Genomic DNA, 50,704 nt, shown 5'->3' with positions numbered 1-50,704 from the left:
ATCACCAAGGTCGGCGAGGTGAGTGTTTCGGCGCCGGCGAAGCCTGCGGTCCAGCCGCAGAACCCGCCGCCGAAGGGCACGCTGGGGGCAGGGACCTACACGGCGAAGAACATCATCGTGGCAACCGGAGCGCGCCCGCGCGTGCTGCCGGGCATCGAGCCGGATGGCAAGCTGATCTGGACCTATTTCGAGGCGATGAAGCCCGATGCCTTCCCGAAAAGCCTGATCGTCATGGGGTCAGGGGCCATCGGCATCGAATTCGCGTCGTTCTACCGCACGATGGGGGCCGAGGTGACGGTGGTGGAGCTGCTGCCGCAGATCATGCCGGTGGAGGATTCCGAGATTGCCGCCCATGCCCGCAAGCGCTTCGAGAAGCAGGGCATGACAATCCTCACCTCGACCAAGGTCACGAAGGTGGAGAAGGGGGCCGGCAGCGTCACGGCAACCATCGAGGACGAGAAGGGCAATCGTCAGACCCTCACCGCCGAGCGCATCATCTCGGCCGTGGGCGTGGTCGGCAATGTCGAAGGGCTCGGACTGGAGACGCTGGGCGTCAAGTTTGGCCGCGGCACCGTCGTGACCGACGGGTTCGGCCGCACCAACGTGCCCGGGATTCACGCCATCGGCGACGTCGCCGGTCCCCCCATGCTCGCCCACAAGGCCGAGCACGAGGGGGTGATCTGTGTGGAAACCATCAAGGGCCTGCACACCCATGCAATGGACAAGGCCATGATCCCGGGCTGCACCTATTGCCATCCGCAGGTTGCCTCGGTCGGACTGACCGAAGCGAAGGCGAAGGAGGCCGGCTACCAGCTCAAGGTCGGGCGGTTTCCCTTTGCAGGCAACGGCAAGGCCATCGCGCTTGGGGAACCCGAGGGGCTGGTCAAGACCATCTTCGACGCCAGGACCGGCAAGCTGATCGGCGCCCATATGGTCGGCGCCGAGGTGACGGAATTGATTCAGGGTTTCGTCGTGGCCATGAATTGCGAGACCACGGAAGAGGAACTCATTCATACGGTGTTCCCGCACCCAACCCTTTCGGAGATGATGCACGAGAGCGTTCTGGACGCCTATGGCAGGGTCGTCCATACCTGATAGGACAGTGAGCCTAGAGGAAAAAAGTCGTATGAATGGCTACGCACCGTCTGGAATGGTCTGATTGGCGTTCCGCCTATGGGCCGGGCTTTCGCGGGCCCGGCGGGCTGTTGCGAGCGACGGGAGCCTTGGGTCCATGTGCTGCCTGAAGGCCAAGGCCGCGCGAGGCGTGCGGCCTACGGGCATTGCTTTGACCGGATGGCAGGCGATCAGGCTCGCCGGGGATCGACTTCCCCGGGCTCTGCTCGCCACGGATCTGCGCGGCAGGGCCCGGCAGGAATGGACTCCGCCGGTGCGCGGCGCGCCCACGCGAGGCGCGAAAAACCTGTCACCATTCCGGCGATGCAAACCGAACCTTAACCTGAACAGGTGTTGAATCCCGACCATCGTGTTTTGCGTACCGCGTGAGAGTGTCCCATGCGTAACCGTGCGTTCGCCGGGCTGTCGAAAGCCGCAATGATCGTCGCAGTCGCTGGCCTTGGTGCCGGCTGCAGCGCCGACGTGGCCCGTTTCGACGAAAATCCGTTCCGCTCGCAACAGGTTGCGAGTGCTCCCCCGCCTGCTCCGGTGCAGTCGGTCCCCGTGGCGCAGGTGGAAAGCCAGCCGCTTCCGCCCGCCTCCGGTGTCGCATCCAACTCCGGCTCGCCATTCGGCGCTCCTTCCGACACGGGCCTGACCACCGGTTCGGCGACGCCGCGGTTCTCCGCCAACCCGCAGACGCCGGCCGTTTCCCGCATGGCCCAGTCGCATGCCCCTGCAGCCCCCGCCGGACGTGGCGGCTGGTCGGCAGCTGGCGGCACGGGGGTGCGCGCTACGGGCGCCGAGACGGTCGACAGCCTGTCGCACCGATACGGTGTGCCGGCCCGCGCCATCGCGGAAGCGAACGGCGTGCCTCAGGGGCACCGCTTCGCGGCCGGCCAGAACGTCGTGATCCCGACCTATTCCATGGCAGGGGCGCCGGTCGCCGCTTCGCCGCCGGATACTCGCCGTTCGGGCGATCTCGTGCGCCAGCCGGCGGCTCCCGCCGACCGGCCGCGCATCGTTCAGACCCAGCCGATCGCCGTTGCGCCCCGGCGCGAATCCGTCCCGGCTGCGGCCCCGACGCCGCGCATGGCCTGGCAGCAGGGTGCCAATCCGGCAGCCTCCAGCCGGCCGGCCCCGGTGGCCGCGGCGCCCGCCACGACGGCAACCACGAGCCGCCAGCCTGCGCGTGCGGCATCTCACCAGGTCACCTCCGGCGAAACCTTGTCCTCGGTCGCCCGCAAGCACGGCGTGACCCGCGCGTCGCTCGCCCAGGCCAACGGCATGGCGCCCAATGCCTCGCTGCGCATCGGCCAGACACTGCGGCTGCCTGGCGCTGCGGCACCCGCGGCCGTGGCCGCGCGCCCGGCACCCGCGGCTGTGGCCGCACGCCCGGCGCCGGCGGCCGTTCCAACCCCTGTCGCGCGTCAGGATCAGGCACGCCGGACGGTGGCCGCGGTTCAGGCGACCCCTGCCGGTCGCCAGGCCGACCCGCGGCCGACGGCTGCGATCCCGCCGGCCGAGCCCGCGCGTGCCGCCAGCCGTCCTTCGCCGGCAGTCGCGCTGCAGCCGGACGTGGCGAATGCACCCGCTCCGCAGGCCGAGACCCCTGCAGCCGAAGCTCCGGCCGCGGCTGCCGCCGCACCGGCATCCGATCGTGCGCCGCAGTTCCGCTGGCCGGTGCGCGGCCGCGTGGTGGCCGGTTTCCGCGCCGGCACGAATGACGGTATCAAGCTGTCGGTGCCGGAAGGAACGGCTGTCAAGGCTGCCGAGGATGGTGTCGTCGCCTATGCCGGCAACGAGTTGCGCAACTATGGCAATCTCGTTCTCGTCCGGCATTCCAACGGCTTTGTCACCGCCTATGCCCACAACAGCCGCGTCAATGTCCGCCGCGGCGACCAGGTGCGGCGCGGCCAGACCATCGCGCAGGCCGGCCAGACCGGCAATGTGTCTTCGCCACAGGTTCACTTCGAGATCCGTCGCGGCGCGACCCCGGTCGATCCCATGAGCATGCTTGCCGGCAACTGAACCGGCCACGACTAGTCGATCGGTCCTCTCCTGCGACCTCCAAGGGACCGGTCATTTTGCGGGGGCGGCACGGCAGTGTCGCCCCCGATCCTTTTCCGGAACCAGCAGCGCGGGTCATGACCATGGCGCGCAACTTGCTTGGCCAGGTGGCCGGCGATTGCCGCCGCCCCGATGCCAGAACAGGTGCTGCCATGGTCCATCCCCGCACAGGGCGCAGTCGCTGCGGAGGGTCCCCGGGAACCGGGCGCAGCGCATGAGCGTCGAGCCGATCGGCATCCTGTTTCTGATCGTCGGCGTTCTCGGCCTGATGCACGGGCCGGTTGCTCCCTACGCGCTTCTCGTCGTCGCAACCGTCTTCGGCGCCGCTGCAGCCTTTCTCGTCGGCGCCGCCAACATTCAGCCCGCGCATCTGATGATGGGTTTCGTCGGATTGGCCGTGCTGTCCCGGCGCGCCATGGTGACGACCTCCGTGCGGGCACTGGTGACGCCGGGGCCTGCGCTCTGGCTCCTGCTTCTGCTCGTTTATGGCATGATCACGGCCTATTTCATGCCCAGGCTGCTGGCGGGTGCGACGCCCATCATCCCGCTCGGCTCGTCGGAATATGACGATACCCGCTCAACCGTGCCGCTCGGCCCGGTTTCGAGCAATTTCACGCAATCGATCTACATGCTGGCCAATCTGATCTGCTTCGTGGCCATCATGGCGGCAGCGGGGGACCGCAATGTCTTCAGGACGATCGCCAAGGCGGTGGTGGCGCTGTCCGCCATCAATGCGCTGTTTGCGCTCATTGACCTTGCCACCTATTGGTCCGGCACGCAGGCGGTGCTCGATTTCATGCGGAACGCCCAGTACACGATGCATCACGAGGAGCAGGTCGCCGGCCTGAAGCGCATCGTAGGTGCCTTTCCCGAGGCTTCGGCCTTCTCGCGGTTCACGCTGGGCCTGCTCGCCTTCAACGGGACGCTGTGGATTGCCGGCATCTGGCCCCGGACCAACGGCTTGTTGGCTCTCACGTCGTTCCTGCTCGTCGTCCTGTCGACGTCGACGACCGGCTTTGTCGGGCTCTTTCCGGTTGCGGCGCTTCTTTTCACCGTCGCGGTTGCCCGATCATTGCGGCCGACACGAACTGTTCAAAGCGTCCTGTTCGCCGCCATGCTGCCGCTGATCGGCGCCTTTGCATTCCTTGCGGTCATCCTGAACGACACGTTCCGTGAAGGGGTCGTCTACTATGTGGACCTGCTCGTCCTCAGCAAGGCCGATTCCAGTTCCGGTGTCGAACGCACCGCCTTCAACACCATCGCAATGCAGAACTTTTTCGATTCATGGGGGCTCGGTGTCGGGCTCGGCACCGTGCGGACATCGTCCCTTCCGGTGGCGTTCCTCTCCCATGTCGGCCTGCCGGGGACGATCCTCTACCTGTTGTTCCTTGCCTCGGCGTTCTGGCCAAGGCGAACCGCGCCGCACTCGTTCCATACCGATGTCCGGCTGGCGGCGATCATGGCCTGCCTTGCCCTGATCTGCGGTGACACGATTGCTGCGCCGAGTGTCGAACAGGGCCTCTTCTTCTTCGTCCTTGCCGGCCTGGCAGCGGCGCGTCCGGGATCGGAAGTGCTGTTGCCTGCTTCCGCCGCTGCCGGGCTCGCCCAGCTGCGGCTGAGGCCGGGATAGGCTCGTGCGTCGAACGGGATCAGGCGGCAGGGCCGCGGCGCCAGCCGGTCACTGATAGACACGAACGTAGTCGACGCGCAGATGCGCCTGACGATGCTCGGGCTCCAGCGGCGAGGGGTAGCGGACATCCGCCCGCAGCGCGAGGGTCACCAGCATCCAGAACGTGTCGTTGTCCCGGTCGAGTTGGCCCGCACGGCCGATGGTCCAGGCCACCGGGCGCCGGGTTCTGGGATCGATCACAGGCCGCCGTTCGAAATAGGGGATGCAGGAGGCGCCTTCCACCAGCATGCCATAACGGTAATAGCCCTGCGTGACATCGACGCCCGTGGGCACTCCGACGCCTTCGTGGTGGACGTCCTTGCCGCCCCATTCGTGCAAGTAGGTGCCATAGAGCGTCGGCTCGAACCCTTTGTGCTCGACAATGTCGATCTCGATGCTGGTCTGCGGCGCGAGAATGCTCCGGCTGTTCATCAGCCAGAAGGCCGGCCAGGTCAGCGGATGGCGCGGCATCCACATGCGCGCTTCGAAATATCCGTTGCGCCAGCCGCGCATGACCGTGCCGTCGCGGCGGGCCGTCTGGATGTTGCCCGAGATCCACTGGTATTCCGGATGTGCGTTCCCGTAATATTTCGGCACCGTCATCCTGCGTCCGATGTGCCGGGCCGTCATTTGCAGGGCCTTGCCGTTCAGGGCGGCGGTGTCGTCGACGATCGCATAGGGGTTGAAGCCTTCTTCGCCGGTGATCCGGGCGAAGGCTGACCGTCCATAAAAGCCGGGCTCCGCCGTGGTGGTCTTCGGGCCGGCGAGCCAGATGTCCGGATCGAGGCTCGCGAAACTGTCCTCGAAGGCGACCGAGCGCCCCTGAACCGGGTCGTCGGGCACGCTGGCAATGGCAGGGGACCGAGCGACAAGCACTGCCGGGCCTGCCAGGAGCGCAGGCGAACCGAGCAGCAGCCGCCGGTTGGGGCGGAGCGTGGCCGTACCGGCCCGCCGGTTCCGGTCAGCCCTCGCGTCGGACATACCAGCCGTCCCACTGCGAAAACTCCGGGAAGCGCCTGACGTAGCCCTTGTCTGCGAGCAGCGCGTCGATCCTGGCTTCGTTGTCCGTGTGATTGTGCTCGACGGAAAACAGTGCCACGTCGTAGCGCCCGAAATCGAACTGCCGGAGGATGTCGAGTTCGCTGCCCTCCGTGTCGATCGACATGTAGTCGATCCGGCGCGGGGCCCCGTGGTGGTCCAGGAGGTCGTTGAGCGACACGGTCTGCACGTCGAAGGCCGTGCCGGCCGTGCGTCGGGCCGCGTTGTGGTCGCGGCCGGATGCTGCGGAGAGACCGCTCAACTCGGGATCGTCGGTCGCCATGAAGGTCATGACGCTGCCGGTCGAGGTGTAGACGCAGCGCGTATCGATCGAACAGCCGCGATTGGCCCGCAGGTCGCCATGCCAGACGGGGTTGGGTTCGGCGAGGATGCCGGACCAGCCATGGGCTGTTTCAAGCAGCCAGGTGTTGCTGTTGACCAGGCCGTTGGTGGCGCCGAACTCGACGAAAAAGCCGTCCTGCTTGTCATCCAGTTCGAACAGGACCCAGAGATCCTGCAGGATCTGCGACTTCGATTGCGGCAGGCGGTTGAACACGCTCGCCAGGAACCGCATCTCGTCCTGCTCGCGCAGCCGCATCATCCGCGGCTGGCGGAGCCTCAGGGCGTTGAACGCGAAGCGGCGCGCCGCGGCGCGCTCGGCCAGCAGGTCTGCGCTGGCAAGCGCCATGCCCTTGAAGCTGTCCTTCAGCAGATGCCGCATACCCGGTCCCTGTCGATGCTCTCGGTGTCTTCGAGGGTCTCGGCTGCGGCGTGCAGCGCGTGCGAAGACGATCTCCTCAAGGCAAAGCAAGTCGTGCGCCAAATGCTTACAGGACCGGGACGGCGGCGGGGATGAGGCGCGGCCGGAGTTCGGCCGGCGAGTGGGCGGCTTGGCACGCAGCTTGCGAGTGGCCGGGTGCACGGTCGTGAACCCGCGATGCGCGGTTTCGAAGGCGCGAGGCGGGGCCCGGCCGGGCTGGCGGGCCGCAGGAGCTCGAATGAGCAGGCAGGACTTCGGCGACCTGGGAGAGCGCCCGCTCGGCAGCACGGTGCTGGTGTCGACGGATGTGTTCGACACGCTGCTGCTGCGTCGCCTCAGGTCCGAGCGCAGCCGAATTGTCCGCGGTGAGCGCCGCTTTGCGCGGCAACTCGCCGACCGCGGCCTCGCCATCGAACCGGATCACCTCGTCGAGGCCCGTCTGCAGTCGCAGCGCCTCGCCTTCCGCGCGCTCGGTATGGGCGATCACGGAGAGGTGCGGCTGACCGACGTCATCGCCGGCCAGTTTGGCCTGCTCGGACTGCCGGACTCGTTGATCGGCAACCGCCTCGCCATCGAGATTGCCGTGGAGAAGGAGAGCCTTGCAGCCAATGTCATGCTGGCAACGGCCTTGCGGCGTCTTCGGCAGAGAGGCTGCCTGATCGTTGCGGTCAGCGACACGACCCTGCCTGCGGTCGCGGTGGCCGAACTCATCGAGCATTTTCATGGGCCGGGCCTCGTGGACCGGGTGTGGTCGAGCGCGGATGAGGGCCGCACGAAGCGGCGGGGCGACCTGTTCGGACATGTTGCCGCTTCGGAAGGTGTCGCGATCGGCCAGATGCTGCATGTCGGCGACGACGAGCTGGCCGACAGGGATGTTCCCGAGGCGCTGGGCATCGCCACCTACCGCGTCCTGCGAAACGTCGGACGGGCGCGCGTGGCGCGTCTCGGCGGTGGTCTCAGCGAGGCGGGGCGGGTGGTGCGGCGGCGGCTGCGCGCCGGGCGCTCGCATCCGCGCGCGGGCGCCGATCGCACCACCTTCGGTCTGGATGTCCTGGGCCCGATCGTTGCCGAATTCTGCATGCTGATCTGGCTCTATGCGCGGCATGCGGCCAATGGTGATGACGCCGTTCTGGCCTTCTGTGCCCGTGGAGGGATCGGCATCCGTGCGGCCTTCGAGGAGGTGTTGCACCATCTGGCCCTGCCACTGACCGTGCCGAGAGCCAATCTGATGGTCTCGCGTCTGGTCGCCGCGCGGGCCGCAACCCTTGCCAGGAGCGAAGCCGCACTGCAGGAGCTTGGCCGGGAATTCAGGGAGTGCAGCTTTGCCGAGGTCGCCGCCGCTCTCGGCGGGCGCGCCTTCGCACTTCCCGAACCATGGCAAAATCCGTTCGATACGGCCCAGTTCTACAGCCTGCTGTTCTCGTACGGTGGCGCGGAGGTCCGGGCCGACATGGCTCGGCAGAACAGCCTTTTTGTCCGGCACCTTTCCGAAATCTGCGCCGGAAGGCGGCGCATCATCCTGTGCGATACGGGCCTTTATGGCAGCACGCAGCGATTGCTGGCTGGCGGGCTGCCGGCCGAGACGTTCGAGACGATCCAGTTCGCGCGCGCGAACTACAAGCGGCACAGCGAGGATCATTTCCCGAGGGTCGTCGGGCTGATGGTCGAGCGCGACCTCTATTCGCCCGTGGAGCCGGAAACCTGCGTGCTGCGCTACTGGCACCTGATCGAAAGCCTTTTCGAGCCGCACATCCCTTCGGTCCACTCGTTCCGGGAGGAAGCCGGCGGCCTGGTCGGTTGCAACAGCGGGGACATCCGGTACGGCGCCGTCGATCCTGCGCAGGGCAATGCCCTGCTGACCGGTGCACTTCACTACATCCGCACGCTGCGAAAGGGGGATGAGGCAACGGTGCTCGCGGATGCCGAGCGGGCCTGGCACAGGCTGAAGCGCGCCATCACCCATCCTGCTGCGGCCGACGTCGCCTGCCTGGAGGCCGGGCAGCGGTCGGTTGACTTCGGCCGCAGCGGCACGGTCGATGTGCTGAAGGCAGATGCGGCGTCCGGCTTCATTGCGCGGCTGGCCTCGATCAGGACCCAGCTCTGGCGGGAGGGCGCCATCGCACGACAGTTTCCGGTGCTGAAGCCGGCGCTGCTGACCGCCCTGGACTCGGCCCATGCCCTGCGCGGCATCGCTGCCCATCGGTTGCGTTGACCATGCTGGCGATCCGGAAAATCGCGGTCGGCATGGATTGGCACTCAGAGGCGCGGATGGCGCGTTCGCCGCGGGTACGGCCGGGATGAGTGCTACCGAACGGGCAGCCATGGGCGGGGAGGAGCAGCCAGCCATGCTCGCCATGAAGGCGGCGCGGGGGGCGGGCTGGATGGTGCTGTCGCGGTTTCTCGGACGGCTGATCGATTTCGTCACCCTGCTCGTCCTGGCGCGCCTGCTGGCGCCTGCCGATTTCGGCTTCATCGCCCTGGCGATGATCGTCATCAGCATTGCGGACATCGTCCTGGAACTGCCGGTCACGCAGGCCCTGACGCGCCTTCCCCGGATCGATCGCTCCCATATCGACACCGGGTTTACCATCGGCCTGCTGAGGGGCGTCGTGATCATGGCTGCGGTTGCCGCCGCGAGCTGGCCGTTCGCTCACGTCTATAACGACCCCAACCTCGTGCCGGTTCTGCTGTTTCTGGCTGCCGGGCCTGTGGCAAGGGGGCTGTATAGCCCGGCCATGGTGCATTTCATCCGCCAGATGAGCTTTCGTCCGGCGTTCCTCGCCGAAATCTGCGGCAAGGTCTGTGCGGTCATTCTGGCGCTTTCCGTTGCGGCTGCAGGGGGAGGGTCCTGGGCGATCGCGACCAATTTTGTCGCCGCCTCCCTTGCCAGCACGATAGCCAGCTACGTGATCGCGCCCTACAGGCCCTCACTCTCGCTCGCGCGATTTTCCGATTTTGCCAGTTTCATCGGCTGGTTCAGCGCGGCGCAGATCCTTGCCGCGATCAATTGGCAGTTCGATCGCCTCCTGCTCGGCCGCCTTTTCGACAGGACAACGCTCGGGCGCTTCACCATGGCCAGCGACCTGGCCGTCATGCCGACGCAGAGCCTCATCGGGCCAGCTCTCCAGCCGGTCATGGCGGCGCTGTCCCGGGTCAATTCCGACCCTGAACGGCTGCGCCTTGCCGTCCTCAAGGCCGCGCGCCTGACCATGCTGATCTCGATTCCGGTCAGTCTCGGCGTTGCGCTGACCGGCGACCTCGCAGTCACCGTCATGCTCGGAGCGAAATGGCAGGAGGTCGGGCCACTCCTGCAGATGCTCGCCTTGACGGTGCTGACCGTTCCCTATTTCCAGTGCCTCTATGCCCTTGCTCTCGCCGTCGACCGACCGTTCGTGGTGTTCCGCCTGAATGCCATCGATCTGGCATCGCGCCTGATGGTGATCCCGCTCGGTCTCTGGCTGTCCGGCATCGTCGGGGTTATCGCAGGCCGCGGTGTCCTGTCGGTCGTGCTGTTCGGGCTGTGTCTTGCAAGTCTTCGCGCGCTGACAGGGATCGGCATCCGGGAGCAGCTTGCCAACCTCTGGAAGATCATCGTTGCGGGCGTCTGCATGGTCTTTGCCGTCCTGGCAGTTCGGCGCGGTCTGGGCCCCGGCAGGCCTGGCGCGCTTCTGGAGATTGCCGCCTGCGTCGCACTCGGTGCTGCGGTTTACGGTGGCGCGCTGCTGACGCTCGGCGTGCGGGTCGTCGCGGGCGCCGGACGTTTCGAGATCACCGACCGCTGGTGGGCTTCCGCCGCGCCCGGAGCGGTCAGAGCGAGCCCTTGAGAGCGACCCGCAGGAATCCGAGCGCCGTGCGCCGGTGGGGATTGAACCGATAGGACATCAGGGCGCGGGCGCGGGCAGGGGGCAGAAGGGTTGCGACGACGTAGAACAGGCTCATTCCTGCCTTTTCGCGCCGGGAGTAGTAGTCAGACCAGAGCGCTTTCAGGAGGCCGGCGAGCCTCGTCCGGGAGGGGCGCTGCCCGGAGACAATGTCGAGGCACAGGCTTCGCTCGCGATAGAAGAAGCTGTCCTGTGGGCGGATCATCTCACGGCCCGGCAGCAGGCGGCCGACGACCGCACGCAGATGATCCATCCGGTCGGCGAAGCGCAGGATGTCCCGCTCGAGGGAAAGCGGGTCGAGAGGGCGCCCAAGCCCGGAATCGTTGCCGCCGTGGATGCGGTATCGGCCCCATTCCTCCGACAGGCTGACGACATCGCCGAACAGCGGTGCGGCGAACAGGACCACGCCATCGACAGCCCGGTCATAGGTCGCCTCGCGGAGGATCTCGCAGACGTCGCGACGCAGGACGTTTCCCGATGTCGGAGGTGTCGTGTAGACGCCGGTGCGCAGAACCCGCTCCAGCAGGTCCGCGCGGCTGCGGAAGGCGGCCAGAGCCGGCATGGCCCCGCTGATCATATTTCCCTCGGCATCGATGCGGCTCAGCGCGAACTGCAGCTTTGCAACCTCCGGGTCGAGGCTTGCAACGATCGCGTCCAGCGCACCGGGCTTGAGTTCGTCATCCGCGTCGAGGAACAGGATGAAGGGCGCGCAGGTCAGGTCGAGGCCCTTCACGCAGGCGGCGCGCTGGCCGGAGTTCGCGATCTTCACAGCCGGGGCCTGCGAGCGGCTGATGACCTCCCAGGAGCCATCGGTCGACCCGTCGTCAATCACCAGCAACTGGCAGTCGTGGCGCATTTGCGAAAGCACGCTTTCGATGCACCGCCCGACAAAGCGCTCGTAATTGTAGCAGGTGATGACGATGGCCAGACGGAGCGCGCCATCCGCCGCGAACGCCCGTTGACCAGCCGCGACCAGTGTCTCGCGCGCAGATGTTGCCGGGATGCCGTCCAGGCGTTCCATGCGGGGCGCGCTTCCCTATCGCCCGCTTGCGGTCATGCGCGACCCAGTTCCGGGCGCAGGGGGGTGCTCAACCGAGGGTCGACAGGCTGGGACGGCCATGGTGCCTGACGATCGCGAAAATGGTCGATCGAATTCTCGAAGAAGTGCCGCTGCACCTTCAGGTCGTCCAGCCGCCGACACGCGCCGATGAGTTGCGCCTCCGCTTCGACGAGCCTCGCCTCCTCGGCGGGTTCGCGGTGGAGGTAGCCGTCGGTCACCGTGTCGGCGATGCTCGCCGCGCGTGCGCCGGCCTCATCGACGCGGCGCCTGAGACCAGCCTCCTCCCTGTCGATCGCGTCGATCACGCCCCGGATCGCGGCGCGGATCGTCTCGAGCCTTTCGCGATCTGTCGCGCTGGTCCGCTCGCCCGAGCGGAAGCGGGGTGTCCGGTCATTGCGCAACCATCGTGCAAGCAGGCCCACGGCGACGCTCTCCTCCGCGGGGACCCGTTCGACGTGGCAGTGATACCGGTACGTCTGGATCCCGACTTCAGGAAAGCAAGGCGCGGGCCATGTCCGGGACCTGCCGTCAGCGCTGACCGCGCTTGCCCAGCAACTGGGCGAGAAGGCTCGCCGCCGCCGATGGCGCCGAGCCGGACGGTGCCTCGCGGGAGACGATGAGCATGGCGGTTGCGAAGACTGCGGCGCTTGCGGCAATCGCCGAACCGATCAGCGCAAGGATCACGCCATGCGACCAGAGCAGCGCGAAAGCGCCGCCGCCAACGAGGATTGCCACGGCCAGGATGACGACGATCATGCGGGCCGGCCCATGCTGCGCGGTCCTATGAGCGGTTGTTCGCCCGCGAGGGCGATGCCCCGCATGGCAAACCACATGGCGGGCCCGGACCTCAGTCCAGCACCTGTCCGCTCCGACGTGAAGGGATGAGCATCCGGCACTTGCAGCGTTTCCCACCGGGTCCATTGCGGACCTTCTACCCCCTTATACGTCAAGAACCGGTTAGTCTGCGAGTGGCTTGGCCGGGAATTTGCTTTCGTCGAATGGCAGACGTTGACGCAGACCATTCCTGCGCCGGGAGAGCCGTTCCATGTGTCAGCAGCCCAGTCCAGGCCGTCGATCGGGGCGCTCCGGCGAGGCGTTTCGGCAGGGTCTCGCGTGTCTTGTCCTGATGCTCGGGCTTCTCGGGTCCGGCATCGCGGCCGTTCAGGCCGAGACCGCCTACCGGCTCGGCGCGCAGGACCGTCTTCGGGTCAAGGTCTGGGAATGGCGGCCGGCATCCAGCGATACATTCGAATGGACCGCCCTGAACGGTGAATTCACCGTCGATGCGGCCGGCATGGTGTCGCTGCCGCTGATCGGATCGGTCACTGCGCAGGGTGCGACCACGGCGGAGCTGTCGGCCCTGATCGCCTCCCGGCTGCGCGAGGTTGCCGGTCTGATCCGGCCACCGAACGCGGCGGTGGAGATCGCCCAGTACCGCCCCTTTTACATCGTCGGCGCCATCGAGCGGCCGGGAGAATACCCTTACAGGCCGGGCATGACCGTGCTGCAGGCGGTGAGCATCGCCGGCGGATTCTACCGGCCCGACACGAACCTCTCGCGGTTCGAACGCGAGACCATTGTCGCCCAGGGTGATGTGCGGGTGAGCGAGACGCAGCGGATCGCGCTGACCATGCGCCGGGACCGGCTGTCCTCCGAGGCCCGCGGCGAGGCGGAGATCGCGTTCTCGCCAGAGGTGGTCCAGCGGCAGCGTGAAGCGCTGGTGGCGCAGGGAATGCAGGAGGAGACGCTGATCCTCACCACCCGACGGCAGACCCTGCAGTCGCAGGTCGACCTCCTCACGCAGGCCAACAAGCTGCTGGAAGACGAACTGACCGCCCTGGCTGCCAAGACGACAACGCAGACCCGGCAGGTGGAGCTAGCGCGGCGGGAGTTGCAGAACATCAACAGCCTGATGACGCGGGGATTGTCCGTCAGCGCCCGTCAGGTGGCCGTCGAGCAGCACCTCGCGCAGATGGAAAGCCAGCTTCTCGATCTGAGCCTGGCCGCCGCGCGAACCCGTCAGGAGATGGCCCGAAACGAGCGCAGTATGGTGGATCTGCGCTACCAGCGGGCCAACGACGTGCTCCGGGAAATGCGCGAGACTCAGACCATGCTCGATCACGTGAGCGAGCGGATCGAGACGTTCCGCGGGCTTCTGTATGACTCGCAGGTCACCGCCCCGCGCCAGCAGTTGCTCCTGGCCGACGAGGCCGCCCGGTTGAACTTTCAGATCGTGCGCCGGGACGCGGGGCAGGTTCGTCAGATCCCGGTGGATCTCGTTGCGGAGGTGAGGCCTGGCGACGTCGTCCGGATCATCCGCGCGTCTGTCCCGCGCTCCACCGACGGTGCCGACGCAACAGCGTCGGGCCAGACGACGGCCGTTCCCACCCGCTGACCCCGGACGGGCCGGCCTTCCGGCCCCTCAGCCGCCCGCGACAGCGAGGACGTTCGGCGGTGTCAGGCCGGTCCCCATGATGCGGTCGATGTAGGCCTTGAAGCGTTGCTCGAAGAGGTCGTCGGAGAAGCGCCGCGCGTGGGCCGCGATGGCTTTGGGTTCGAAGTCGATCGCGCTGCACCGCTGTTCGGCCTCGATGATGGCCGCAACCGTCTGCTCGTGGAAGAAGACGCCGGTCACGCCATCCACCACGGTTTCGGTTGCACCGCCGCGGCCGAAGGCGATCACGGGCCGGCCGGACGCCATGGCCTCCACCGGTACGATGCCGAAATCCTCTTCTCCGGGAAAGACCAGGGCCTTGCAGCGCGCGTAGTGATCCCGCAGCACCGCGAAGGGCTGGGGGCCGAGCACTTTGACATTGGGGCGGGCGATCCGCCGCAACTTGCCCAGCATTTCGCCACCGCCGATGACGACCAGGTTCCGACCGGTTTCGTTGAAGGCCTCGACGGCCAGGTCCGGCCGCTTGTAGCCGACCAGTTCGCCAGCCATGAGATGGAAGTCGCCGATGTCCACGTCAGGCAGCACGGTAAAATCGTCGACGCTGACGGGCGGATGAATCACATGCGCTTCGCGTCGGTAATAGCGCTGCACCCGCGCTGCCACCGTGCGGGAATTGGCGATGAAGTGATCGACACGGTTCGCCGAGATCGCGTCCCAGTTGCGGATATAGTGCGCGATCGGGGGCATCAGGGCCCGGGTGATGAAGCCCGAGCGGTTCCGGTAGTCATGGAACATGTTCCAGATGTAGCGCATGGGCGAATGGCAGTAGCAGACATGCGTGGAACCCGGTGGCGGGATGATCCCCTTGGCGGGTCCGGATTCGCTGCTGATGATGAGATCGTAGCCGCGCAGGTCGAGCTGCTCGAGCGCCAGCGGCATGAGCGGCAGGTATCGCTGGTAGTAGCGCTGCGCGCGGGGCAGGCGGCTGACGAAGGTCGTCTGGATCCGATGGCTGCCGATGGTCGCCGACACCGCCTCGGGCACGTAGACATGGGTGAAGATGTCCGCCTGCGGATAGATCCGGCACAGAGACTCGATAACCTTCTCGCCGCCCCGCATGCCGACGAACCAGTAGTGGATGATCGCGACCTTCATCGGTCCTGATGCTCCGATTGCCGGCTGTGCAGAGGTTCCGGCCGGTGGCGGCACGGACTGCCAGGCGGACTGGTGCCATCGATCCGCCCAGACTGCCGACCGATCGGCGCGGATCAACGGCTTCCGTGCTGCAGGAGAACCGCAGGCACGGTCTTCACGATGATTTCGGCATCCAGCCAGAAGCTCTGCGTGGCGGCGTAGCGGCTGTCGAGCGCGACCCGGGTCTGGTAGTTGCAATCGCTCCTTCCGGAGACCTGCCACAGTCCGGTCAGGCCGGGCCGGACCGAGAAGCAATGGGCGAAACTCTCGCCGTAACGATCGATTTCTGCCGGAACGATGGGGCGCGGCCCGACGATGCTCATCTGGCCCAACAGAATGTTGATGAGTTGGGGCAGTTCGTCGAGGCTCGACTTGCGCAGGAACCGGCCCAGGCCCGTGATGCGCGGGTCGTTCACCAGTTTCTGGTTGGCTTGCCATTCCCGCATGGACTGCGGATCGCGCGCAAGTTGATCTGCCAGAACCTTTTCCGCGTCGAGAACCATCGAACGGAACTTGAGACAGGTGAAGGGCCGGCCGTGCCGCCCGACACGGGTCTGAGCAAAGATGGCCGGACCGCCATCCGAGCTCCGGATCGCCAGGGCAATGGCGACCATCAGCGGCCAGAGAAAGGCCAGCGCAACGAGGGACAGCGTGACGTCGGCCACCCGCTTTGCTGCGCTGCCGACCATGCTGCGCTGCACCGGGAGCGCCGTCGGCGCGGCCTCGAACGCGAGAGCGAAAACTTGGGACGGTACAGCCTTGGACATGGAGGCACAGACCTCTTAACTTTGCGGCATCTGAGATTAACGATTCATTAGCAGGTGCGGCAAGCCCAAATTGTGCTCTGCACAATAGTTGTTCGCCAAGCATTCGGCATCCCGTCTCTTGGCCGAAAAAATGTTCAGATTATCGGGTCTTTGGCGAGAAAACAGTCAATCAATATCGGCCAGACCGCATCGAAGATCGCATGACAGCGGCGCTTCGTATTCGCTGTCGCGGCACGACCATGGAGGTGCGAAGAACTTGGGCAGTCACGTATCGCCGTCCGGATGAGCCCCATTGCGTGGCATATCCCTTGCTGGACAGACGTTCGAAGTCCTGCATCGCGTGGGACTGCCTTGTTGCTGTGCACATCGTCTGCCCGCGGGTTGTGCGGCAATCTAGGTAGAATTGATTATCTCAGTCGAAAGTCAGATCAACTGGCTATGAGGAGCGTCGGTGGCGGAAGGAACGTTTCGAGAGTGACTTGAGGACGGATATGCCGAAAGTCTCAGTTGTGATGGCCGCCTGCAACGGGGCTTCGCACATTGCGGGGCAGCTGGAGAGTATTCGACGGCAGACCTTGAAGCCGTATGATCTCTGGGTTTCTGATGACGGATCGTCGGATGAGACATTGAGGATCGTCTCGGCCTTTGCCGAAACAGCGCCTTTTCCGGTTCGCATCTGGGTCAATACCGAGAGCGGCGGATTGTGCGAGAGCATCCTCAGCCTCGCCTTGCTGTGCGAGGGGCAGTTCATCGCGCTGTGCAGCCAGGACGGAGAATGGCATCCGGAGAAGCTGGAACAGTGCGTGGCCATGTTGCAGGATCAGGATGCGCTGCTGTGCACGCACACGACGACACTGCTCGATTCCCGATCACGCTATGCCGGCTATCTGCCGCAGGGAATCGCAGCCCGTCAAAGCTTTGCGCCTCTTTCGCTTTCGCCATGGGGCGAGTTCGTCGGACCCAGTCTGGTCTTCCGTCGCGAAATGCTGAGCTGGCTCGATTTTCGTGACCGTGGTCCAGACCCCTTCGTAGCCGGAGCAAGACTGCGTCATGACCGGTGGATCTACTTCCTCGCCCACGGCCTCGGGCATGTGGTCACGCTGCCGCGGCCGCTGATGGGGCATCGTCAATCAATGGCGACGCCGCGTGGCCTGCTTGCCCGGATGACGATGGCGCGGTCCATCCCGACGCATTCGGGCGTCATTGCTGGGCTTGAGTTGCGGCAAGAGGCGGCCAAGCATCGTGCGGATCTGATGGCCTCTCTCGGACGGCAGGGGCGTCGTGGTCCTCTCGCGCACCGGGCCCGCGCGGCGGCGGATTACTGGCAGCGGCTCCAGGATGTCTGCGCCTTGAGGATGTCGCTGTACCTGGCCCCCAGCTTTGCCGAGCGGCGGGCAGCCTTCAACCGGCTGCTGGCGCTCGGCGTCTATACCAAAGCCACGGGACAGGGACTTCGTGGCGGCACGCTCGCGCTGGATGCGCTGCTTGGCCTGATGAAAGTCTCCGACGCGGCAGCGGCAGGAACGCCGAAGCCTGGCTCCACCATCGCCATGCATCGCGATCGGGCAGGACGCAGGCTGCGCGATCATGCATGAGCCCTTGAGCCGTTCCGGCGCCGTCAGCGTCGCCGCAGCACATTACGATGCCGTCGTGCTGGGTGCGGGGATTACCGGCCTGGTTGCCACGTCGGTGCTGGCCGCCCAGGGGCTCGGCAGGGTGCTGGTGGTCGACAGCTACGACCATATCGGTGGAAATCACATCGATCGGCAGCTGCCGCCCTACACGTTCGATGTCGGCAGCTTCATTTTCCAGGATGATTCGCCGCTTCTTGCCCATTTCCCGGAGATTCTCGACCGCTATGAGCCGATCCTGCCGCGGTGGGGACGGCTCAACCCTCAGGGCAAGGTGACGATCTATCCCATCTCGATCCGCGACGACGTTCTGGCCGCCGGCCCGCTGGGGCTCGCCCGCATGGCGATGTCGGTTGCCCATGCGCGGCTGATCGCCGGAAGGCCGCGCAATGCCAGGGATTTTGCCAGGTTCTGGATCGGTGACGCGCTGCTGCGGCGGTCGGGCCTCGATACCTACATGCGGCGGTTCTACGGCCTTGAACCGGAGCAGATCGACCTCAAGCTTGCCGAGAAGCGCATGCTCTGGATCAGCGAACAGGCATCGCTCACCAGCCTTCTTCGTCGGCTCCTGCCCCGCCGGGCGACCGCCCCGACAAACCGGCAGCTCGCGCGCCCGCGCGAGGGGTTTGCCTACCTTTACGCGCCGATCCGCGAAAAGCTGGAGAAGGGCGGCGCGACGTTCCGCCTCGGCTCCGCGGCCGAGCGGGTGGAACGCAGCGGCGACACGTTCTTCCTGACGGTCAACGGGAAGGTGATGAGCGCGGACCGCGTGATCTCGACGATCCCGGTCGACATGACGAGCCGTCTCTGCGGACTGCCGGAGACGGGCGGTCTGGCAGCCAGCAAGCTGCTCAGCCTGTTCTTCAGTTTCGACGGAAAACGCGGCTTCGATCAGTCCATTCTCTACAATTTCTCGGATTTCGGCGCCTGGAAGCGCCTGACCATGTATTCCGACTTTTATGGTCAGGCCGCGGGCCGTGACTATTTCACCGTCGAGGTCATCGGCGAGGACCTGGCGCACGACCCCCATCGCGCCGAACGGGATTTTGCGGACCACGCCAGGGCGAATGGCCTGTTCCATGGCGACCTGAAGCTGGAAGGCAGTCACCTGCTCGACGAGGCCTACCCCCTCTACCGCATCGGATCATGGGAGAGGGCCGAGGCGGCAATCCGGGCGCTGCGGACATTCGGGGTCGAGTCCTTCGGTCGTCAGGGTGGGTTCGACTATCAGCCGACCGCGCGGGTCTCGACACAGGTGGCGGAAGCGGCCCTGCGCCCGGCCGCGGGCCGGTAGCACCCTTTCGACGGTGCCGGTCGGGAAACGGCGGCCCGGCCGAGCGATGAAAACCGAATGGCATGCCGTCCGACCCGGCCATAGGCTTGTCTATTGGAGAGGCGATATCGCTGCTGACGTCCGCAACTGGATCACGTCATGCGCACCGTGAACAAATATCGGGCAATTGAAATTTGGGCAGGTTGAGAAATGAGCAAGAAGCGGCAGGGACGATGCCGAGATTTCGCGGTCAGCTTGTTTGACCAGGTCAATTGCCGGTGAAACAAAAGGCCATGGGTGGACCCGGGCAGATATTGTCGGTGTTTCGTGCCGCGCTGCGATGGTCCCGGACGATCCGGGCTCGCGACGATGGCGGATCGTCGGGCTTGGCATGGTCGTTGCTGGACGTTGGAGGGACCAGCAGGCGATGGGAGGGAGACCCCTGATCGCGCCCGGCTGGTTGCCAGCGCCTTCCTCCCGGCGTTTCAGGATGGCCTTGCCCGTCCTGGACCTGTTGACGCGTATCGGATCGGTTGTTCGACCATGCAGGAGATGTATCAGACCTCGGACTATGCGGAACGCAATCCCACCTGGCATGAGGAGGACTCACCCTGGAAATCCAGACAGATCGAGGAGATCATCCGAGGGAACCGCATTGGTTTCGACACGCTCTGCGAGGTCGGCTGCGGGACCGGCGAGATTCTGCTCAATCTGTCCAGGGCATTTCCGGGCAAGCATCTGACAGGCTACGAGATTTCATCGCATGCCTATGAGCGGGCGAAGGCCAAGGAGACGGACAGCGTCCGCTTCTTCTTCGGAGACCTGCTCGAACAGGCTGATGCGCGGTTCGACGTCGTGGTGGTCGCCGATGTCATCGAGCATGTGGAGGACTACATTGCCTTCACAAAGAAGCTGAAGCGGTTCGGGCGCTACACGATCTTTCACATTCCGCTCGACCTCTCGGTGCAGTCGATCCTCCGGTCCTGGCCGATACTCGGTCTGCGAAGCAATGTCGGACACCTCCATTATTTCTACAAGGAAACCGCGCTCGCGACCCTCAGGGACTGCGGCTACACGATCATCGACCACCGCTACACGGCCAGCCGGCTGGAGCTGCCAAACCAGGCCCTGTCGAGCCGCATCATGCGGCTGCCCCGCCGGGCCCTGCACGCCGTGAATGCCGATTTCGCCGTCCGGCTGCTCGGCGGCTATTCGCTTCTGGTCCTGTGCGAATGACGCGGGCCGAAACCTTCGCGGTCAACGGCCGCTTCCTGACCCAGTCGGTGACCGGCGTCCAGCGCTATGCGCGCAACGTGGTTGCCGCGCTGGATGTCCGGCTCGGCGCAGCGGGACAGACGGCACCGTTGATCGCGCCGCCAGGGGCCGCCGATCCGCGACTGACGTCGATGCCGCTCGTCGAGGCCGGCCCGCTCTCCGGCCATGCCTGGGAGCAGACCGTCCTGCCGCTCCGCTGGCCGGGGCGCCTGGTGAACCTGTGCAACACCGCTCCGGCCGCCCACCGGGACCAGATCGTCTGCATCCACGATGGCAATGTCTTCGCCGCGCCTGGCAGCTACAGCAAGGCCTTCCGCCTCCTCTACAGCCGGTTGCAGCGGCTCCTGGTGCGGCGCGCGGCGCGGATCTCCACGGTGTCGAACACCTCCGCGCGCCAACTCGCCCGCTACCTGTCCCTGCGCGTGGAGGACATTGCGGTTCTGCCGAACGGTCACGAGCATGCCCTGGACTGGAATCCGGCAGCGGCCACGCATGCGCCGCAGATCGTCGCCCCGCTTGGCGAGCGGCCTTTCGTCCTGGCACTCGGATCGCGGGCGCGGCACAAGAATCTCCAACTGCTCGCCGATATCGCTCCGGCCCTGGATGAAATCGGCCTGGGCATCGTCATCGCCGGAGGCGAGGCCGGCATCTTCGCCCCGGAGGCGCTGACCCGCGCCCCCAACATGATCCTGGCCGGCAGGGTCTCGGATGATGACCTGGCCTGGCTGATGGACCGCGCCCTGTGTCTGGCCTTCCCCTCATGGACGGAGGGCTTTGGCCTGCCGCTGGTCGAGGCCATGGCGAGGGGCTGTCCGGTTGTGTCGTCGGACCGGTCGAGCATGCCGGAAGTTTGCGGAACCGCCGGCCTGATGGCCGGGCCCGACGATCCGGCCGCGTGGGTGCGGCAGATCCGCCTTCTGGCGGAAGCGCCGGCCCTTCGACAGGAGATGGCGGGCAGGGGCCTGGAACGCGTGCGGCGGTATTCCTGGTCAGACACTGCAGCCGGCTATCTTGATCTTGTTCACGAGCCCGTGGTCCTGCCGACCCGGCGCCTGGAGCCTCTGCCGCAGCAGACCCGCGTGGCCGTGATTGTCGCTTCGCTCGGGCGCCCCGAAGTGGTGACGGCCATGGTCCGCCACCTCCTCGCAACGCAGACGCTGACCCCTGAAACCGTCATCGTGTCGACGCCGACCGTCGCGGATGCGGGCGAACTCGTCGATGAGGCGCGTGTTCAGGTGGTTACGGGCCCTGCCGGCCTGCCGCGGCAGCGCAATGCCGCGCTTGCCGCCCTGGGAGCCGATATCGACGTCGTGGCCTTCTTCGATGACGACTTCGTGCCCGACAGGAACTGGCTCGCCGTGGCGGCGCGCACGTTCCGTGACGAAGCGGAGATCGTGGGGTTCACGGGCCGGGTGCTGGCTGACGGAATCAAGGGACCCGGCATTCCGTTCGACGAGGCCGTTCGCATCGTGGCGGATGAGCCCGACCGGGCCGACTGGACCTGTGTCGAGCCCTACAGCCCCTATGGCTGCAACATGGCCTTCCGCGCATCCAGCATACGGGGCCTGAAGTTCGACGAACGCCTGGTTCTCTACGGCTGGCTCGAGGACCGGGACTTCGGCGCGAGCCTGGCCCGGCGCGGCGGCCGGCTGGTCAAATGCGAGGGGGCCCGCGGCGTACACATGGGCGTGAAGGGGGGGCGGGTCATGGGTGACCGCCTCGGCTACTCCCAGGTCGTCAATCCGATCTACATGCTGCGCAAGGGAACCATGACTTTGTCCCAGGTCGCCGATCACGTTCTCCGCAATGTCGGCAGCAATGTCGCCCGGTCAGCCCGCCCGGAACCCTTCGTGGACCGGCGGGGGCGCCTGCGGGGCAATGCGCTTGCATTCAGGGATCTCGTCCGGGGCCGGATCGAGCCGGAGCGGGCGGCAGAGATCACGATCGGACCGAGGGTCAACCGATGACCGGAAGCTGGCAGCCTGACGGTCGATCCATGCGCGTGTGGCCGGTTATCGACAATGCGCCCTCGGCGACCGAGGACGGCCCCTTCACCATGCTGCGATCCGGCGCCGCAATGGCCAATCGCTACCGGCTGGTGCTGGCACTCTGGGTGGCACTCTGCGTGGTCGCCGCCGTCGCGATCGCCTGGTCGATCCCGCCGACCTACTCGGCCGCATCGGCGATCCTGCTCGAACCGCGCCGGCCCGCCGCCATGATCGGCCGCGAGGTTGCGCCGCCGCCAGTCCTCGACCTCAACCGTGCCGATACCGAACTGCAGGTGATCCGGTCGGAGCGTCTGCTGCGTCATGTGTTCGACAACCTGCGGCTTGCCGACAGCGCCGATCTGGCGCCGCGGCCGGCAGGCCTTGTCCGCAGAGCCGTGGATGGCGGGGTGTCGATGGCCCGTCGTCTGATCGGCCTTGGCGGCGCAAGCGCGCCATCCGCGGACGCCGCGCCCGTTGCAGACGATCCGGCTCATCGCGCTGCCTTCGCGGAGTTCACGCGCCGCGTCGGTGCCCGCCGGATCGGCCAGTCCTTCGTCGTCGAGGTCTCCTATCTCTCGGGCGATCCACTGCTCGTCGCCAAGGTCGCCAATGCGACGGCGGCGGCCTATCTGATGCAGTCGGTCACCACCAAGATCGACGGGGCGCGCGGAACGGCCGAATGGGTCCAGGGGCGCATCGACGCCCTCAATGCCCAGTCGAATGCCGCCGCCCTGGCTGTGCGGGAAGGGGCCCTGCCGGCAGGCTCCATGCCTGATGCCGATGCACGGGTGATCGGTGCGGCCCTCGTTCCTCTGGCCCCGGTCGCCCCGCGCTCGGGACTGATCGTCGCCCTTGGCGGGGTCGTCGGGCTGACCACCGGACTGTGCCTGCTGATCTTCGCAGGCGCGCTCGACCGACGGATAAGGACCGCCGGCGATCTTGCCAACCGCACGGGCCTTCCGTGCCTTGGGACCGTTCCCGTTGCCAGGACGCGCAGCTGGTTCACCCGCATGATCAAGGCGCAGACAGACAATCTCGTGGTCCTTCGACCCGATGACGGGTTCGCGCTGGCGGTCACAAACCTTCGCTCCGCGATCAGGCTCGCCATGCCCGCAAGCCAGGGATCGGGCCATGCGGTGGTGGCGCTGGTCGGATGGTCGAGGGAGGTCGGCTGCAGCCTGCTGTCGATGAACCTGGCGCGACTGTCCCAAAGGATGGGCCGCGATGTCATGGTGATCGACGCTGATGTTCGCGGGGCCAAAACGACCGTGATGGAGGCTGATTCGCTCGGCTTCAGTTCCCTCGTCGGCGTCCTGTCGCTTCGGACCCCCGAAAGCCAGATCGTGTTCCATGACCTTGACGGCGTGGTTCACCTGCCAGCCTGGAATCCGGTGGATGGCCCCGCGCTGGTCGATTTCGACAGCGAGGCGGTGATGCGTCTCATCCGGCATGGCCGGGCGCGGGGGGATGTGCTGCTGGACCTGCCGCCACTCGGGGAGTCGACCGACGCGGCAGTTCTGGCCCGGCGGGCCGATGCGGTGTTGCTCGTGATCGCGGTCGGCCAGACCACGGTCGACGATGTCGAGGCTGCCTTGCGCGTGCTGCGGGCGGCGGGCGCCAATGTCATCGGCGCCGTGCTCAACAAGGCCAGACCGGAAGACCAGTCGATGTGATGGCTGCGGCGGCGCGGAGCACGGTGAACATGCCGCGGTTCGAGGCCGGCCGTCGGAGAGGCAGGGGGCGCCTGGCGACCGGTTCGGTGACCGTGACGCGGCACCAGAAGAGGATGTGAACACGTCGTGCGTATCCTTCACCTTCTCAATCACACGCTCAGGCTCAACGGGCATGTCCACGCGGCGGTGGATCTCGCATGCGCGCAGACTGCGATGGGCCATACGGTGTGCGTCGGCAGCGGGCATGGCGAATTCGACGAGCTGCTGGCGCGCAGGCAGGTGACGTCGGTCCGGATCGACCATCGTCGCCGGCCGCTGGACCTGGTGAAGTCCCTGCTCGCCCTCCGCCGCCATGTCAGGACCTGGCAGCCGGATGTCATCCACGCGCATATGGTCACCAGCGCCGTCCTGGCCTGGCCGGTCTGCAAGCTGGCCGGCATTCCCCTGGTCACCACCGTTCACAACGAGTTCGAGCGCAGCGCGACGCTGATGGGGCTTGGCAGCCGGGTCATCGGCGTCAGCGCGGCCGTCGCCCGTTCGATGCAAAGGCGCGGCGTGCCGGCGAGAAAGCTCTCGGTCGTCCTGAACGGCACGATCGGGTCCGCCCGTTTCGAGGGCCGTGGCACCGTGCCGATGACGTTGCCCTCGCCGTCGGTCCTGTTCGTCGGAGGCCAGCATCCGCGCAAGGGCCTGCCCACCCTGATCGAGGCCTTCGACCGGGTTCATGCCCGCTGCCCGCAGGCAAGGCTTTACGTTGTCGGCGATGGCCCGCTCCTTGGCACCTACAAGGAAATGGCCATGGCCGCCGCCTGTGCGGATGCCGTGACCTTTGCCGGGCCGGTGCGCGACCCCTATCCGTGGATGCTGGGTGCGGACATCTTCGTCCTGCCCTCCCATGCCGATCCGGCGCCGCTTGTTCTCTCCGAGGCGCGGGAGGCGGGATGTGCGATCGTGGCGTCGGCCGTCGATGGCATTCCCGAACTCCTCGAAGGTGGGTCGGCGGGCATCCTGGTTCCGCCGGGCGACCCCGACAACCTTGCCGCGGCCCTCTGCAGCCTGATCGAAAGTCCCTCGCGCCTGAAGGACTGGCGGGCCAACAGCCAGCTGAACATCGCCCATCTGGCGATCGACCGCGTCGCCAAGGAGACCCTCAAAGTCTATGAGGCTGCCCGCGCGCCGGCCAGGCTGCACGGCGCGTCGGCACGTGCCGAACGCCTGGGCTAGAGGATCATGTCCAGCCCCGGGTCTGCTGCGCATCAGGCCCGCCCATGGGGACCGGCGACGCGCCTTGCGGTGATGTTGCCGTGTGCCGTCCGAAGGCCAATTGGCCGCAATCCTGGAGATCTGCTTGCCGGAAGGATCGCCCTGCGAGCGCTGTGCCGTCGCATGGTACCGGCAACGAACAAGGTCATCGGCGCACTGCCAACACTGGCACGATGATTGCTGAACTGGAGACCAGGCCTGCCTTCCGGCACCCAGCATGGTCGAATGCTCAGGCAACGCTCACTGCGCGCTTGCATCCGCTTTTCGCCATCCGCCGCGGCGGCCTCGACCAGTTCCGAGTTTCCGGGTTCCGGGACGATGGAGGGGCAGACGCCGTGGCGCCGCGATCCGTGACTTGCAACGACTGGTGTCGTCCAGGGCAACCCGGAGCGGGCTCCGTCAGGCGCCGGAACGGCCCGGACTGCAGGTCAGGAGGGCGCCGTCGGTCAACGAGGGCGGCTTCCCTCGAAGGGGGGCGCCGGGAATGACTGCACAGGCGCCGACGCTCAGCGTTGTCATCACCTGCTTCAATTATGAAGCGTTCATCTGCGAGGCCATCGACAGCGTGCTGGAACAGGAGGGCGTGACCTTCGAGATCATCGTGGTCGATGACGGGTCCACCGACGGTTCCTGGGCGAAAGTGCAGACCTACGGCGACCGGGTCACGGCGATCCGGATTGCCAATGGCGGCCCCCTGAAGGCGTCGATGACCGGCTTTCGGCAGGCCAGGGGCCGGTTCATCTATTTTCTGGATGCGGACGACCGGCTGGTGCCGGGTGCCTTCAGGGCGATCGCGCCGCACCTGGTGGACAAGGTCTCGAAGATCCAGTTCATGATGATCCCCATCGACCGGGACGGTCATGATATCGGCATGCCGTTTCCGAAGCTCAGCAGGTCCTCCACCTCCGAGAACCTGATCGATTCCATCAACCGCACCGGCGCCTACGAGACACCGCCGACATCGGGCAACATCTACCGCCGCGACATCTACGAGAACCTCGGTGACCTGAGCTACGAACGGGCGATCGACGGCGTGCCCTATCTCCTGTCGCCCTTCGTCGGCGAGGTCGTGTCCATCGACAGGCCGCTCGCGAAATACCGCGTTCACGGCAGCAGCGTATCCGCTTTCGCCAATCTGACGCCCGAGCGGATGGACGGCTACATCAACCGGTTCAACGCCCGGCTCAAGCACCTTCAGGTGCTGCTGCGCGACCGGGGCATCGAGGGCGACATGGCGCTCTCGGGCGATGCGAGCCCATACGTGCTCGAGATGAGGATGATGCGGGCGGTCACCGGCGGGACCCGGCCCGGTCTGGACCTGTCGCGAGCCTATCTGAAGGCTGTCGCGCGCGAGCGGTCGGGCGCCGCCCGGCTCTTCTTCCTCGGCTTCGGAGCCCTGCTGGCCGCCTTGCCGCCATCGTGGGCGATCGGCCTCGTTCGCATGCGGATCAATCAGTCGCGAGGCATCTGGCTGAGGACGCGGATCAAGAGGCTGGCCGGCTTCTGGCCGTCACGAAACCATCGGATCGACTCTGCCAAGCTGCTGCATTGATTGCGACGGGAGCGGATCAGGATCATGCCCGTCGCCGGCCGGAAGGGACAGGACCAATGAACGGCGGCTCCACGCAGCGCAGGAGGGCAGGGTCATGAAGGTCGTCATCATCGGGACCGGTTATGTCGGGCTGACGACCGGCGCATGCCTTGCCGAGATCGGGCATGACGTGGCGTGCATCGACACCGACCGTCGCAAGGTCGGCGCGTTGTGCCGAGGCGTCATCCCGATCTACGAGCCCGGCCTCGACGCCATGGTGGAGCGGAACGTGGCCGCGGGGCGGCTGGTTTTCGACACGGATCTGCGCGCCCATATCGGTCAGGCCGAGGTCGTCATGATCGCTGTCGGGACGCCGCCGCGCGAGATCGATGGTCAGGCCGACCTGCAATATGTGCTGGCGGCGGCCAGCGAGATTGCCCGGACCCTGGATCATCCGGCGGTCATCGTCACCAAATCGACGGTGCCGGCGGGGACGGGAGACGAACTGGCCCGCCTCATCGCGGAGCTCAATCCGGCGCTGGACTTCGACATCGCGTCCAACCCCGAATTCCTTCGGGAAGGCAATGCGATGGCTGACTTCATGAAGCCGGATCGCATCGTGATCGGAACCCGCAGCCGGAATGCGCTGGAGGTGCTGCTGCGGCTCTACGAGCCGCTGGTCTCCACCGGCGTCGACGTCATCGAGACCGACATCGTCTCGTCCGAACTGATCAAATATGCCTCGAACACGTTCCTGGCCGCGAAGGTCAGTTTCATCAACGAGATGGCCGATCTCTGCGAGACCTTGGGCGGTGATGTCGAAGCCGTCGCCCGGGGCATGGGCAGCGACCGCCGCATCGGTCATGCCTTCCTGCGGCCGGGTCCGGGCTATGGCGGCTCGTGCTTTCCCAAGGACACGCGGGCCATGCAGCATTTCGGCGAGCAGAATCTCTCGCCGGTCAACATCGTGGAAGCGGTGATCACGGTGAACCGGGCCCGCGTCGCGCGGATGATGGCCAAGATCATGGCGGCCGCGGGCGGCGCGATCCGCGGTCAGTTCGTTGCGCTGCTCGGCCTGACCTTCAAGCCCAATACCGACGATGTCCGCGACAGCGTTGCCATCCTGATCGCTGACAAGCTGGCGCAGTCGGGCGCCACGGTTGTCGCCTACGATCCGCAGGGCATCGACAATGCGCGGGGCGTCCTCGGGCAACGGATCGACTATGCCGAGGACGCGCTGTCCGCCATGGCCGGCGCCCGCATCTGCGTGATTGCAACCGACTGGGACGACTTCCGCAGCCTGACGCCGGCCGACTTCGAGCGGGCTGGCTGCACAACCCTGGTCGATCTCCGCAATCTGTACACGGTTGGCGCCTTCGATGGCTCTCCCGTGAGCTACCACTCCGTCGGGCGCCGCACCTCGCTGCCAGCCGCAGCGCGAGCCACTGTCGAGGCGGCCGAGTGGGCGTGACGTGCGGCGATCCGGGCCATGTCCTCGCGCCGTGCGGCGCGCTGCGCGTTCCGGGTCCGGCAATGGGTCAGATTCCAACAGGCGAAGAAAGTCCGGCGCGCATGTCGCTCAAACTCCTTTATGTCGTGCCAAACACGGGGAAATATGCCGGCATCGAGAGGGTGGTCGACGAGGTGGCGTCCGGTATCGCACGCACCTACCCCGGCACGATCGATGTCGATGTGGTCCACCTGTCGAGATATCCGAATGTCGAGATCGTCGATCGCCCCTACCGGGCCTATCAGGAGGATGTGAAGGGCCGCATCGACCTGCTGGCCACGCTGCGACGTGCCATGACCAGGCAGGATTACGATCTGATCGTCATTCCGCAGGTGGAGGGGTCGGTGATCGGCTGGATGGCCTCACTCGGCGTCAGACGCAGGATCGTGCTGCACCTGCATGGCAATCCGGATCGGGAGAAGAGCCATCTTCGGGCGCGCATCCTGTTCTTCATGATGAAGGCGGTCGTGCTTCGCTCGCTCGCCGGCATATTGGGCACGAGCCCGCGCCAGTTGACCGCCTTCCAGGCGATGATGCCGAGCGATGCTCCCCGCTACTGGGCGCCCAATCCGGTGCGGCAGCTCGATGCCCGCCAGCGGGACAGAGCGCCCGGCGACCCGATCGTCTTCGTCAATGTCGGCCGGTTCGCCTACCAGAAGGGGCAGGACATCCTGATCGCGGCTTTCGCGCGGCTTTGGGCCATCCGTCAGGATGTCCGGCTCAAGATCGTCGGCTACGGCACGATGGAGGCGGAGCTGAGGTCGCAGGTCGCGCGGCTGGGCCTCGAGGCCTGCGTCAGCTTCGAACACCATCCGGAAAACCCGCAGGTCCCGCTGGTCGCCAGCGACGTCTACGTCTCGACTTCGCGCTGGGAAGGCTGGAGCCTTGCGATCTGCGAGGCCCTGCGGGTGGGTCTGCCGGTGCTGGCGACGGACTGCGATTTCGGCCCGAGCGACATTCTGGTCGATGCCAGGCTCGGCCGGCTGGTTCCGAAGGATGACGAGGTCCGGCTTGCCGAGGGCATGCTCCATTTTTGCGAGCATATCGACGCGGAGGCCCGACATGCCGGGTTCCGCCGCGATTTCATCCAGCGCTACGATCTGGACAAGGTCGTCGGCGTCCATGCCAGCGCGCTGATGGAGATCGCGGCGGCCAGTCAGTCCGGCCCTCGGGCGGCCCGGCAGGAGGCGGTCGGGGACGCGCGCGTGTCGCCTGGCCCGTCCTAGCGTGGCCCATCCACGCCGCCCCTCGAAGCAAGCGAGGGGTGCCGGCGTGCCGGGCCCCGGCGGCCGCCTCTCAGGCCTCCAGCCTCACGCCCAGACGGCCGGCGAGATCCTGCACGAACTGCCAGGCCACGCGTCCGGAGCGCGAGCCGCGGGTCGTCGCCCATTCCAGCGCCTCCGCGCGCAGGGGCTCGGCGTCATAGGCCAGGCGAAAATGCTCCGCATAGCCGTTGACCATGGCCAGATACTCGTCCTGGCTGCATTTGTGGAAGCCGAGCCACAGGCCGAAGCGGTCGGACAGCGACACCTTCTCCTCCACGGCCTCGCCGGGATTGATGGCGGTGGAGCGTTCGTTCTCCATCATGTCGCGCGGCAGCAGGTGCCGGCGGTTGGAGGTCGCGTAGAAGATGACATTGTCCGGGCGGCCCTCGATGCCGCCTTCCAGCACCGCCTTGAGCGACTTGTAGGAGGTGTCGTTGGCGTCGAAGGACAGGTCGTCGCAGAAGACGATGAAGCGCCGGCCCGATCCGCGCACCATCGCCATGAGATGCGGCAGGCTCTCGATGTCCTCGCGGTGAATCTCGACGAGCTTCAGCCGGGCCATGTCGCCGGCCGGCAGCGGCTGGTTCACCGTCGCGTGGGCCGCCTTGACCAGCGAGGACTTGCCCATGCCGCGGGCGCCCCAGAGCAGGGCGTTGTTGGCCGGCAGGCCCTCGGCAAAGCGCCGGGTGTTCTCGATCAGCGTGTCGCGCGCCCGGTCGATGCCCTTCAGCAGCACCATTTCAACCCGGTTGACCCGCGGCACGGGGTCGAGGCCGGGCCCGGACGGATTCCAGACGAAGGCGTCGGCCGCCTCGAAAACGGGCGTGCGCGGGCCCGCGTGCGCGAGGCGCTCGATGGCTGCGGCGATTCGGGCGAGCGCGTCCGCGATCAGCGGGGTCGAAAGGGTGATGTCGTCGGCCACGGGGCGTCCTCCGGCTCTTCGTTCCGGCTGATTGCACCAGCGGCCGCCTGCGATCAATCGCGCCACTGGAAAGATCGTCGCGCGTGGCTTACATGGCTCGGCGGCAGGCCGTCGGCAGCGTTGCATTCGACGGTCCGGCCACTATAGTCCGCGCCCAAATCCCGCCATCCGGGCGGTCCCGGTCTCCCAAGAGGATTGTCCATGTTCATTACCCCGGCCTACGCGCAGACCGGTGCGGGCGGCACCAACGACATTCTGTTCTCGCTGCTGCCCTTCGTCCTGATCTTCATCATCATGTATTTCCTGATCCTGCGCCCGCAGCAGAAGCGGGTGAAGTCGCATCAGGAGATGATCTCCAGCCTGCGCAGGGGCGATCAGGTGACGCTCTCGGGCGGCGTGATCGGCCGGATCACCAAGGTGGTCGACGAGCAGACCATCGAGATGGAGATCGCGGAGAACGTGCGCATCCGGGCCGCCAAGCAGTTCGTGTCGGACCTTCGCTCGAAGGGTGAACCGGCCGACGAGAAGTGATGCTGCGGCCGGGCGGCTGATCAAGCCGGCCCTGCCTCCGAGGACGACCCCATGCTCAGCTTCACGCGCTGGAAGGCTACCCTGATCATGCTGACGGTGCTGGTGACGATGTCACTGGCGCTGCCGAACGTGCTGCCGCAGAGCGTGGTGGACATTCTGCCGCGCGCGTTGCGCACGCACATCACGCTCGGCCTCGACCTGCAGGGCGGCGTCCACCTGATGCTCCAGGTCGATGCCGACGAGGTGCGCCGCACCAAACTGGAGAACCTGCGCGACGACGTGCGGCGGGTGCTGCGCGATTCCCGCATCCAGCTCCAGTCGGTGACGTTCCAGGGCAACGGCGTGCTTGTCCGGTTGCGCGAGGGCCAGAACACCGAACTCGCCAACACCGAGCTTCGCAAGATTCCCCAGCCGCTCGGCGGGGTCTTCTCCAATTCCGGCCAGTATGATTTCGAGGTCACCCGTCCCTCGGATGCGACCTTCCTGATCACCGCCACCGAGCAGGGCACGCGCGACCGCATTTCCCGGGCCGTCACCCAGTCGATCGAGGTGGTGCGCCGGCGTATCGACCAGCTGGGCACGACCGAGCCGGTCATCCAGCGGCAAGGCATCGACCGCATCATCCTGCAGGTTCCGGGTGAGCGCGACCCGGAGCGGGTCAAGAACATCGTCGGCACCACGGCCAAGCTGGAGTTCCGCCTCGTCGACCAGTCCATGCCGGTGGAGGAGGCTGTCGCCGGCCGCGCCCCGGCTGACAGCGAGGTGCTCTATGAGGAAATCAAGGATGCCGCCGGCCGCGTCATCCAGCAGCAGCCCTGGCTGGTGCAGCGCCGCGTCATCGTCTCCGGCGACGACCTTGTCGATGCCCAGGCGGCGTTCAGCGGCCAGCAGGCCGAGTGGATCGTCAATTTCCGCTTCAATGCGGTGGGCGGACGCCGCTTCGCGCAGGTGACCACCGAGAACGTCAACCGGCCCTTCGCGATCATTCTGGATAACAAGGTTGTCTCGGCGCCGGTCATCCGTGAGCCGATCCTCGGCGGTCAGGGCCAGATTTCCGGCCGGTTCACGCCGGAGAGTTCGGCCAACCTCTCCCTTCTGCTCAGGGCCGGCGCGCTGCCGGCCAAGCTGACGGTGGTCGAGGAGCGCACGGTGGGCGCCTCGCTCGGCCAGGACTCGATCACGTCCGGCACCCGCGCGGCGGTCATCGGGTCGATCTTCGTCATCATCTACATCTTCGCGACCTACGGCCTGTTCGGCCTGTTCGCCAACATTGCCGTGGTCGTCAATGTCGGGATGATGTTCGGCCTGCTCAGCCTGATCGGGGCAACGCTGACCCTGCCGGGCATTGCCGGGATCGTGCTGACGGTTGGCATGGCGGTCGATTCCAACGTGCTGATCTTCGAGCGCATCCGCGAGGAGGTGCGGCTCGGGCGATCGGTCATCGCCGCCGTGGACGCCGGGTTCACCAAGGCGATCGGCACCATCGTGGACGCCAACCTGACCGGGCTGATCACCGCGGTGATCCTGTTCTATCTCGGTACCGGGCCGGTCAAGGGCTTCGCCCTGACGCTCGGGCTTGGAATCATCACCACCATGTTCACCGCCGTGACCTTCACGCGGTACATCGTCGTCCTCTGGCTGCGCTGGTTCCGGCCCGCGCGGATCCCGATGTGAACGGCATAGGGAGCGAACGACCTTGCGCCTTCTGCGGATAGTTCCCGACGACACGAAGATCGGCTTCATGAGACTGAGGCCGTGGGCGTTTCTGCTGTCCACGCTCATCTCGATGGTGACGGCTATCGGCTTCATCCTCTACGGTCTGAATGTCGGGATCGATTTTCGGGGCGGAACGCTGGTCGAGCTGCAGGCCAAGCAGGGCAATGCCGACATCGCCGAGTTGAGGCGGCGCTTCGCCGGCCTCAATATCGGCGATGTCCAGCTCCAGGAATTCGGTGGCCCGAACCTCGTGTTGCTGCGCTATGGCGAGCAGCCGGGCGGGGAGCCGGGACAGCAGGCCGCGCTGCGGCGCGTGCGGTCCGTCATCGATGCCGACTATGAGGTCCGCCGGACCGAGGTGGTCGGACCAACCGTGTCTGCCGAACTCGTTCAGGTCTCGGTTGTCGGCGTGATCCTGTCGATCCTCGCCGTGCTGCTCTATCTGTGGTTCCGCTTCGAATGGCAGTTCGCGCTCGGAGCGATGATCGCCACCCTTCACGACATCACGGCGATGATCGGCTTCTTCGTGCTGACCAGATCCGACTTCGATATCACCTCGATCGCCGCCATCCTGACCATCGTCGGCTATTCGCTGAACGACACGGTGGTCATCTATGACCGGATCCGCGAGATGCTGCGCAAGCACAAGCGCGTTCCGATCGCCGAACTGCTCGACATCGCCATCAATTCCACGCTGACACGCACGGTGATCACCGCCTCGACCACGTTCCTCGCGCTGCTCGGCCTTTATTTCTTCGGCGGCGAGGTCATCCAGGGCTTCACGGCCTCCATGCTGATCGGCGTGGTGATCGGCACCTATTCCTCCATTTTCATCGCCGCGCCCATCCTGATCTATCTGGGCCTCAAGCCCGGCGGGTTCGGTGCCTCGGCCGGCGGCGAGACCGAGGACGACGAGGCGCCGGCGCGCTCCAGGGCCTGACGTGCCCAGGGGAGAGCCGGTCAGGAGGCTCCATGAAGGGTTCCTGCCGGGGCGCCATGCCATCGACGCCTATGGCAATGGCGGTTTCCGCTTCGGCGAGATGAGCCATCGCGGCTCCATCCTTGCCCTGCCGTCGGGCATCCATGCCTGGCAGGCGGATGGACCAGAGGCTTTCACGCCGGAGATGTTTGCCGCCGTGCTGGCCGAACGCGAGGCCATCGACGTGCTTCTGGTCGGGGCGGGCCGCGACATGGCCGTGCTGCCGGCGGCGCTCGGCTGGATGTTCCGCGAGGCCCGCATCGGCGTGGACGTGATGGCGACAGGCGCCGCCGCGCGCACCTACAACATCATGCTCGGCGAGGGCCGGCAGGTTGCGGCCGCGCTGGTGGCCATCGACTGACGGGGGAAGCGGTGCCCCAGCGTTCGGTCCGGGACGACCTCGACCAGGCCTTCAGCCATTGCACGGATGTCGTGCGGGCCGGTCATCGCGATGCCTATCTCTCTGCGCTCTTTGTGCCGGATCCGTTTCGCCGCGATCTGATGGCGCTGCATGCCTATGCGCTCGAACTGGCGGGTGTGCGCGAGCGCGTGTCGGAACCGCTGCCCGGCGAGGTGCGCCTGCAATGGTGGCGCGATGCGCTGACCGATGGCGGCGCCGGCGGCGCGCGCGGCCATCCCGTCGCCAGGGCGGTTCTCGATGCGGTCGCGCGGCGCAGGCTGCCGATCGGGCCGCTGGTGGCAATGTCGGAGGCCCGGATCGCCGACCTCTACGACGACCTGTTCCCGACCGTCGACGATTATGAGGGCCATGCCGGCGAGACCGCCGCGGCTCTGCTCCAGCTTTGCGCGCTGGTCCTGGCCGACGGGGCGGATCCGGGACTTGCCGTGGTGGCTGGCCATGCTGGCGTTGCCCTCGCCATCCGCGATCACCTGATCGGCTTTGCCGCGGATGCCGCGCGCGGAACGGTCCGCTGGCCGGCTGATCTCATGGCGCTGCATGGCGTGACGCGCGAGGCGGTCAACGCCCGCCGCGCCGAGCCCGGCCTGCCGGCGCTCATCGACGACATGCGCCGGCGGGCGACCGATCACCTGCGGGCCGCCGATGCGGCCATGCCAGACGGCCTGGGACTGGCGCGCGCCGCGCTGTTGCCGGCGGCGACCGTCAGCCTCGACCTTGCCTTCACGGCGGCCATGGCCGGGGCGCCGTTCGGGCCGGTCACCGCGGCGCCGGGATGGCGCAGGCAGGTTCGCCTCTGGCGCTCGGCCCGGCGGCTTGCCCGGACAGGCCGGCTCGATCTCGGTTCTTAGCCGCGATCAGGCAGTTGCAGTCTTTCAATCAGGCAGTCTTGGCGGCCTTGCGCGCCAGAAACTCGATCTCGCCGCGCTGAAAGCCCATGTCGGCCAGCGAACGGTCGTCGAGCTGCGCCAGCTCGGTGCGGGTCTGCTGGTAGATCGCATAGGCGCGGATGCGGGCGACGATGGCATTCAGGAAGTAGATCATGACGGATGTCCCTGGCGGCAGAAGGGGGCCGCCTCTCGCATCATGAGATAATCATCCTTTCGCAGTTGCGAAGAAACATTTGTGCAGTGCAGTCATGACCGGGTGTCATGCCGAGGCGCGCAGGGCGGCGGTCGCCAGATAGGCGGCAAGGCCCGCGCCCAGTGCGGCCACGCTTCCCCCAGCGAACAGGGTCGCGAAGCGCCAGGACCCGAGCCCGGCCGCGAGCCCGGCCTTGGCAACACTGTTCGACAGGACCGCCGCAAGGACGGCAAGGGTCGCCATGGCCGGGTTGAGCCCGTTTCTGGCGAGGCCGGCGATCGTGATGACCGGTGCATCGACATCGCCGAGGCCGATCACGGCCGAGGCGGCGATCACGCCCGTATCGCCAAACCAGTGCGCGGCGGCGCGGGCCGCGAAACCGAAGGCCGCCAGCAGCAGCGCGATCTGCATGACGTTCCACAGGTCGAAGGGATTTCGCGAGGTCTCGCTGTTCGCTCCGCCGGTACCGTCGCCTCCGCCGCGCGCCAGTACGAGCGCAACGGCGGCCATGGCCGTAGCGCCGGCGCCAAGCACGGGCAGGATTGCAACCGCGAGCTGGGGCGCAAGGCCGATCACCAGAAGCCCGGTGCGCAGGTAGGACACGACGCAGGCGGCCAGGGCGCCGGTCGCCAGAAGGCGGGCATTGTCCTCCCTGGCCGACCGGCGGGCCTGGGTGAGTGTCGCCGCCGTGGACGACAGCAGCCCTGCCACCGCGCCGGAGATGAGTTCGCCATAGCGGTCTCCGACGATGCGCACGGCGATATAGCCGACGAAGGAGATGGCCGCGACGAGGATCGCAAGGCTCCAGACCCGCGACGGCGACACGCCGCCGAAGGGGCCGATGGGATCGTCGGGGACCACGGGCAGGATGACGAAGGTCATGGCCAGCAGCACGATCGCCGAGCGCAGTTCGACAAAGGTCACGCGTTCGATAAGGCCGTGCAGCACCTCGCGGGCGGCGAGGATCGCCACCATGATGATGCCGGCTGCTCCCGCAAGGCGCATGTCCCCGACCACGGCGAGCGTCCCGATCAGGAAGGTCAGCATGGCGGCCACCACCGAGGTGACGCTGTAGCTGCGCTCGTCGCGCTTCTCCCGGTACTGGAAGACGGCAAAAATTGTGGAGAAGACGATGAACAGGCCGGTGGCGGCAAGGCCCGGCACGATGTCCTGTCCGGTTCCGCGCAGCGAGACTTCCAGCACGCCGGCAAGGCCGCCCATCATGCCGATCAGCGTGAAGGTGCGCAGCCCCGCCGTGCGCTGGCCGTCATCCTCGTCGCGCCGCCGCCAGTGGCGCTCGGAGCCGACGAGCGCGCCGATGGCAATGGCGACACCCAGCCGCTGTGCGAGTTCGAACTCCGTCATGTCTCACCCAGCACCGCAAGTCCCGGCACGCGCGCCGGGATGGCAGCGGCCCGCAGGTTATTCGGCCGCCTCGGTGCGCGGCTTCATGGGCCGGCGCGCAAGGACCTCCTTGAGGAAACGGCCGGTATGGCTGCGCGGTTCCTTGACGATGTCCTCCGGCGGGCCGGCGGCCACCACCTCTCCGCCGCCGTCGCCACCCTCCGGGCCCATGTCGATGACCCAGTCGGCGGTCTTAACCACTTCGAGATTGTGCTCGATCACGACAACCGAATTGCCCTGGTTGACCAGTTCGTGCAGCACGTCGAGCAGTTTCGCAACGTCGTGGAAATGCAGGCCGGTGGTCGGCTCGTCGAGAATATAGAGCGTGCGGCCGGTCGAGCGGCGGGCGAGTTCCTTGGACAGCTTGACCCGCTGCGCCTCGCCGCCGGACAGCGTGGTGGCCTGCTGGCCGACATGGATGTAGCCGAGGCCGACCTCGGACAGGGTCCGCAGGATGTCGCGCACGCGCGGCACGGCCTTGAAGAAGTCCACGCCCTCGTCGACCGTCATGTCGAGCACGTCGGCGATCGACTTGCCCTTGAACACCACCTCCAGCGTCTCGCGGTTGTAGCGCTTGCCCTTGCAGACGTCGCAGGTGACATAGACGTCGGGCAGGAAATGCATTTCGATCTTGATGACGCCGTCGCCCTGGCAGGCCTCGCAGCGCCCGCCCTTGACGTTGAACGAGAAGCGGCCCGGCTCGTAGCCGCGCGCCTTGGCCTCCGGAAGGCCGGCGAACCATTCGCGGATCGGCGTGAAGGCCCCCGTATAGGTCGCCGGGTTCGAGCGCGGCGTGCGCCCGATCGGCGACTGGTCGATGTCGATGACCTTGTCGAGATGCTCGATGCCCTCGATGCGGTCGTGCGGGGCAGGGGCCTCGCTCGCCCCGTTCAGCTTGCGCGCGACCGCGTGATACAGCGTGTCGATCAGCAGGGTCGACTTGCCACCACCGGAGACACCGGTGATGCAGGTGAACAGGCCGAGCGGAATGTCGACCGTGACGTCCCTCAGGTTGTTGCCGCGCGCGCCGACGATCTTCATCGAGCGGCCCTTCTGCGGCTTTCGGCGCTTGGGCAGGGGCACGCCCATCTCGCCGGTCAGGTACTTGCCCGTCAGCGAAGCCGGATGGGCCATGATCTCGGCCGGCGTGCCCTCGGCGACGATCCGTCCGCCGAGGATGCCGGCACCGGGGCCGACATCGACCACATAATCGGCCTGAAGGATGGCATCCTCGTCGTGCTCGACCACGATCACGGTGTTGCCAAGATCGCGCAGACGCTTCAGCGTGCCGAGCAGCCGCTCGTTGTCGCGCTGGTGCAGGCCGATGGAGGGCTCGTCCAGCACATAAAGCACGCCGGTGAGCCCCGAGCCGATCTGGCTGGCGAGCCGGATGCGCTGGCTCTCGCCGCCGGACAGCGTGCCGGAATTGCGTCCGAGGGTCAGATAGTCGAGGCCGACATCGACAAGGAAATGCAGCCGTTCGCGGATTTCCTTGAGGATGCGCTGTGCGATCTCGTTCTGCTTGGCCGTCAGCCGCTCGGGGAGGGCGCCGAACCAGTCGCGCGCGCCGCGCACCGACATCTGCGAGATCTCGCCGATATGGCAGCCGCCGACCTTCACGGCGAGCGCCTCCGGCTTCAGGCGGAAGCCCGAGCAGACCTTGCAGGGGACGTCGGAGACGTAGCGCGAGATCTCCTCGCGCGCCCATTCGCTCTCCGTCTCCTTCAGCCGGCGCTCGAGGTTGCGCACGACACCCTCGAAGGTCTTGGTCGTCTCGTAGGACCTGAGCCCGTCGTCATAGCGGAAGGTGATCTGCTCCTCGCCGGTGCCGAACAGGATCGCGTTGCGCGCCTTGTCCGGGAGCTTCGACCAGGGCGCGGTCAGCGAGAAGCCGTAGTGCTTCGAGAGGGCGTCGAGGGTCTGGGTGTAGAAGGGCGAGGTGGAGCGCGCCCAGGGGCCGATCGCGCCCTTGCGCAGCGACAGTTCCTTGTCCGGGATGACCAGATCGGGGTCGATCGTCTGCTCGACGCCGAGGCCGTCGCAGGCCGGGCATGCCCCGAACGGGTTGTTGAAGGAGAACAGCCGCGGCTCGATCTCCGAGATGGTGAAGCCGGAGACCGGGCAGGCGAATTTTTCGGAGAAGTGCACGCGCATCGGCTCGCCGCCCTCGGTCTTCGCGTCGGCGAACTCGATGACCGCGATGCCGTCGGCAAGCTTCAGGGCGGTCTCGAACGAGTCCGCGAGCCGCGTGGCCATGTCGGCGCGGACCACGACGCGGTCCACCACAACGTCGATGTCGTGCTTCAGCTTCTTGTCGAGCGCCGGCACGTCGGCGATCTCGTAAAAGGCGCCATCAACCTTGACGCGCTGAAAACCCTTCTTCTGCCAGTCGGCCAGTTCCTTGCGGTACTCGCCCTTGCGGCCGCGGACGGCGGGCGCCAGCAGGTAGAGCCGCGCGCCTTCAGGCAGGGCCAGCGTCTTGTCGACCATCTGGCTGACCGTCTGGCTCTCGATGGGCAGGCCGGTGGCCGGCGAATAGGGCACGCCGACCCGCGCCCACAGAAGGCGCATGTAGTCGTAGATTTCCGTCACCGTGCCGACAGTGGAGCGCGGGTTCTTCGATGTCGTCTTCTGCTCGATGGAAATGGCCGGCGAGAGGCCGTCGATCTGGTCGACATCCGGCTTCTGCATCATTTCGAGGAACTGGCGGGCATAGGCCGACAGGCTCTCGACATAGCGGCGCTGGCCCTCGGCATAGATGGTGTCGAAGGCGAGTGACGATTTCCCCGATCCCGACAGGCCGGTGAAGACGACCAGCGCGTCACGCGGGATCGTCAGGTCGACATTCTTCAGATTGTGCTCGCGCGCGCCGCGCACGGCGATGACGCGCTGGTCCGGCCTGCGGACCTCGGCGGAAAACTTGTCGAACAGATCGCTCATCGGCGGCTCGGCACTCGTCGCCGGAAGGACGCGCAAAGGTGCGCGGCCGCCGGCTGAAGGAAAATCGGTCGGAAACGGGCCGCACGCGCCGCGGTCCATCGGCATTCTACGGCGCGGCGCGGCGCCGGATTGGCAGCAGCCCGAGGCCGCGTGGATCCCTTGATCGGCTCCAAGGTAGAAAGGCGGTCCGTCCGGCGCCAGAGGCTGGACCCGGCCGGATGGCAGCCGTGCACAGGACTGGTGTGATTCCGACAGCAATCTACCGGTCGTCTCGCACCGCCTCAAGAACAAAAAAGGAACGACTACCGTGCGAGCTGGCGCAGGGTCCGGTGCGGCAACTCGCCGAACTCTCGTCGATAGGCGGCGGCGAACCGGCCGAGATGGGCAAAGCCCCAGCGCAGGGCGACGTCGGTCACGGTTGTCGACGGGTCGCCATGCATCAGGTCGTAGCGCACCCGCCGCAACCGCTCTTCGGCCAGCGCCCGCATGGGCGAGACGCCATGGGCGGAGCGGTAGGCCAGCTGCAGCGTGCGGATGCCGACGCCGGCGGCATCCGCGATGTCGGTCAGGGTCAGCGGCTCGTCGGCATGATCGCGGATGTAGCGGTCGGCGCGGCGGACGTGCCCGGGCGCGGCCATGTCCCGCGCCTCGCCGAGGAAGGCGGACATGTCGTGCGGCTGGGCGCGCAGCAGGGCCGCCGCCAGTTGCTGCTCGATGAGCGCCGACGACAGGCGGCCCGACAGCACCGCCTGGTCAGTCTCGGCCGCCCGGAACAGGGCCAGCACGCCGGCCCGCCAGCGCTTCAGCTCCGGGCGGTTGAAGTCGATCCGGGGGTCGAAGGTCAGCGGCCCTGCCAGCCTGCGCCCGATCAGCTGCGCGGCGAAGTCGAGGAACGGCTCCTTGCGGATCTGGACGAGGATCTGCCGGCAGCCGCTCCACCAGGTCATGCGGGTGGTCCAGTGCGGGTTGAGCACGGAGGCGGTCTGCGGCCCGGTCACGAACTCGCGGTTGCCGTTGCGGATCGTGGCGGTTCCGGTGATCGGGATCTGCACCAGGTAGAAGTCGCCGAGCTCGCCGGGGTCGATCAGCACGTCGGCGCCATAGGTGATGTAGTTCAGCGAGATCATGCTGCCGGCGAGATAGTGGTGGGCCGCCCCGAAGGCCTTCGCCTCGCCGACGATATCCAGCCGGTGGCGGCAGAATTTTTCGGCGACGCGCTCGCGCGCGCAGTCCAGATCGCGCGTTTCGAACAGCACATGCCGGGCGAGCGGAGGAGGCTGCCGCATCGCTTGCACCTCCAGGACCGGCACAGCGTAACAGGCGCGACGGGATCGGCCTAGACAGGGCGCGCCTGTCGCGGGCAGGCGGTTCGATTTTTTCGTTTTCCGGATAGCCGCGGCCGTCCCTGTCCGGAAGGCTGGTCGCGACTAGCCGGACAGCGCGGGCGCCTGCCCGGCCCGGCCGCAGGCAGAGGAGGACGGCATGTCGGACGATCTGGACAAGGGCATTACCGCTGCGGGCACCGGCTTTGCCGGGCGCACCTGGAACATTCTCGGCCAGGTCTATTACCCGAAGGCCGTCTGCGGCTCGACCTTCGCCTTCGAGACCAACAGCGATCCCGGCCAGTTCGTGCCGGTGCATGTCCACCCCACCCAGGACGAGTTCATTCTCGTGCAGGAGGGCGTGCTCGACCTGAAGCTGGACGGCGAATGGCTGCAGGCCAAGGCGGGCGATCTGGTGCGCATGCCCCGCGGCATTCCCCACGGCTATTTCAACAAGTCGGACAAGCCGGCGCGGGCACTGTTCTGGGTCTCGCCGTCGCGCAAGCTGGAGGCGCTTTTCACCGCGCTCGACAACCTTGCCGACCCGGCGGAAGTGGTGCGCCTGTCGGCTCTCCATGAGGTCGATTTCCTGCCGCCGGAAGCGAGCGCCTGACCCGCAGCCGATACAATCGCGGCCCGCTACCGCGGCCGCGCCCCGGACATGACGAGGGAGGCCGCCATGGTCGCAAGAAAGCACGTCTGCGTCATCGGTGCGGGGGTCAGCGGCCTTGCCGCCGCCAAGGCCTTCCGGCAGCACGGCCATCAGGTGACCGTGCTGGAACGCTCCCACGACCTCGGCGGGGTCTGGGAGCCCTCGCGCTCCTATCCGGAGGTCCAGACCCAGAGCCCCAAGGACCTTTACCGCTACACCGACAAAGCCATGCCGGACGCCTATCCGGAATGGCCCAAGGGTCGGCAGGTCCATGCCTATCTGAAGGCCTATGCGGACGATCACGGCATCGCCCCGCTGATCCGCTTCGGCACCGAGGTGCGGGCCATGGCGCGGCGGGCCGACGGGGCTGCGGGCTGGACGCTGACCCTCGCTGATGCGGCCGGGACGCGGGACGAGAGCTTCGACTTCGTCGCCGTCTGCACAGGCCAGTTCAGCGACCGCAATGTACCGGACTTTCCGGGCGCGAAGGCCTTTACCGGCGCCGGCGGCACGATCCTGCACTCGTCGGACTACACCGATTCAGCCCTGGCGAAGGGGCGCGACGTGGTCGTGCTGGGCTTTTCCAAGTCGGCGACCGACATCGCGGTGAATGCCGTCCAGTCGGGTGCCCGGTCGGTCACCATCGTCTATCGGGAATCGGTCTGGCGGGTGCCCTATTTCATCGGCGGCCTGATCAACTTCAAGCGCATCCTCTACATCCGGGCGCAGGAGGACATGTTCCCGGCCTGGGGCCTGTCGCGTCGGTCGCGCATCGGCCACGCGCTGGCAAAGCCCTTCATCTGGGCCAACTGGCGGGCGCTGGAGGCGCTGCTGACCATCCAGCTCAAGCTGAACCGCACGGGGCTGAGGCCGAAGGTGCCGATCGAGCGCGACATCAGCTGCTCGGTGCCGATCGTCACGCCCGGCCTGTTCGACATGATCGCCGACGGCCGCATCCGGGCGGTGCAGGGCAGTTTCGACCACTATGAGGCGGGGCAGGTCCGCCTGACCGGCGGCGAGACGGTCCCGGCCGACATCGCGGTGCTCGCTACCGGCTGGAAGCTGGGCGTGCCGTTCCTGCCTGAAGCGTATCGGGCAAAGCTGGTCGAGCCGGATGGCCAGTACCGCCTGTTCCGCCTGATCGCCAATCCGGACCTGCCGGACATGGGCTTCGTCGGGTTCAATTCCTCCTTCGCCACGGTGCTCTGCGCCGATCTCGCCGCCAACTGGCTGGTGCGCTATACCGACGGCATGCTGGCGAAGCAGCCGACGCCCGAGGCCATGCGCGAGAACATCGCCATGATGCTGCACTGGAAGCGTCACGAGCGGCCGGCGGCGGGTGTCTATGGCGGGCTCTGCGTCGCGCCCTTCCATTTCCGGCACTTCGACGAACTGATCGACGATATCGGTGCCACGGTGCGCCGGCGCAATCCGCTGGCCGAGAACCTGCTGCCGCCGGATGCCGAGGCGTACGGGCGCTTCCTCGCCTCCGCGCCGCGCTATGAGGTGCGTTGAGAGCGTCGCCTTCGGCCACTGTCCGCTGGCTCCTGCTCGGGGGCTGGTTTCCCGGCCTCGCGCAGCATGGCTCCAAGCTTCCTGAACAGTTCTGGGTGATAATTAACCCGCTCAGGTTCTCCACTAACCGTCGCACGAACGCTGCCGACAAATATATGAATTCGACGGCTGTTCTCGCTGTAGTAGACTGATGCGTCCATCTTTACCTGCTTGCCCATGTCGTCTCCCCTCCTGTCGACCCGACCGCGATGGATTTCAGCGCGTTAGGTGTGTTGGTGTCCAATCAGAAACATCGATCAGCGCGACTTGCACAGCGGCGAGAGAACAAATATAGAACATACGATGCGTGCGAAATGGCGCTTGCTGAATTCCGGGGATAGCTCGTCGCGAGGGCTGCCCCTGCGATGACGCGGCGGCCGGAACGTGGGATGGCTCGCATCGGTTCAGCGCAAGGCGCCCCGGGCTTCGGGCTGCGGGGAAGGAGAGGGCGATATGGCAGGCAGCGTCAACAAGGTGATCCTGATCGGCAATCTGGGGCGCGATCCGGAGGTCCGGCGGCTCAACAATGGCGAGCAGGTCTGCAACCTGCGTCTCGCGACGACCGAAACCTGGCGCGACAAGGCCTCCGGCGAGCGCAAGGAGCGGACCGAGTGGCATCAGGTGGTGATCTTCAACGAGAACCTCGTGCGCGTGGCCGAGCAATATCTGAAGAAGGGCGCGAAGGTCTATCTGGAGGGCCAGTTGCAGACCCGCAAATGGACCGACCAGTCCGGGGTTGAGAAATATTCGACTGAAGTGGTTCTCCAGCGCTTCCGCGGCGAGATGGTTCTGCTCGACAGCCGGGGCGGTGGTGGCGGCGGCGGTGGCGGCGGCGGCGACTATGCGGACGAGAGCTTCGGCTCGTCGGGCGGCTTTGGCGGCGGCGGCGCCATCGAGGGGCGCAGTTCCGGGGGGCGATCGGAAGCGCCGAGGCGGCCCGCTGCGCCTGCGGGCGGCCGGTCGATGGATGATGATGAGATTCCGTTCTGAGGCACGCCGACAGTCGGGAGCGCAGGCAGCGCATGGCCGGATCGGAGGCGTTCTCCCATCTGCAGAGGGCGGCGCCCGCCGACCTCGCCTTCATCATGGCGACCGAGGGCCTGCCCCATAACGCCCTGCGGATCAGCCAGTGGCCGCATGAGCGCCACGCTGCCTGCCTTGGCGATCCCGATTTCGCCTATTGGCTGGCGGTCGATGCGGCCGGCCGGGCCGTGGGCTATGCCATCCTGCGCGGCCTCACCGACCGGAACGGCAATGTGGCCCTCCAGCGCATTTCAGTCGTCAGGCCGGGGCAGGGGACGGGCCGGCCATTCCTTCGGGCGCTTTGCGACCGGGTCTTCTCCGAGACCGACTGCCACCGCTTCTGGCTCGACGTGTTCACTGACAATCCGGCGGCACGCGGGCTCTATCGCTCGCTCGGCTTCACCGAGGAGGGCATCCTGCGTCAGAGCATCGTGCGCGCGGATGGCCGGCGCGCCGATCAGGCGGTGATGTCGCTGCTGCGGCCTGAATGGCTTGCCGCAGAGGCGTGAAAAGGCTCACCGAAAGGCCTTGAGCCTGCCACCCGCCGCGATCAGTCACGCCGAGTGAGAACCGGCAGGATGATGCCGACCACATCGGCCAGCCGCTCCTCGACGGGCTGGTCGGCCATGCGGAACTGGCCGATCAGGGCGTGATAGGCAAAGCGCGCCCGGGCCAGCGCCTCCGGTCGCTTGAAGCCGATGGCCTCGAACAGGCCGGCAACATAGGCAAGCCTGCGCGCGTCCACCGCTGCCATGGCTGATGCCGCTGTCGGATCCCGCGACGCCCAGTCGCGGATGGCCATGTCAAGGCGCCCGTCCGATCGGGTGACGATTGTCATGAGGTGGCGCAGCCGTTCCTCGGCGGTCTCGCCGCGCGCCTCCACATGGGTGATGATGTCGCCGGTCGCCGCTGCCTGCCAGGCCTCGAGCAGCGCCGCAAGCAGGGCAGGCCGGTCCTGGAAATGCCAGTAGAAGCTGCCCTTGGTGATGCGCAGCATCGCCGCCAGCCGCTCCACGCGTACGGCCTCGACGCCGCCCTCGGCCAGCGCTGCCAGCCCGGCAGCAATCCAGGCGTCACGGTCGAGGCGGCTTTTCATACGCGGAACCATACGGAACCGTATTGACTTGCGCAATCGCGTCGGCCAGTGTCCATACGCCAACGTATGGAGAGCAGCATGGAACAACCGGTCCTGCTTGTCGCCGCAGCGCTAACCCTGGCTGTCGGCCTGCTGCATTCATGGCTCGGGGAGCGGATGCTGATCGCTCCGCTGCTGGCATTGCCCGCCCGGGACGGGCCGCTGGCGCGCGCCTCGCTGCGGCGCGTGCTGCGCAATGCCTGGCACATCACGTCGGTCGCATGGGCAGGCATGGGCCTGGTCCTTGCCAGCCTTGCCTTCGCGCCGCTGGAGTCCTCCGGGCGGAAGATGCTGGTGATCATCGGCCTCATGTTTGCCGGGCAGGCGCTGTTCGTTCTGGCGACGAGCCGGGGCCGCCATGTCGGCTGGCCATTCTTCGCGGCCATCGGTGCCATCTCGCTCTGGGCCGCCGCCTGAGAGTCCGGTTCGGAGCGGAGAACCAAAGCCCCTTTCAAGGTCATGGCCGGGCCTGGCGAACGCTGCATCGCGAGCTCCCCAAGGGCGAACTTGCGATGAAAGGGATCGCGCGGGTCCACACGGCCTGCCGATGCCCATCCTTCGCCTTCCAAACGCCTTGACGGATCGAAGATGTAAATGTAAATAACTTCGGCATTCTGCTGGAGTCCGCCATGACCCTCACACCGCTCGTCAATGCCTCGCTGGCCATCCAGATCCACGCCTTCGCGGCGCTCGCGCTGATCCCCCTGACCGCCTTGCAGTTCTGGCGGCCGAAGCGCGGTCCCAGCCATCGCGTCATCGGCTGGACCTTCGTGGTGTTGATGACGGTGACGGCTATCTCGTCCTTCTGGATCCACAACATCCGGCTGATCGGCCCGTTCAGCCCGATCCACGTGCTGTCGGTGGTTACCCTGGTCAGCCTGGTGCTCGGGGTGCGGGCCCGGCGGGAGGGGCGCATCACGGCGCATCGGGGTTACATGACCGGCGTCGCCATCGGCTGGGCGGCGGCGGGTGCCTTCACGCTGCTTCCGGGCCGCCTGATGTTCCAGACCGTGTTCGGCAGCTAGGCTGCCCGCAGGGCCGCCCTGACGCCGTCCATGACGAACTGGACGGCCAGTGCCGCCAGGATGATACCGAGCAGGCGCGACACCACGGCATTGCCGAGCGTGCCGAGCAGGCCGTCGACCTTTTCCGCCATCAGCAGGAACAGCCAGGAGACCAGGATCACGGCCGCCAGCACGCCGATGAGCGTTGCCATCATGGCGACGTTGCCGGAGGCCTGGCCGGCCAGCAGCAGGGTTGCGGTGATGGCGCCCGGGCCGGCAAGCAGGGGGATCGCCATGGGGAAGGCCGCGACATTGACCACCTGCTCCTTGCCGATGGCGTCGCGCGCGGTCTCGCCCTTGCGGGTTGCCCTGAGCCCGAAAACCATCTCGAAGGCGATCCAGAACACGAGGAGGCCGCCGGCGATGCGGAAGGCGGGCAGCGAGATGCCGAGCTTGCGCAGCAGCCAGTCGCCGAAGAAGGCGCAGGCAGCCAGGATCAGGAAGGCGATCAGGCAGGCGCGCCAGGCGACCTGCCGGCGCTGGTCGGCCGAAAAGCCCTGCGTGACGGCGAGAAAGATCGGGACGAGGGCGACAGGCTCGATGATCACGAACATCGTGACCAGCGCGCCGGTGAGGAATTCGACCGTCATGACCACCCCGTTTCGCGCGCCCCGGGCACTGATTGTGGCCATTTGTGCAGGGCGTCGTCCACAACCCTGATCTGAGCCGGCGCAATCCATTGAAATCAATACGAAAAAACGATCGCTGAAAGACCCCGGAAAGTTGGAGATCGGCGGCGGAATCGGCTAGAACGTCGGCAGCCGGCGGATGCCTTTCGCCGGCCCCACCGGAAGAGTTCTCTTGGCCGACGACGACGACAAGACGCCGGAGGGCGCAACGCCCTCCGACCCCACCGAAATCCGCCCGATCTCGATCACCGACGAGATGCGGCGGTCCTATCTCGACTATGCGATGAGCGTGATCGTCTCGCGCGCGCTTCCAGACGCGCGCGACGGCCTGAAGCCCGTCCATCGCCGCATCCTCTATTCGATGCACGAGAACGGCTACGAGTGGAACAAGCCCTACCGCAAGTCTGCGCGCGTGGTCGGCGACGTCATCGGTAAATACCATCCGCATGGCGACCAGTCGGTCTATGACGCTCTCGTGCGCATGGCGCAGGACTTCTCCATGCGTGTCGAGCTGATCGACGGGCAGGGCAATTTCGGCTCCGTGGACGGCGATCCGCCGGCGGCCATGCGCTACACCGAGGTGCGGCTGGAGAAGATCGCCGACCAGCTGGTCTCCGACCTCGACAAGGCCACCGTCGACTTCCAGGACAATTACGACAATTCCGAGCGGGAGCCGAAGGTCCTTCCCGCCAAGTTCCCGAACCTTCTGGTCAATGGCGGCGGCGGCATCGCCGTCGGCATGGCAACCAACATCCCGCCGCACAATCTCGGCGAGGTGATCAATGCCTGCATCGCTACCATCGAGAAGCCCGAGATCGAGATCGAGGAGCTGATGGACTATGTGCCGGGGCCGGACTTTCCGACCGCCGGCCTCATCCTCGGCCGCACCGGCATCCGCCAGGCCTATCTGACCGGCCGCGGCTCGGTGGTCATGCGCGCCCGCACCTCCATGGAGACGGTGCGGCGCGAGCGCGAGGCGATCATCGTCACCGAGATCCCCTATCAGGTGAACAAGGCGCAGATGCTGGAGCGGCTCGCCGAACTCGTCCGCGAGAAGCGGGTCGAGGGCATTGCCGAGTTCCGCGACGAGAGCGACCGCGAGGGCATGCGCATCGTCATCGAGCTGAAGCGCGATGCCGTGCCGGACGTGGTGCTGAACCAGCTGTTCCGGTTCACCGCCCTGCAGCAGAGCTTCGGCTGCAATTTCGTCGCCCTGAACGGCGGGCGGCCCGAGGTTATGAACCTCAAGGACCTGATCGTCACTTTCATCGCCTTCCGCGAGGAGGTGGTGTTCCGCCGCACGAAGTTCCTGCTCGGCAAGGCGCGCGATCGCGCCCACGTGCTGTGCGGCCTCGCCATAGCGGTCGCCAATATCGACGAGATGATCCGCATCATCCGCGCCTCGCCCGATCCGGCCACTGCCCGTGCGGCACTGATGGGGCGCGACTGGGATGCGCGCGACATCGCCCCGCTGATCCGCCTCGTCGACGATCCGCGCCACCCCATCGCCGAGGACGGCACCTACCGCCTGTCGGACACGCAGGCCCGCGCCATCCTCGACCTACCGCTGCGCCGTCTGACCGCCCTTGGTCGCGACGAGATCGGCGACGAGCTGAAGGGGCTGGCCGACGAGATCGTCGACTATCTGGACATCCTGCGTTCGCGCGCGCGCATCCAGGGCATCATCCGGGACGAACTCACCGCCGTGCGCGATGAATTCGCCACCCCGCGCAAGACCGAGATCGTCGACGGCGTCGGCGAGTTCGAGGACGAGGACCTGATCGCCCGCGAGGACATGGTGGTGACCGTGTCCCATGCCGGCTACGTCAAGCGCGTGCCGCTCTCCACCTACCGGGCCCAGCGGCGCGGCGGCAAGGGCCGCTCAGGCATGCAGACGCGGGACGAGGATTTCGTCACCCGGCTGTTCGTGGCCAACACCCACACGCCGATCCTGTTCTTCTCCTCCAAGGGGCAGGTTTACAAGATGAAGGTCTGGCGCCTGCCGCTGGCAGCCCCCAATGCCCGCGGCAAGGCCTTCGTCAACATTCTCCCCCTCGACAAGGACGAGCGGATCACCACGATCCTGCCGCTGCCGGAGGACGAGACGACCTGGGGCGATCTCGACGCCATGTTCGCCACCACCGGCGGCACGGTCCGCCGCAACAAGCTCTCCGACTTCGTTCAGGTCAATCGCGGCGGCAAGATCGCGATGAAGCTCGACGAGGGCGAGGCCATCGTCGACGTGGCGGTCTGTACCGAGGCCGACGACGTGCTGCTGACCACGGCGGGGGGACAGTGCATCCGCTTCGCCGTGCCGGAGGTGCGTGTCTTCAAGGGCCGCGACTCCATGGGCGTGCGCGGCATCGCGCTGGCCGATGGCGACACCATCATCTCCATGGCCATCCTGCGCCATTTCGACGCGAATTCCGACGAGCGCTCCGCCTATCTGAAGATGCGCCGCGCCGTGACCGGTGAGGAGACCGGCGAGGACGAAGAGACCAATGGCAGCGGCGAACTGCCGGCCGAGCGCTATGCCGCCATGTCGGCGGCCGAACAGGTGGTGCTGACCATCTCGGAAAACGGCTACGGCAAGCGCACCTCGTCGTTCGAATACCGCATCACCGGCCGCGGCGGCAAAGGCATCGTCGCCATGGTGGTCAACGAGCGCAACGGCCCGCTGGTGGCGTCCTTCCCCGTGGAGGACAAGGACCAGATCATGCTGGTGACCGATGGCGGCCAGCTCATCCGCTGCCCGGTGGGCGGCATCCGGGTTGCCGGCCGCGGCACCCAGGGTGTCATCGTCTTCGACACGGATGAGGCCGAGAAGGTGGTGTCGGTCGAGCACATCACCGACGAAGGCGAGGATGTGGGGAACGGCGAAGGCGAGATCGCGGGCGAGGGCGAGGGCGAGGGTGAGACGGGCAAGTAGCGGTCGTCGCGGTCCTGTAGCGCAATCAAGCTCAAGCGAGTTTGGTTGAAGGAGGAGGCGACGTTGTTGTTGAAACTGCGCGCTTCGCTGGCGAACTCGTTGATATCGGCCCGAGGGTCGCGGAGGATAACTAGAGTCAGTACCTAGTCAGAGGTGCTACATACGTCCGAACAATACAGAGGATCACCACTCTGTTCCACTGAGAAGCGCCTCGCCGTCGCCGTCAAGCATTGGCTCGAGTGAAATCCGGAAGCGTTCCAGCGCCGCGTATTCGGTTGGGAAACTTATTGATGCGCGTTGCTGAACATCAGCGACGACTTCCCCCTGAGGGTCGCTAGCCAACTCGATGCGCACCAGGAGTTGCCCCCTGGCTCCTGCCGGGGCAATGGCGAGGCCGACGCGCACGAGGTCGGGTTGATCCGCCTCCAAGGCACCAACTCCGCCAGATATCGTCAATGGTGGGGTCGACGGAAGCGGGTACTGACTGAGAGCGCGGGCGAAGTCGATCAGGGTATCACGGTTGAACCACGCACTCGCGCGAGCGGCAAAGCCTCGGGCTTTTGCGAACACGTGCAATTCTCCGTGCCACTCGTCCTCACGAAGATAGGTCAAGCGCAACTCACTCATCGCTGCGCCCGAATGCTAGGTCCAGATGATTGCGACGGCTCCAAAGACAACTGCTCCTACTCCGCCTGCGTCCTCAAAATCGCCAGCGCCAGCGCCTGGGCGCGCGGCACGATGCTGTCGATCTCCAGATATTCCTCGGGCGTATGGGCATTGCCGCCGACCGGGCCGACGCCGCAGATGGTCGGCGTGCCGACGCTGGCGGTGAAGCCGGAATCGGCACAGCCGCCGGAAAACTCGCCGTCGAGGTCGGGCAGCCCGGCATCGGCGGCGGATGCCTTGTAGGCCACGAACAGGTCCCTGGCGTCCGGCGTCTGGACCACTGGCAGGAACTCGCCCTTGATCTCCAGCTTCGCCGACGTGCCCGGCACCGTCGATGTCGCGATGATCTTCTCGATGGCGGCCAGCGTCGCGGCGCGGTCG

43 protein-coding genes (1 of these 43 running past the window's edge) are annotated in these 50,704 nt (G+C 66.6%); 27 read left to right on the top strand and 16 right to left on the bottom strand.

All coding sequences use genetic code 11. The annotated features are described in order from the left end of the window. The 3 genes from ACTIFS_RS15550 to ACTIFS_RS15540 form a co-directional block, all read left to right on the top strand. Positions 1–1,095, top strand: a 1,095-nt coding sequence (locus ACTIFS_RS15550; RefSeq protein WP_439575030.1) for a dihydrolipoyl dehydrogenase, incomplete at its 5' end; no start/stop codon positions are given. 417 nt (positions 1,096–1,512) lie between these two features. Continuing rightward, entirely contained in the window at positions 1,513–3,144 is a 1,632-nt protein-coding gene (locus tag ACTIFS_RS15545) for a peptidoglycan DD-metalloendopeptidase family protein (RefSeq protein ID WP_439575029.1), read from the top strand. A 253-nt stretch (positions 3,145–3,397) separates the two neighbouring features. Continuing rightward, on the top strand, positions 3,398–4,813 hold the full coding sequence (locus ACTIFS_RS15540) for a hypothetical protein (protein ID WP_439575028.1): 1,416 nt from the start codon (positions 3,398–3,400) through the stop codon (positions 4,811–4,813). A 48-nt stretch (positions 4,814–4,861) separates the two neighbouring features. On the opposite strand, the gene ACTIFS_RS15535 is transcribed toward ACTIFS_RS15540, so the two are convergent. Then, positions 4,862–5,833: a glycoside hydrolase family 16 protein gene (locus ACTIFS_RS15535; RefSeq protein ID WP_439575027.1), complete on the bottom strand. Its 972-nt coding sequence runs from the start codon at positions 5,831–5,833 to the stop codon at positions 4,862–4,864. Continuing rightward, a complete protein-coding gene (locus tag ACTIFS_RS15530; RefSeq protein ID WP_439575026.1) occupies positions 5,814–6,611 on the bottom strand; it encodes an FkbM family methyltransferase in 798 nt (265 codons plus the stop codon). Before ACTIFS_RS15530 ends, ACTIFS_RS15535 begins: the two co-directional genes overlap by 20 nt. On the opposite strand from ACTIFS_RS15530, the gene ACTIFS_RS15525 reads away from it, so the two are divergent. Next, the gene (locus ACTIFS_RS15525) at positions 6,577–8,862 is read left to right on the top strand and encodes a hydrolase (protein ID WP_439575025.1); all 2,286 of its coding nucleotides are present in this window, start codon (positions 6,577–6,579) and stop codon (positions 8,860–8,862) included. The two genes, ACTIFS_RS15530 and ACTIFS_RS15525, sit on opposite strands and share 35 nt — an antisense overlap. An 85-nt stretch (positions 8,863–8,947) precedes the next feature. After that, positions 8,948–10,474: a lipopolysaccharide biosynthesis protein gene (locus ACTIFS_RS15520; RefSeq protein ID WP_439575024.1), complete on the top strand. Its 1,527-nt coding sequence runs from the start codon at positions 8,948–8,950 to the stop codon at positions 10,472–10,474. Here ACTIFS_RS15520 and ACTIFS_RS15515 read toward each other — a convergent pair. The 3 genes from ACTIFS_RS15515 to ACTIFS_RS15505 all read right to left on the bottom strand — a co-directional run bounded on the left by ACTIFS_RS15515 (position 10,458) and on the right by ACTIFS_RS15505 (position 12,347). After that, positions 10,458–11,552 carry a glycosyltransferase family 2 protein gene (locus ACTIFS_RS15515; protein ID WP_439575023.1) on the bottom strand — a complete coding sequence of 365 codons (1,095 nt, stop codon included), beginning with the start codon at positions 11,550–11,552 and terminating at the stop codon, positions 10,458–10,460. The two genes, ACTIFS_RS15520 and ACTIFS_RS15515, sit on opposite strands and share 17 nt — an antisense overlap. 32 nt (positions 11,553–11,584) lie before the next feature. Continuing rightward, positions 11,585–12,013: a hypothetical protein gene (locus ACTIFS_RS15510; RefSeq protein ID WP_439575022.1), complete on the bottom strand. Its 429-nt coding sequence runs from the start codon at positions 12,011–12,013 to the stop codon at positions 11,585–11,587. Between the two features lie 106 nt (positions 12,014–12,119). Beyond that, positions 12,120–12,347, bottom strand: coding sequence for a hypothetical protein (locus ACTIFS_RS15505; protein ID WP_439575021.1), 228 nt, complete (start codon positions 12,345–12,347; stop codon positions 12,120–12,122). Between the two features lie 370 nt (positions 12,348–12,717). Here ACTIFS_RS15505 and ACTIFS_RS15500 point away from each other — a divergent pair, with 370 nt between their 5' ends. Continuing rightward, a complete protein-coding gene (locus tag ACTIFS_RS15500) occupies positions 12,718–13,986 on the top strand; it encodes a polysaccharide biosynthesis/export family protein (RefSeq protein WP_439575020.1) in 1,269 nt (422 codons plus the stop codon). 27 nt (positions 13,987–14,013) lie between these two features. On the opposite strand, the gene ACTIFS_RS15495 is transcribed toward ACTIFS_RS15500, so the two are convergent. Together ACTIFS_RS15495 and ACTIFS_RS15490 are read right to left on the bottom strand one after the other, a co-directional pair. Further along, on the bottom strand, positions 14,014–15,141 hold the full coding sequence (locus ACTIFS_RS15495; protein ID WP_439575019.1) for a glycosyltransferase: 1,128 nt from the start codon (positions 15,139–15,141) through the stop codon (positions 14,014–14,016). Between the two features lie 113 nt (positions 15,142–15,254). Beyond that, positions 15,255–15,947 (bottom strand): sugar transferase, encoded by a 693-nt coding sequence (locus tag ACTIFS_RS15490; protein WP_439575018.1) that lies wholly within the window; start codon positions 15,945–15,947, stop codon positions 15,255–15,257. A 491-nt stretch (positions 15,948–16,438) separates the two neighbouring features. On the opposite strand from ACTIFS_RS15490, the gene ACTIFS_RS15485 reads away from it, so the two are divergent. The 9 genes from ACTIFS_RS15485 (at position 16,439) to ACTIFS_RS15445 (ending at position 29,317) form a co-directional block, all read left to right on the top strand. Beyond that, positions 16,439–17,542, top strand: coding sequence for a glycosyltransferase (locus ACTIFS_RS15485; protein WP_439575017.1), 1,104 nt, complete (start codon positions 16,439–16,441; stop codon positions 17,540–17,542). After that, positions 17,535–18,872, top strand: coding sequence for an NAD(P)-binding protein (locus tag ACTIFS_RS15480; RefSeq protein WP_439575016.1), 1,338 nt, complete (start codon positions 17,535–17,537; stop codon positions 18,870–18,872). Before ACTIFS_RS15485 ends, ACTIFS_RS15480 begins: the two co-directional genes overlap by 8 nt. A 522-nt stretch (positions 18,873–19,394) precedes the next feature. After that, entirely contained in the window at positions 19,395–20,087 is a 693-nt protein-coding gene (locus ACTIFS_RS15475) for a class I SAM-dependent methyltransferase (RefSeq protein ID WP_439575015.1), read from the top strand. Then, entirely contained in the window at positions 20,084–22,093 is a 2,010-nt protein-coding gene (locus ACTIFS_RS15470; RefSeq protein ID WP_439575014.1) for a glycosyltransferase, read from the top strand. The genes ACTIFS_RS15475 and ACTIFS_RS15470 overlap by 4 nt, the downstream gene beginning before the upstream one ends. Positions 22,094–22,122: 29 nt before the next feature. Then, a complete protein-coding gene (locus tag ACTIFS_RS15465) occupies positions 22,123–23,787 on the top strand; it encodes a hypothetical protein (RefSeq protein WP_439575013.1) in 1,665 nt (554 codons plus the stop codon). Positions 23,788–23,913: 126 nt separating this feature from the next. Further along, complete coding sequence (locus ACTIFS_RS15460; protein ID WP_439575012.1) at positions 23,914–25,011, top strand: glycosyltransferase family 4 protein; 1,098 nt, start codon at positions 23,914–23,916, stop codon at positions 25,009–25,011. A gap of 523 nt (positions 25,012–25,534) precedes the next feature. Next, positions 25,535–26,602: a glycosyltransferase family 2 protein gene (locus ACTIFS_RS15455; RefSeq protein ID WP_439575011.1), complete on the top strand. Its 1,068-nt coding sequence runs from the start codon at positions 25,535–25,537 to the stop codon at positions 26,600–26,602. 94 nt (positions 26,603–26,696) lie between these two features. Then, positions 26,697–28,052: a UDP-glucose dehydrogenase family protein gene (locus ACTIFS_RS15450; RefSeq protein ID WP_439575010.1), complete on the top strand. Its 1,356-nt coding sequence runs from the start codon at positions 26,697–26,699 to the stop codon at positions 28,050–28,052. 101 nt (positions 28,053–28,153) lie between these two features. Further along, a complete protein-coding gene (locus tag ACTIFS_RS15445) occupies positions 28,154–29,317 on the top strand; it encodes a glycosyltransferase (protein ID WP_439575009.1) in 1,164 nt (387 codons plus the stop codon). A 70-nt stretch (positions 29,318–29,387) separates the two neighbouring features. Here ACTIFS_RS15445 and ACTIFS_RS15440 read toward each other — a convergent pair whose 3' ends face one another. Next, positions 29,388–30,404: an ATP-binding protein gene (locus ACTIFS_RS15440; protein ID WP_439575008.1), complete on the bottom strand. Its 1,017-nt coding sequence runs from the start codon at positions 30,402–30,404 to the stop codon at positions 29,388–29,390. A 75-nt stretch (positions 30,405–30,479) separates the two neighbouring features. On the opposite strand from ACTIFS_RS15440, the gene yajC reads away from it, so the two are divergent. The 5 genes from yajC to ACTIFS_RS15415 all read left to right on the top strand — a co-directional run bounded on the left by yajC (position 30,480) and on the right by ACTIFS_RS15415 (position 34,773). Beyond that, complete coding sequence (yajC, locus tag ACTIFS_RS15435) at positions 30,480–30,809, top strand: preprotein translocase subunit YajC (protein ID WP_439575007.1); 330 nt, start codon at positions 30,480–30,482, stop codon at positions 30,807–30,809. A gap of 51 nt (positions 30,810–30,860) precedes the next feature. Continuing rightward, a complete protein-coding gene (gene secD / locus ACTIFS_RS15430; protein WP_439575006.1) occupies positions 30,861–32,483 on the top strand; it encodes a protein translocase subunit SecD in 1,623 nt (540 codons plus the stop codon). A gap of 67 nt (positions 32,484–32,550) precedes the next feature. Continuing rightward, a complete protein-coding gene (secF, locus tag ACTIFS_RS15425; protein ID WP_439575005.1) occupies positions 32,551–33,465 on the top strand; it encodes a protein translocase subunit SecF in 915 nt (304 codons plus the stop codon). Between the two features lies 1 nt (position 33,466). Next, positions 33,467–33,865, top strand: a complete 399-nt coding sequence (locus ACTIFS_RS15420) for an Mth938-like domain-containing protein (RefSeq protein WP_439575004.1) — start codon at positions 33,467–33,469, stop codon at positions 33,863–33,865. Between the two features lie 11 nt (positions 33,866–33,876). Next, positions 33,877–34,773: a phytoene/squalene synthase family protein gene (locus ACTIFS_RS15415; RefSeq protein ID WP_439575003.1), complete on the top strand. Its 897-nt coding sequence runs from the start codon at positions 33,877–33,879 to the stop codon at positions 34,771–34,773. Between the two features lie 28 nt (positions 34,774–34,801). On the opposite strand, the gene ACTIFS_RS15410 is transcribed toward ACTIFS_RS15415, so the two are convergent. The 4 genes from ACTIFS_RS15410 to ACTIFS_RS15395 all read right to left on the bottom strand — a co-directional run bounded on the left by ACTIFS_RS15410 (position 34,802) and on the right by ACTIFS_RS15395 (position 40,635). Then, positions 34,802–34,966, bottom strand: coding sequence for a DUF1127 domain-containing protein (locus ACTIFS_RS15410; RefSeq protein WP_439575002.1), 165 nt, complete (start codon positions 34,964–34,966; stop codon positions 34,802–34,804). 105 nt (positions 34,967–35,071) lie between these two features. Then, entirely contained in the window at positions 35,072–36,370 is a 1,299-nt protein-coding gene (locus ACTIFS_RS15405) for an MgtC/SapB family protein (RefSeq protein WP_439575001.1), read from the bottom strand. Positions 36,371–36,427: 57 nt separating this feature from the next. Continuing rightward, the gene (gene uvrA / locus ACTIFS_RS15400) at positions 36,428–39,349 is read right to left on the bottom strand and encodes an excinuclease ABC subunit UvrA (protein WP_439575000.1); all 2,922 of its coding nucleotides are present in this window, start codon (positions 39,347–39,349) and stop codon (positions 36,428–36,430) included. A gap of 302 nt (positions 39,350–39,651) precedes the next feature. After that, entirely contained in the window at positions 39,652–40,635 is a 984-nt protein-coding gene (locus ACTIFS_RS15395; RefSeq protein ID WP_439574999.1) for an AraC family transcriptional regulator, read from the bottom strand. 196 nt (positions 40,636–40,831) lie between these two features. On the opposite strand from ACTIFS_RS15395, the gene ACTIFS_RS15390 reads away from it, so the two are divergent. The 4 genes from ACTIFS_RS15390 (at position 40,832) to ACTIFS_RS15375 (ending at position 44,409) form a co-directional block, all read left to right on the top strand. Next, the gene (locus ACTIFS_RS15390; RefSeq protein WP_439574998.1) at positions 40,832–41,284 is read left to right on the top strand and encodes a cupin domain-containing protein; all 453 of its coding nucleotides are present in this window, start codon (positions 40,832–40,834) and stop codon (positions 41,282–41,284) included. Positions 41,285–41,350: 66 nt separating this feature from the next. Next, positions 41,351–42,838 (top strand): flavin-containing monooxygenase, encoded by a 1,488-nt coding sequence (locus ACTIFS_RS15385; RefSeq protein ID WP_439574997.1) that lies wholly within the window; start codon positions 41,351–41,353, stop codon positions 42,836–42,838. Positions 42,839–43,330: 492 nt separating this feature from the next. Further along, positions 43,331–43,867 carry a single-stranded DNA-binding protein gene (gene ssb / locus ACTIFS_RS15380; RefSeq protein WP_439574996.1) on the top strand — a complete coding sequence of 179 codons (537 nt, stop codon included), beginning with the start codon at positions 43,331–43,333 and terminating at the stop codon, positions 43,865–43,867. Between the two features lie 32 nt (positions 43,868–43,899). After that, positions 43,900–44,409 carry a GNAT family N-acetyltransferase gene (locus tag ACTIFS_RS15375; RefSeq protein WP_439574995.1) on the top strand — a complete coding sequence of 170 codons (510 nt, stop codon included), beginning with the start codon at positions 43,900–43,902 and terminating at the stop codon, positions 44,407–44,409. 41 nt (positions 44,410–44,450) lie between these two features. Here the strand turns inward: ACTIFS_RS15375 and ACTIFS_RS15370 are convergent, their stop codons facing one another. After that, entirely contained in the window at positions 44,451–44,996 is a 546-nt protein-coding gene (locus ACTIFS_RS15370; RefSeq protein ID WP_439574994.1) for a TetR family transcriptional regulator, read from the bottom strand. 78 nt (positions 44,997–45,074) lie between these two features. On the opposite strand from ACTIFS_RS15370, the gene ACTIFS_RS15365 reads away from it, so the two are divergent. Both ACTIFS_RS15365 and ACTIFS_RS15360 read left to right on the top strand, forming a co-directional pair. After that, on the top strand, positions 45,075–45,452 hold the full coding sequence (locus tag ACTIFS_RS15365; RefSeq protein WP_439574993.1) for a hypothetical protein: 378 nt from the start codon (positions 45,075–45,077) through the stop codon (positions 45,450–45,452). Positions 45,453–45,664: 212 nt separating this feature from the next. Then, a complete protein-coding gene (locus ACTIFS_RS15360) occupies positions 45,665–46,060 on the top strand; it encodes a DUF2306 domain-containing protein (protein WP_439574992.1) in 396 nt (131 codons plus the stop codon). On the opposite strand, the gene ACTIFS_RS15355 is transcribed toward ACTIFS_RS15360, so the two are convergent. Beyond that, on the bottom strand, positions 46,057–46,689 hold the full coding sequence (locus tag ACTIFS_RS15355) for a MarC family protein (protein ID WP_439574991.1): 633 nt from the start codon (positions 46,687–46,689) through the stop codon (positions 46,057–46,059). The two genes, ACTIFS_RS15360 and ACTIFS_RS15355, sit on opposite strands and share 4 nt — an antisense overlap. A 211-nt stretch (positions 46,690–46,900) precedes the next feature. Between ACTIFS_RS15355 and gyrA the strand changes: the two genes are divergently transcribed. Then, complete coding sequence (gene gyrA, locus ACTIFS_RS15350) at positions 46,901–49,657, top strand: DNA gyrase subunit A (protein WP_439574990.1); 2,757 nt, start codon at positions 46,901–46,903, stop codon at positions 49,655–49,657. A 183-nt stretch (positions 49,658–49,840) separates the two neighbouring features. On the opposite strand, the gene ACTIFS_RS15345 is transcribed toward gyrA, so the two are convergent. Both ACTIFS_RS15345 and ACTIFS_RS15340 read right to left on the bottom strand, forming a co-directional pair. Then, on the bottom strand, positions 49,841–50,269 hold the full coding sequence (locus ACTIFS_RS15345) for a hypothetical protein (RefSeq protein ID WP_439574989.1): 429 nt from the start codon (positions 50,267–50,269) through the stop codon (positions 49,841–49,843). A 71-nt stretch (positions 50,270–50,340) separates the two neighbouring features. Then, a protein-coding gene (locus ACTIFS_RS15340) for a M20 family metallopeptidase (protein ID WP_439574988.1) crosses the window boundary here: on the bottom strand, positions 50,341–50,704 show its 3' portion. 803 nt of this gene lie beyond the right edge of the window; only the last 364 of its 1,167 coding nucleotides appear in the window; its start codon lies off the right edge, out of view — the gene reads right to left on this strand; the stop codon is at positions 50,341–50,343.

It is taken from the genome of Phreatobacter sp., assembly GCF_051860605.1.
GTDB lineage: Bacteria > Pseudomonadota > Alphaproteobacteria > Rhizobiales > Phreatobacteraceae > Phreatobacter.
This window is presented reverse-complemented; position numbering and strand designations above follow the sequence as displayed.

Coding starts and splice junctions, on each gene's coding strand:
- ACTIFS_RS15545 (WP_439575029.1), top strand. CDS start 1,513: ATGCGTAACCGTGCGTTCGCCGGGCTGTCGAAAGCCGCAATGATCGTC.
- ACTIFS_RS15540 (WP_439575028.1), top strand. CDS start 3,398: ATGAGCGTCGAGCCGATCGGCATCCTGTTTCTGATCGTCGGCGTTCTC.
- ACTIFS_RS15535 (WP_439575027.1), bottom strand. CDS start 5,833: ATGTCCGACGCGAGGGCTGACCGGAACCGGCGGGCCGGTACGGCCACG.
- ACTIFS_RS15525 (WP_439575025.1), top strand. CDS start 6,577: ATGCCCTTGAAGCTGTCCTTCAGCAGATGCCGCATACCCGGTCCCTGT.
- ACTIFS_RS15530 (WP_439575026.1), bottom strand. CDS start 6,611: ATGCGGCATCTGCTGAAGGACAGCTTCAAGGGCATGGCGCTTGCCAGC.
- ACTIFS_RS15520 (WP_439575024.1), top strand. CDS start 8,948: ATGAGTGCTACCGAACGGGCAGCCATGGGCGGGGAGGAGCAGCCAGCC.
- ACTIFS_RS15515 (WP_439575023.1), bottom strand. CDS start 11,552: ATGGAACGCCTGGACGGCATCCCGGCAACATCTGCGCGCGAGACACTG.
- ACTIFS_RS15505 (WP_439575021.1), bottom strand. CDS start 12,347: ATGATCGTCGTCATCCTGGCCGTGGCAATCCTCGTTGGCGGCGGCGCT.
- ACTIFS_RS15500 (WP_439575020.1), top strand. CDS start 12,718: ATGCTCGGGCTTCTCGGGTCCGGCATCGCGGCCGTTCAGGCCGAGACC.
- ACTIFS_RS15495 (WP_439575019.1), bottom strand. CDS start 15,141: ATGAAGGTCGCGATCATCCACTACTGGTTCGTCGGCATGCGGGGCGGC.
- ACTIFS_RS15490 (WP_439575018.1), bottom strand. CDS start 15,947: ATGTCCAAGGCTGTACCGTCCCAAGTTTTCGCTCTCGCGTTCGAGGCC.
- ACTIFS_RS15485 (WP_439575017.1), top strand. CDS start 16,439: ATGCCGAAAGTCTCAGTTGTGATGGCCGCCTGCAACGGGGCTTCGCAC.
- ACTIFS_RS15480 (WP_439575016.1), top strand. CDS start 17,535: ATGCATGAGCCCTTGAGCCGTTCCGGCGCCGTCAGCGTCGCCGCAGCA.
- ACTIFS_RS15475 (WP_439575015.1), top strand. CDS start 19,395: ATGCAGGAGATGTATCAGACCTCGGACTATGCGGAACGCAATCCCACC.
- ACTIFS_RS15470 (WP_439575014.1), top strand. CDS start 20,084: ATGACGCGGGCCGAAACCTTCGCGGTCAACGGCCGCTTCCTGACCCAG.
- ACTIFS_RS15465 (WP_439575013.1), top strand. CDS start 22,123: ATGCGCGTGTGGCCGGTTATCGACAATGCGCCCTCGGCGACCGAGGAC.
- ACTIFS_RS15455 (WP_439575011.1), top strand. CDS start 25,535: ATGACTGCACAGGCGCCGACGCTCAGCGTTGTCATCACCTGCTTCAAT.
- ACTIFS_RS15450 (WP_439575010.1), top strand. CDS start 26,697: ATGAAGGTCGTCATCATCGGGACCGGTTATGTCGGGCTGACGACCGGC.
- ACTIFS_RS15445 (WP_439575009.1), top strand. CDS start 28,154: ATGTCGCTCAAACTCCTTTATGTCGTGCCAAACACGGGGAAATATGCC.
- ACTIFS_RS15440 (WP_439575008.1), bottom strand. CDS start 30,404: ATGCAACGCTGCCGACGGCCTGCCGCCGAGCCATGTAAGCCACGCGCG.
- yajC (WP_439575007.1), top strand. CDS start 30,480: ATGTTCATTACCCCGGCCTACGCGCAGACCGGTGCGGGCGGCACCAAC.
- secD (WP_439575006.1), top strand. CDS start 30,861: ATGCTCAGCTTCACGCGCTGGAAGGCTACCCTGATCATGCTGACGGTG.
- secF (WP_439575005.1), top strand. CDS start 32,551: ATGAGACTGAGGCCGTGGGCGTTTCTGCTGTCCACGCTCATCTCGATG.
- ACTIFS_RS15410 (WP_439575002.1), bottom strand. CDS start 34,966: ATGATCTACTTCCTGAATGCCATCGTCGCCCGCATCCGCGCCTATGCG.
- ACTIFS_RS15405 (WP_439575001.1), bottom strand. CDS start 36,370: ATGACGGAGTTCGAACTCGCACAGCGGCTGGGTGTCGCCATTGCCATC.
- uvrA (WP_439575000.1), bottom strand. CDS start 39,349: ATGAGCGATCTGTTCGACAAGTTTTCCGCCGAGGTCCGCAGGCCGGAC.
- ACTIFS_RS15395 (WP_439574999.1), bottom strand. CDS start 40,635: ATGCGGCAGCCTCCTCCGCTCGCCCGGCATGTGCTGTTCGAAACGCGC.
- ACTIFS_RS15390 (WP_439574998.1), top strand. CDS start 40,832: ATGTCGGACGATCTGGACAAGGGCATTACCGCTGCGGGCACCGGCTTT.
- ACTIFS_RS15385 (WP_439574997.1), top strand. CDS start 41,351: ATGGTCGCAAGAAAGCACGTCTGCGTCATCGGTGCGGGGGTCAGCGGC.
- ssb (WP_439574996.1), top strand. CDS start 43,331: ATGGCAGGCAGCGTCAACAAGGTGATCCTGATCGGCAATCTGGGGCGC.
- ACTIFS_RS15375 (WP_439574995.1), top strand. CDS start 43,900: ATGGCCGGATCGGAGGCGTTCTCCCATCTGCAGAGGGCGGCGCCCGCC.
- ACTIFS_RS15370 (WP_439574994.1), bottom strand. CDS start 44,996: ATGAAAAGCCGCCTCGACCGTGACGCCTGGATTGCTGCCGGGCTGGCA.
- ACTIFS_RS15365 (WP_439574993.1), top strand. CDS start 45,075: ATGGAACAACCGGTCCTGCTTGTCGCCGCAGCGCTAACCCTGGCTGTC.
- ACTIFS_RS15360 (WP_439574992.1), top strand. CDS start 45,665: ATGACCCTCACACCGCTCGTCAATGCCTCGCTGGCCATCCAGATCCAC.
- ACTIFS_RS15355 (WP_439574991.1), bottom strand. CDS start 46,689: ATGACGGTCGAATTCCTCACCGGCGCGCTGGTCACGATGTTCGTGATC.